We start from the raw sequence: 56,197 nt of genomic DNA, 5'->3' as shown, positions 1-56,197 counted from the left end.
CTTTCCTGCGATCCCAAACTGCTGATCGCCGACGAGCCCACAACCGCCCTCGACGTGACGGTCCAGGCGGAAATTCTGGACCTCATGCGCAACCTGCGCAACAAGCTGGACAGCGCCATCGTCCTGATCACCCATGACATGGGCGTCGTGGCCGACCTGGCAGACCGGATCGCCGTGATGCGCCGCGGCGTGATCGTGGAAACCGGCACGGCGGCGGAGATCTTCCACAACCCACAGCACGAGTACACCAAGGCCCTGCTCGCAGCCGTTCCGCACCTCGGCCAGGGCGGCACGGACACCGCCGCGGAAGTGGATGTCACCGCAGCCCTCGCCGCCGCCACCCACGTCGAACTCAGCACGATCCCGGAGTCGCAGCTGCTTCGGCGCGAGCGGGAAAACGCTGCGGCCCTGGCTGCCGCGGAGGCCGCCAGGCCGCAGGGTGAGCCGGTGCTGGAGCTAACGGACGTGGCCATCGAATACCCCAAACAGGGCCGTGTTCCGGCGTTCCGGGCCGTTGAAGGCGCCAACCTCGTGATCTATCCGGGCCAGGTTGTCGGGCTGGTGGGGGAGTCCGGTTCCGGCAAGACGACCATCGGCCGCGCCGCCGTCGGGCTGTTGCCGGTTGCGGCCGGCACCATGAAAGTCGTCGGCCAGGACATTTCCGCCGCCAAGCGGAACGGACGGCAGCTGCACGAGATGCGCCGCCACGTTGGCATGGTGTTCCAGGACCCGTCGTCGTCGCTGAACCCAAGGCTTCCGATCGGCGAGAGCATCGGCGAGCCGATGTACCTCTCCGGGGTGGCGAAAGGTGTCGAACTGCAGAAGCGGATCGAGGCGCTGCTGGACCAGGTGGAGCTCCCGCGGAACTACCGCAACCGTTACCCGCACGAGCTCTCCGGCGGCCAAAAGCAGCGGGTTGGCATCGCGCGGGCACTTTCGCTCAAGCCGAAGCTGATGGTCGCCGACGAACCCACCTCGGCCCTGGATGTCTCCGTGCAGGCCAAGGTGCTCGACCTGTTCCAGAACCTGCAGAAGGAGCTCGGGTTTGCCTGCCTCTTCGTCACCCATGACCTTGCCGTCGTGGACGTGCTGGCAGACCGGATCTGCGTGATGCAGCGCGGCCGGATCGTCGAGCAGGGCACCCGGGACCAGATTCTGCGCAATCCGCAGGAGCCCTACACCCAGCGGCTGCTGGCCGCGGTGCCGCTGCCGGATCCGGAGAAACAGCGGGAACGCCGTGAATTGCGCGCCCAGCTAATGCAGGCTGAAAAGAGTTAACCCTCCTTAACCCTGCTGGACCGGGGCACGAATATTACCAGCCGGTAAGGTGTGACCTAAAATACATTGCGCTTGACGAATCAGTCACGCTTTTGTCGGGTCACGGTTTGGCAACAGAGTTCCACCATCTGGACAGTGTGGGGCTAAGCTACTCGGGTATGTAGGCCACGTCACAGGGATATCTCTGTGCCTGCCTGCGGGGAAGCATAAGATTTTCCCTCACGAACTCCCACAACTCATAGGAGGCGGAATGCGTTTTTCGCGCACTTCCAAAGCACTGGGCATGGTGGCCATCGCCGCTCTCGCCCTGACCGGATGCGGCGCCGGAGGCGGCACCTCAAACGGAGCCAGCCAGGCTGCCGGCGACCCCAACAAGGTCATCACCGCTTACAGCAACGAACCCCAGAACCCCCTGATGCCCGCCAACACCGGCGAAGTCTACGGCGGCCGCGTTGTCGAACTCCTCTTCGAGGGACTGACCAGCTACGACCCCAGCGGCAAGTCGGTCAACGCCCTGGCCGAGTCCATTGAATCCGCGGACGGCCAGAACTACGTCATCAAGGTCAAGACGGGCACCAAGTTCACCAACGGCGAGGCAGTCACCGCCAAGAGCTTCGTTGACGCCTGGAACTTTGCCGCGCTTAGCACCAATGCGCAGGGCAACAGCAGCTTCTTCGAGTCCGTGGAAGGCTACGACGCAGTCAGCGCCACCACGAAGCAGGCGGGGGCCGACGGCAAGGAAACCGAAGTCCCCGCCCCCACCGCCGAAACCCTCTCCGGCCTCGTCCTGAAGGACGACACCACCATTGAGGTCAAGCTGACGCAGCCGGAAGCCGACTGGCCGCTGCGCCTCGGCTACTCGGCCTTCATGCCGCTGCCCGCCGACGCACTCAAGGACCCGAAGAAGTTCGGCGAGAACCCGATCGGCAACGGCCCGTACAAGATGGAAAAGGAAGGCGCCTGGCAGCACGACAGCCAGATCGCCCTCGTCAAGAACGCTGACTACAAAGGTCCCCGCGAAGCCAAGAACGGCGGCGTGACCTTCAAGTTCTACACCGACCCGGCCCCGGCCTACACGGACATCCAGGCCAACAACCTGGACGTCACGGACGTCCTGCCGACCAACGCGCTGAAGACCTACACCACGGACTTCCCGGAGAACAACCTGAACAAGCCGTACGCCGGCAACTCCACCCTGAACATCCCGGGCTACCTGCCCGAGTTCCAGGGCGAAGCAGGCCAGCTGCGCCGCCAGGCCCTCTCGATGGCGATCAACCGCGAGGAGATCACCAAGGTCATCTTCTCCGGCACCCGCATCCCGGCCAAGGACTTCACCTCCCCGGCTGTTGACGGCTACAACGAAAACGTTGCCGGCTCCGAGGTCCTGAAGTTTGACGCCGCCAAGGCGAAGGATCTCTGGACCAAGGCTGACGCAATCAGCCCGTGGCCCGCCGACAAGACCCTGCAGCTCGCGTACAACACCGACGGTGGCAACAAGGAATGGATCGACGCCGTCGCCAACAACTTCAAGAACAACCTGGGAATCAAGGCCGAAGGCCAGCCCTTCGCCAAGTTCGCAGAAATCCTGAAGCTGCGCGTCGCCAAGGAGCTGCCGGGCCTGACCCGCGCCGGCTGGCAGGCCGACTACCCGTCGCTGTTCAACTTCCTCGGCCCGCTGCTGAAGACCGACGCCAGCGCCAACTACGAGGGCTACACGAACCCCGAGTTCGACAAGCTCCTCACCGAAGGCCTGGGCGCCAAGTCCACGGACGACGCCAACAAGAAGTTCACCCAGGCACAGGAGATCCTGTTCAAGGACCTCCCCAACCTGCCGCTGTGGTACTCCGCACGCCAGGCTGTCTGGAGCCAGAATGTCAGCAACGTTGACTCCGGCTGGAACGGCGTTCTGCAGTACTGGGCCATCACGGCCAAGTAGTTCCTGAGTTCCTGGAACTCATTTCCACATCACTAAAGCTTGGGGGTCCGGCCTTGCCGGGCCCCCATACGCTTGAAACCGGCAGGAAGCTGTCCCATGATTTCCCTTCGTACGACCATCTCACCGGAGGTGCGGCTGTGATCCAGTTCATCCTTCGGCGCCTGTTGCAGGTTATTCCGGTCTTTCTCGGAACCACTCTGCTCGTCTACTTCATGGTCTTTGCCCTTCCGGGCGACCCCATCCGCGCGCTCTTCGGCGACCGCCCGCCGAGCGAGGCGGTCATCGCGCAGCTGCGCCAGCAGTACAACCTGGACCAGCCGTTCTGGGTCCAGTACGGCCTGTTCCTGAAGAACCTGTTCACCTTCAACCTCGGCGTCGACTTCACCGGCCAGCCGATCGCCGCCACCCTCGCCCGCGTCTTCCCCGTCACGGCCATGCTCGCCATTGAGGCGCTCATCATCCAGGGCGTCTTCGGCATCGCCTTTGGCCTTGTCGCCGGTCTGCGCAAGGGCGGCATCTTCGACAGCACAGTCCTCATCCTGTCGCTGGTCGTGATCGCCATTCCGACCTTCGTGCTCGGTTTCGCGCTGCAGCTGCTGATTGGCGTCCAACTGGGGTGGGCCAAACCCACAGTCGGTTCGGATGTCACCTGGGGAAGCCTGATCCTTCCCGCAGTGGTCCTCGGCATGGTGTCCTTCGCCTACGTGCTGCGCCTGACGCGTGCGTCCGTCATCGAAAACATGAACGCCGACTATGTCCGCACCGCCACCGCCAAGGGCCTGGCCCGGCGCCAGGTCGTGGTGACCCACGTCCTGCGCAACTCGCTGATCCCTGTGATCACCTACCTCGGCGCGAGCCTGGGCGGCCTGATGGGCGGCGCGATCGTGACCGAAGCCATCTTCAATGTCCCCGGCGTTGGCCAGAAGCTGTACCAGGCCATTCTCCGAAGTGAAGGCCCCACCGTGGTCGCCATTGTGAGCGTCCTGGTGCTGGTTTTCGTTCTCGCCAACCTGTTGGTCGATCTGCTGTACGCCTGGCTTGACCCGAGGATCCGCTATGAAAACTAATCGAACATCCGAGCACTTTGTTGCCCCGGTCGAGGAAACCCCTCTGCTGGCAACGGATGCCGTCAAGGTCGAAGACGCCCCGCTGAGCCTGTGGGCAGACGCCTGGCGCAAGCTCCGGCGTCGTCCGCTCTTCATCATTTCCGCGGTGATGATCGCGCTGATTATCGTGGTGGCGGTCTTCCCCGGGCTCTTCACCCAGGTTGCCCCGGACAACGGCTGCGAGCTGGCCAACTCCAACGGTGCCCCCACCGATGGTCACCCGCTGGGCTTCACCTTCCAGGGCTGCGACATCTACTCGCGCATCATCCACGGCACCCAGGCTTCGCTGATGGTCGGGGTGTTCTCGGTGATCTGCGTGCTGATCATCGGCGTCACCCTCGGCGCGCTGGCCGGCTTCTTCGGCGGCTGGGTGGATACCGTGATCGCCCGACTCGGCGACATCTTCTTCGCCCTTCCGATCGTCCTGGGAGCCCTGGTCCTGACACAGCTTCCGCTGATGCGGGAAAACCGCGGGGTGTGGACAGTGGTCCTGGTCCTGGTGGTGCTCGGCTGGCCGCAGATGGCCCGCATTACCCGCGGCGCCGTCATCGAGGTGCGCAACGCCGACTTCGTGACGGCCGCCCGGTCGCTCGGCGTCTCCCGGCTGGGATCCCTGGTCAGCCACGTGCTCCCGAACGCGTTGGCACCGATCATCGTGCTGGCGACCATGGAACTCGGCGTCTTCATCGTCGCCGAAGCCACGCTCTCGTTCCTCGGCATCGGCATGCCCGGCTCCGTGATGTCGTGGGGCAACGACATCTCCGCCGCGCAGTCCTCCATCCGCACCAACCCGGCTGTGCTGCTCTACCCGGCAACAGCCCTGTCCATCACCGTCTTGAGCTTCATCATGCTGGGCGACGCCCTCCGTGATGCCCTCGATCCGAAGAGCCGTCAGCGATGAAGGAGGCAAACATGACAACTTCCGACGTCACGATTCACGAGGCCGGAACCCCGGTAGACCGGCCATTGCTGGAAATCCGCGATCTCGCGATCTCGTTCAAAACCGGCAGCGGCGAGGTCCAGGCCGTGCGCAACGCACACCTGACCATCATGCCCGGCGAGACGGTAGCCATTGTGGGCGAGTCTGGCTCCGGCAAGTCCACGACGGCGCTGGCAGCGATCGGGCTGCTGCCCGGCAACGGCCGCGTCGCCGGCGGGCAGATCCTGCTCGACGGCGAGGACATCGCGCATGCCTCCGAAAAGCGGATGATCGAACTGCGCGGCAACATCATCGGCATGGTCCCGCAGGACCCGATGTCCAACCTGAACCCGGTCTGGAAGATCGGTGCCCAGGTCAAGGAGACGCTGAAGGCCAACGGCCGTCCCAGCGGCCCGGACGACGTCGCAAAGGTCCTGGCCCAGGCCGGGCTGCCGGACGCCGCCCGGCGGGCCAAGCAGTACCCGCACGAGTTCTCCGGCGGCATGCGCCAGCGCGCCCTGATCGCGATCGGGCTATCCTGCCAGCCGCGCCTGCTCATCGCCGATGAGCCGACGTCGGCCCTGGACGTCACGGTGCAGCGCCAAATCCTGGACCACCTGGAGGCGATGACCGCGGAACTGGGCACCTCCGTGCTGCTCATCACCCACGACCTCGGCCTGGCCGCAGAGCGTGCGGACAAGGTCGTGGTGATGTACCGCGGCAACGTCGTCGAGGCCGGTCCGTCCCTGGAGCTGCTGCAGAACCCGCAGCACCCGTACACGCAGCGGCTGGTCGCCTCGGCGCCGTCGCTGGCGTCACGGCGGATCCAGGCGGCCAAGGAGCTGGGCTTCTCGACGAACGAGCTGCTGGCCCCCGCCGAGGCTGCCGTGGTTGCCCCGACGCTGACGGAAGACGTGCTGCAGATCCAGAACCTGAGCAAAGTCTTCAAGCTACGTTCCGGGCTCGGCAAGTCAACCGACTTCACCGCCGTCGACGACGTCTCCTTCAGCGTCAAGCGGGGAACGACGACGGCGATCGTGGGCGAGTCGGGTTCCGGCAAGTCCACCGTGGCGCAGATGGTGCTGAACCTGCTGGAGCCGACGTCGGGCAAGATCATTTTCGACGGCGTCGACACGTCTGCGCTGAAAAGCAAGGAACTGTTCGCCTTCCGCCGCCGGGTGCAGCCGATCTTCCAGGATCCGTACGGTTCGCTGGACCCGATGTACAACATCTACCGGACCGTCGAGGAGCCGTTGCGGGTCCACAAGATCGGTGACAAGGCCAGCCGGGAGAAGAAGGTCCGCGAGCTGCTGGACCAGGTGTCACTGCCGCAGTCGACCATGCAGCGGTACCCGAACGAACTCTCGGGCGGGCAGCGCCAGCGTGTCGCGATCGCGCGGGCCCTGGCGCTGGATCCCGAAGTGATCATCTGCGACGAGGCCGTGTCCGCGCTGGACGTCTTGGTGCAGGCGCAGGTGCTGAACCTGCTGGCGGAACTGCAGTCCCGGCTCGGCCTGACCTACCTGTTCATCACCCACGACCTCGCAGTGGTCCGGCAGATCGCCGACCACGTGTGCGTCATGGAGAAGGGCAAGCTGGTGGAAACAGGCTCGACCGACGACGTCTTCGACGCGCCTCAACAGGACTACACCAAGGCGCTGCTCAACGCCATCCCGGGTGCGCGCCTGATGCTGCCCCCGGAAGTTGCCTGACAGATTGACGTGAGCCGGTCAGCAGCTCGCTGATCGGCCTCAGCTGCAGTGCACCGGAGCCGGTGTCCGCCCCAGTGGGGTGGGCGCCGGCTCCGGCCGTTTAAACGAGTGTGGGCGGCGCCTGGTGTCCGGAAAATCAGTGATCTTGCTCACCTCCGTGGGTCGATTTCCCGTCCTGACTACCCCGGCCGCGCTGCGGGATTTAGCGAATTTAGGCCAATAAAACCCCTAGCGTTTAGAATGGATGAAGGTGCCCTGTGCCAAAGGGGCGTAACCGTCGTGCGTTCCGGTTGGAAATGTCGCGATACAACAGCTGACTTCACCACTGAATCGAGCAATAACGCATGTCTGAAACCACCACCAACACCGCGGTAGCCACTGCATCGCGCAGTGACCTGCGCAACGTCGCGATCGTGGCCCACGTTGACCACGGCAAGACCACCCTGGTCGACGCCATGCTCAAGCAGACCAACTCCTTTGCCGCACACAACCACCTCGAAGACCGGGTCATGGACTCCGGCGACCTCGAGCGCGAAAAAGGCATCACCATCCTGGCCAAGAACACCACCGTGGCCTACAACGGACCGTCCTCCAAGGGCGAGACCATCACCATCAACGTCATTGACACCCCCGGCCACGCCGACTTCGGTGGCGAGGTCGAGCGCGGCCTGTCGATGGTCGACGGCGTCGTCCTCCTCGTTGACGCCTCTGAGGGCCCGCTGCCCCAGACCCGCTTCGTCCTGCGTAAGGCCCTCGCCGCGCACCTGCCGGTGATCCTCCTGGTCAACAAGACCGACCGTCCCGACGCGCGGATCGAAGAAGTTGTGCACGAGTCCATGGACCTGCTCCTGGGCCTGGCCTCCGACCTCGCCGACGAAGTTCCGGACCTGGACCTGGACAAGATCCTCAACGTTCCGGTCGTCTACGCCGCAGCAAAGGTCGGCCGCGCGTCCCTCGAGCAGCCCGCCAACGGTTCCGCTCCCGAGAACGAGGACCTCGAGCCGCTCTTCCAGGCCATCATGGAGCACATCCCGGCCCCGACCTACAACCCGAACGGTGTCCTCCAGGCGCACGTCACCAACCTGGACGCCTCCCCGTTCCTCGGCCGCCTGGCACTGTTGCGTATCTACAACGGAACCCTGCGCAAGGGCCAGACCGTTGCCTGGGCCCGCGCGAACGGTGAAATGAAGAACGTCAAGATCACCGAACTGCTGGCCACCAAGGCGCTGGACCGCGTTCCGACCGAGTCCGCCGGACCGGGCGAGATCGTCGCCGTCGCCGGTATCGAGGAAATCACCATCGGTGAGACCCTGACCGACGTCGACAACCCGCAGCCGCTGCCGCTGATCACCGTTGACGACCCGGCCATCTCGATGACCATCGGTATCAACACCTCGCCGCTGGCCGGCCGGGTCAAGGGCGCCAAGGTCACGGCCCGCCAGGTCAAGGACCGCCTTGACAAGGAACTGATCGGTAACGTCTCCCTCAAGGTGCTCCCGACCGAGCGCCCGGATGCCTGGGAAGTCCAGGGACGTGGCGAGCTCGCGCTGGCCATCCTGGTCGAGCAGATGCGCCGTGAAGGCTTCGAGCTGACCGTCGGCAAGCCGCAGGTTGTCACCAAGATCGTCGACGGCAAGGTCCACGAGCCGATGGAGCACATGACCATCGACGTGCCGGAAGAGTACCTGGGCGCCGTTACGCAGCTCATGGCTGCCCGCAAGGGCCGCATGACCAACATGGCGAACCACGGCACCGGCTGGTGCCGGATGGAGTTCATCGTTCCGGCGCGTGGCCTGATCGGTTTCCGCACCAAGTTCCTCACGGACACCCGCGGCGCCGGCATCGCAGCCTCCATCTCCGAGGGCTACGAGCCCTGGGCCGGCCCGATCGAATACCGCACCAACGGTTCGATGATCGCCGACCGCGCCGGTGTTGTGACGCCGTTCGCGATGATCAACCTGCAGGAGCGCGGCTCCTTCTTCGTGCGCCCCACCTCCGAGGTCTACGAAGGCCAGATCGTCGGCGAGAACTCCCGCGCCGATGACATGGACGTCAACATCACCAAGGAAAAGAAGCTCACCAACATGCGTGCCGCTTCCTCCGACACCTTCGAGAACCTGACGCCCCCGCGCGACCTGACCCTCGAAGAGTCACTCGAATTCGCCCGCGAAGACGAGTGCGTCGAGGTCACCCCGGATTCCATCCGCATCCGGAAGCTCATCCTGGACGTCAACCAGCGCGCCAAGTCCAACCGGGCCCGCGCGAAGGTCTAGTCTCCGCGTCCTGCGCTGAAACGGACTATTTGTGAATAGAAGAGCTGCCGGTACGGCAGGCGGTCTTGCCGCCGCCGTGCCGGCAGCTCTTTTTGCTGCCCTCGCGGGCACCGCGCTGCATGGCCAGGACATCCTGCTCGCCGGGGTCGAGTTGCCGTGGGGTGCCGCCGCCGCGCTGCTGCTGCTGGGCGCCGTCCAGCTCTGGCTCGGCGCCGCCTTCCGTTCCGTGCTGCCGACCGCGGTCTGCGGTGCGCTCTGCTACGCGCTGGCAGGCTGGTGGTCGACCCTGGAGAACGGCAAGCGTCTGATCATCGGTGACCTGGCCGGGAATCTCTGGATCTACGGCATCGCGGTGGTCACAGTCGGCATGCTGGCCTGGTGCCGGCGCTACCGGCCCACCCGGACGTAGCCGCGCCCGCCCGCGGGACATGCCCATTCCTCAGGGCTGCCAGCGGGCATATTGCCACTATGTCCACCGACCGCTCCTGCCACCGGACCTGCCCCTCCTTCGCGCGCCGCCCGCCCGCGGGACATGCCCATTCCTCAGGGCTGCGAGTGGACATAACGCCACTATGTCCACCGCCCGCTCCTGCCACCGGACCTGTCCCTCCCTCACTCCCCGCCCCACCCGGGGGATATGCCCAGTGCTGACGGTGGGAAGTTCCTCACAGGCCGAGCGCGGGGGACATGCCCTTTTGCACATAGCGGCGCTCGGCCCTGTCCGGGGCGCTGGCGCCGGCGCCACGATGTCCGCATGGTCAATATCACCGAAGTGCTTGCAAACTACGATGGCGTCGCCCGCGCCAAACATCTCGCTGCCGCGGGAGTCTCGGACTGCCAGCTGAAGTCAGCCCTAGCCCGGGGCGCGGTGTCCCGGGTGGCCCGCGGCGTTTATGCAGTCCCGGGTGCCGACGCCGGACTCGTCTCCATCCGGTCGCTGCCGGCGGAGCCCGCGTGTGTCACGGCAGCGCAGTTCCAGGGCCTTTGGGTTCTTGAACCGCCGTCGCACCCGCATATCTCGGTCCCGCACAGCCGCAGCTATCACGGATTTGTCTGCCACCGGTCCGCCGCACCGCCCACTCTGCTCGACACAGTGGTGCAAAGTCTGCGTTGCCTTCCCGACCTCGACGGCCTCGTCATTGCGGAGTCCGCCGTCGTCGTCAAAGGCTTGCCGCTCTCCGGGCTCCGGCAACGCTTGGCAGGCCGCAACGATCTGAGGCAGCGTCGGACGGTGGCCAGGATCGTCCCGCAATCACAGTCGATCATCGAGTGCATGGCCCGCTACTGGCTGCGGAGGGCAGGCTTTCATGTGGAGTCCCAGGTCAACATCCCCGGCATGGGCCACATTGATCTCATGGTCGATGGCAGGCTCGGCATCGAGGCCGATGGGGCGGAATTCCACATGGACCGCGCGAGCTTTGAGGAGGACCGGCGCCGGTGGAACGTCACGACCCGGCGCGGCATCCCCACCCTTGTTGTCAGCTATCCAATGCTCCGGTACCGGCCCGAAGAGTTCATTGCCATGGTCCGCGACACGCTGAACCAGCTCACCGCCGCCGCCTAACACCCGTCTCATCCGCCGAGGCAAGGTCGAGCCCCGCTGGTGATGTCCTGCTTTCACAGCGCTCGCTGGACATGTCCAACGTTGCGTGCCGGATCGCCGGGACATGTCCATCGTTTGCTGGCCGGACGACTGGGCATGTCCACCGGTCGCGGGCAGGGATGGACAAAGTGGCAACATGTCCGTCGGCTGCGGTCGGGGGAGTGCATGTCCGGTGGGCGGGGAGGTCAGGGGAGGGCATGTCCCTGGGCCGGGGTGCCGCGGCGGGGCGGGGCGGGCGGGACCTGCTTGGCGGCCACCACCAGGGCGAGCGGGACCACAACATCGGAGCGGCGGGTGCGGATCGTGCAGGCGCTGTCGGTGCGTGCCACGAGGTCACCGAGGGCATCCGTCAGGCCACCCTCAATCCGGTACCGGACAACGACCCGGGTTCCCAGCTCAGCAGCGGCAAGGAACGCCTGGGGCAACGGCATCGGGGAATCCATCCCTTCATCCTAGGGCCGCGAGATCGGACAGTTCCGCCCCGTGTGACGTCCGGCTAGGTTCGCGGGAATAGGCTGGGAGATAATAGGCTCAGTAGTCAGCAGCCCGGCGCTCAGGCCGGGAGCAGTGATCCGGCAGCCGCCGGAACCAACGTGGAGAGGCCAGGGACGTGACGTACGTAATCGCGCAGCCGTGTGTAGATGTCAAGGACAAGGCATGTATTGAAGAGTGCCCCGTCGATTGCATCTACGAGGGTGAGCGCTCCCTGTACATCCACCCCGACGAGTGCGTTGACTGCGGTGCCTGCGAGCCGGTCTGCCCCGTCGAGGCCATCTACTACGAGGATGACACCCCCGAGGAATGGGCCGACTACTACAAGGCCAACGTGGAGTTCTTCGATGTTCTGGGGTCACCGGGCGGGGCAGCCAAGGTCGGCAATACGCACACGGACCACCCGATGATCGCCGCCCTGCCGCCGCAGAACCAAGAGAGCTAAGGCGGGGCGTCGGTGACATCTGCGCTGCGCAGCTTCGGCCTCAGCCTGCCCGACTACCCGTGGGAAGCCATGGCGCCGTACATCGCCAGGGCAGCCGGCCACCCCGGGGGAGTCGCTAACCTGTCCATCGGGACCCCGGTGGACGACACCCCCGAAGTGGTCCAGGAGGCGCTGCGCGCGGCGGCCAACGCCCCCGGCTACCCCACGGTCCACGGCACGGCCGGGCTCCGCGACGCGATTGCGGCCTGGTTTGAACGCCGCCGCGGCGTGCCCGGGCTGGATCCGCGGGACGTCATGCCCACGGTGGGCTCCAAGGAACTGGTGGCCTGGCTCCCGTTCCTGCTTGGTCTCAAGCCCGGCGACGTCGTCGTCCGCCCCACCGTCGCCTACCCCACCTACGACATTGGCGCCACGTTCGCCGGGGCGGAGCACATCGCCGCGGACGATCTGGATGAGCTCGACGCCGCCACCCGGGCACGGGTGCGCCTCATCTGGGTTAACTCCCCGGCGAACCCCACCGGCAGTGTCCGGGACGCCGCGTCGCTCCGCCGGATCGTGCGGCAGGCCCGTGAGCTCGGCGCCGTCGTGGCCTCGGACGAGTGCTACGCCGAACTCGGTTGGGGCGAATGGGACGTCCAGCGCGGCGGTGCCCCGGTGCCCAGCATCCTGGATCCCCAAGTCGCGGAGGGCTCGCACGAGGGCCTCCTGGCCGTGTACTCGCTGAGCAAGCAATCAAACCTTGCCGGCTACCGTGCCGCCTTTGTCGCCGGAGACCCAGCCATCATGGCGAACCTGGTCAACAGCCGCAAGCACGCCGGCATGATCGTCCCGTACCCGGTCCAGGAAGCCATGCGGGTGACCCTCGGCGACGATTCCCACGTCCAGGCCCAGAAGGACCGCTACCGCGGGCGCCGGGAACGGATCGTGCCGGCACTGGAGCGCTTCGGACTGACCATCCACGAATCCCGGGCGGGACTGTATCTCTGGGCCACCGCGGGCGAACCCACTTGGGACACTGTCGGCCGGCTCGCGGACCGCGGGATCGTCGTCGGCCCCGGGGTGTTCTACGGCGAGGCGGGCAACGGATTCATCCGCGTCGCGCTGACCGCCAACGACGAGCGGATCGACGCCGCGGCATCACGTCTGGCCATCGGCCCGTAACAATGCTGTGACACGCGCCACAACTGGCGCGTTTTGGGTCGTACCGGACCGCCTTGGATTAGTTCCACCCGGAATCTGGCGGTAGTTTTTAACTGACTATCAATGGTGGCTTTCCACAAGAAGGCAGCGCAGCCGTTGGAATCCGTGTCTAAACAGGTTCCGTGGGCGGCTTCACCAGAAGTAGGACCAGCTTTCTACAGAGGCCCCGAGGCCTCAGAGGAGACTCCATGACTGAGACCACCAGCGCAACCCTGCGCCATGCCGGCGGCGAGCTCGTACTCCCGCGCATCCAGGTTGTAGAAGGAAACGAAGGCTACGACGTTTCCAAGCTGCTGAAGCAGACCGGGGCCGTTGCTTTTGACCCCGGTTTCATGAACACCGCGGCGACCACCTCCGCGATCACCTACATCGACGGCGACGCCGGTATCCTTCGGTACCGCGGCTACCCGATCGAGCAGCTCGCCAAGCACTCAAGCTTCCTGGAAGTTTCCTACCTGCTGATCTACGGCAACCTGCCGAGCGCCACCGAACTGGAAGCGTTCGACCAGCGGATCCGCCACCACACCCTGCTGCACGAAGAGCTGAAGGGCTTCTTCAGCGGCTTCCCGCGCGACGCCCACCCGATGCCGGTGCTGTCCTCGGCCGTGTCAGCGCTGTCCACGTTCTACCAGGACTCGCTGGATCCCTTCAACGCCGAGCAGGTGGAGGTCTCCACCTACCGGCTGCTGGCCAAGATGCCGGTCATCGCCGCCTACGCCCTGAAGAAGAGCATCGGCCAGCCCATGCTCTACCCGGACAATTCCCACAACCTCGTGGAGAACTTCCTGCGGCTGAGCTTCGGCCTGCCCGCCGAGCAGTATGAGGTGGACCCGGTCGTCGCCAAGGCGCTGGACCTGCTCCTCATCCTGCACGCCGACCACGAGCAGAACTGCTCGACCTCCACGGTCCGGCTGGTCGGCTCGTCCAACGCCAACCTCTTCGCGTCCGTGTCCGCCGGGATCAACGCGCTGTTCGGGCCCGCCCACGGCGGGGCCAACGAGGCCGTGCTGAAGATGCTGCGCCAGATCCAGGCCGACGGCACCAAGCCCGAGGACTACATGGAGAAGGTCAAGAACAAGGAAGACGGCGTCCGCCTCATGGGCTTCGGACACCGTGTCTACAAGAACTACGACCCGCGCGCCAAGATCGTCAAGGCCACGGCCCACGAGATCCTCTCCAAGCTCGGCGGCAACGACGAACTCCTGGAGATCGCCTTGCGCCTCGAAGAGAAGGCCCTGAATGATGACTACTTCATCCAGCGCAAGCTCTACCCGAACGTTGACTTCTACACCGGCCTGATTTACAAGGCCATGGGCTTCCCGGAGAAAATGTTCACCGTGCTCTTCGCGATCGGCCGGCTGCCCGGCTGGATCGCCCAGTGGCGCGAAATGATCAGCGACCCGAACACCAAGATCGGCCGCCCGCGGCAGCTCTACATCGGTGAGCCGGAGCGCAACTACCCCTCGGTTTAATGCTTTAGAAGCATCAGGAGTACGACGCCGGCCGCGCACCTCACGAGGTGCGTTGCCGGCGTCGTTTGCGTCCGGGGACAGGCCCCGGGGACGGTGCCCATGGGGGCGGAGATGACCATCGGCCGAGGTGGGAGGCCGATTGCCGGTGTGGCCCGCCTTCGTGCAGGCACAACCGTGCTAAAAAGGACGAATGCCCAAATTTGTCGACGCCGCACTGCGGCGCCAGGAAGTCGTCGAAGCAGTCTTCCGGATCGTCGGAGCGGACGGACTGGAACGGGCATCACTCCGCGAAGTTGCAGACGAGGCCGGACTGGCGGTCGGGTCGGTCCGGCACTACTTCGCCAGCAGCGACGAACTCCTGCTGCATTCCTTCGGAGTCGTTGTGGACCGGATCCTGACCCGGCTGGCGGCAGCCGATGACCGGCTCGCGGAGGCACGGCCCGGCACCCCGGAACACCATCAGGGCGTATTAACCCTGCTGGGCGAGTTTCTTCCGCTGGATGACGAACGAGCCATAGACGCCTGTGTTTGGATGGCGTTCAAGAACGCCGCCCGGACCAAGCCTTTCCTGGTTCCGGCAGCGGACCGGAGCCACCGCGCCGTGGCAGCAATCGTCGGACGGGTCGTACTGGACCTGGCGGGTTCGGCCGGTCCCGACGACGCAGACGCCGGCAACGACCAGCAGCGTCTGGTCACCGAGGCGGAACGGCTGCTGGCCACCTTGGACGGGCTCACCATGCACGCCCTGCTGCAGCCCGAATGGATGACCGCGCAGATGTGCAGCGACGTGCTGGAGTCCCACCTCGCCGGACTGGGCGCTGCGCCCGCGGCCATTAACCTGCGTTAACTTGAGGAATACACTGGAGACGTACGTCTTGCCAAGGAGGCAATCGGATGCACCACACAGGCGGGCCGGGCTGGCGGATCACCATGGACACTTCGGGTCAGATGCTTATTGCACTTTACGTTCGCGACGCAGCCGGCCTGGACAGTGCGGGGCACCCGGCGCTGTCCCATGCGGCACCCAAGATCCGGCCGGTCGACCACACCCATCTCATCGCGGAGGTGGGCGGGCTCAGCGCCCTCAAGACTGAATGGGAAGCGTGGTGGGAGCAAATCCTGAAATCGCACCCCGAGATGTCGCCGGAACTGGGACCGCCCGGGTTCCGCGCCTTCAGTAATTCCCCCGCGCTCCGGCGGGTGCTGCAGGCGCACTTCGGAGCGGCGCTGTCGTGGGCCCGGGAGCGCCGCTCCGAGTACCTTGCCGTGGAGGCTGAACGCGAAGCCGTCGGCGGGGTGCAACTGCTGCAGGACATGGTCGACGACCGGCTGCTCGAGGTGGGCCGCGCCGCCAATGACTTCGCCCTGACCATCATCGAACTGCCCCTTGCCGAGCCGCGGGCCTGGTACCTGGAGCCCGACAAGATCATCATGAGCGCCGACCTGCTGTCCCAGCCGGAATTGTTCCGCAGCTACGTGCAGCCCGTCGTGGACCTGTTGGTCTGAGAGCCTACGTTGGTCTGAGACGCTACGGCGCCTCGGCGACCGTGATCCTGATCTGTCCGGCAGGTGTCTCGGCGGACTGCCAGCCGTTGCGGGCCTCCCGTGTCCAGCTCCGCCCCTCCGCCTGCACTTCCGTGACGGAGAGCGCCTTGGCGTTGGCCACCGCCCAGTGCGCGACAGCCCAGGCCGGGGTTCCCGCTGCTTCCAGCACGAGGGTGCTGCCCTCCGTGGAGGCCGGAAGGCCGCCAAAATCAGCGGCCAGCCGCTCCTGCACGGCAGCCGGATCGCCGGCCGCCTCCGGGTCCCGCAATGTGCAGTCGAGGCCCGCTGCGGTCTGCCCGGTCAGCGATGAGGCGAAAGCGCGGCCCATCACCTCGTGCTGGGCGTAGGCGTCAGGATACGCGGAGCGCTGGACGCGCTGCGCTGCGACGGTAATGTCCAGCGTCTCGTAGCCGGGTACCTTCACGAGCGCATTGTAGAACGCGTTGCTGGCGTGGTACGGGTCCATCACCTGCTCCGTGGTGCCCCAGCCCTGTGAGGGGCGCTGCTGGAAGAGCCCGCGGGAATCCGGGCCCGCCTGGTCGCCGTGGCCGATATTCCGGATCTTGGACTCCTGCATGGCCGTGGCCAGCGCAATGCTCGCCGCCCTGGCCGGTAATCCCCGGCGGACGGCCACCGCGCTGATCAGGGCGGCATTGGCGGCCTGGTCCGTGGCCAGCTCGAAGCTGCCCGCGCCTACCGCCGTGCAGCGCTCCGTGATGAGGACCTCCGACCGCTGCACGAACGCCACCGCGGTGTAGATCCCGCCCACGACCAGGGCCAGGGTTAGCAGCAGCACGACCCGACGCCGCCACTTGCCTCTGCGTGCCACGTAACTACTCCCTCGGGCCCATTGAGGGCCGGTATCTTCCGCCAAAGCCTGGCTTTGCGAAGCCAAGCTTAGTTGGCGTGCAGGGCCTCGTTGAGTTCGACGGTCTGGCCCTTGCGGGGGAGGACCTCAACTTCACCGGTGGAGGAGTTGCGGCGGAAGAGCAGGTTGGGGACACCGGAAAGCTCCACGGCCTTGACGATCTGGCTGGTGTCCTCGCCGTCGGCGTCCTTGGCGCCGACCACCCGGATGCGGGTACCCGCCGTGACGTAGAGGCCGGCCTCGACGACGCTGTCGTCGCCGATGCTGATACCCACGCCCGAGTTGGCGCCCAGCAGCACCCGCTTGCCCAGGGAGATCTTTTCCTTGCCGCCCCCTGACAGCGTCCCCATGATCGAGGCGCCACCGCCGACGTCGGACCCGTCGCCGGTGACGACACCGGCCGAAATCCGGCCTTCCACCATCGACGTTCCCAGGGTGCCGGCGTTGAAATTGACGAAGCCCTCGTGCATGACCGTGGTGCCTTCGGCCAGGTGCGCGCCGAGGCGGACCCGGTCGGCGTCGGCAATGCGCACGCCGGAGGGGATGACGTAGTCGACCATCCGGGGGAACTTGTCCACGCCGTAGACGGTGACGGCGCCGCGCTTGCGCAGCCGTGCCCGGGTCAGCTCGAAGCCCTCGACGGCGGCGGGGCCGAAGTTGGTCCACACCACGTTGGGGAGGTTGCCGAAGATGCCGTCCAGGTTGATGCTGTTCGGCTGCACCAGGCGGTGTGAGAGCAGGTGCAGGCGCAGGTACGCGTCGGCGGTGTCGGCCGGCGCCTCGTCGAGGTGGATCTGGACGAACACGACCTTCTGTTCGGTGCCGCGGTCGGCGTCGGCTCCGGTTTCGGCGATGTCGATCAGGGTCTGGTCCGCGTTGGCCACATCGCGGAGGACTTCCGTCGCGGTGCCGAGGGCAGGGGCCGGGAACCAGACGTCCAGGACGGTGGCTTCACCGTTGCCGGTGGCGATCGTGGCGACGCCGTAACCATAGGCGGAGCGGGCGTCTGCGGGCACAGCGGAAGAAGCGGTTTCAGTCATGCCCCAAGTCTATAGACGGCGCCCGCGCTCCCCGAAACCCGTGACAGCGCAACGGGGGAGCGCAGCGGATAAAGTGGGACGGTGACTGCCTCGGACCTGAACGCCCAAACAAACCCCCGCCCGCACGCGGCCCCCCGCCTGGATCTGCACCAGGACGTGGCGCTGCTGACCGCCGGGCTCATCGACATCTACAGCGTCTCCGGCGCGGAGGGGGAACTGGCCGACGCCGTGGAGCATGCCCTCCGGTCCGTCCCGCAGCTGGAGCTGGTCCGAGACGGCGACTCGATCATCGCCCGCACCAATCTGGGCCGCGCCGAACGGGTCATCCTCGCCGGTCACCTGGACACCGTCCCACTGCCCGCCACCGACGGCTCGCTCGGGACCGTCCCGTCCTACTGGCCCTCGGGGGCGCCCGGCGAGGGGATCCTCTACGGCCGCGGTGCCACCGACATGAAGGGCGGCGTCGCGGTGCAGCTGGCGCTGGCCGCAGGGCTGTTCGACGGCGGCGCGGAACCGGACAAAGACGTCACCTTCGTGTTCTACGACCACGAGGAAGTCGAGGCCGTCAAGAGCGGGCTGGGCCGGCTCGTCCGGAACCATGGCAGCCTGCTGGGCGGGGACTTCGCGATCCTGCTGGAACCCACGGACGGGACGGTGGAGGGCGGGTGCAACGGCACGATCCGCTTCGAAGCCACCACAGTCGGTGAAGCCGCGCATTCCGCCCGGGCCTGGATGGGCAGCAATGCGATCCACGCGGCGGCCCCGATCCTCGCCCGGCTCGCCGCGTACGAGCCCCGGACCATCACCGTGGACGGCCTGGACTACCGGGAGAGCCTCAACGCCGTGAAGGTCAACGGGGGGACCGCCGGCAACGTCATCCCGGACCGGTGCGTGGTGGAAATCAATTACCGTTTCGCCCCGGACAAGACCCCGGACCAGGCGGAGCAGCACGTGCGGGAGCTGCTGTACGGTTACGACGTCGTCCGCACCGACGCCGCCGCCGGAGCGCGGCCGGGACTCAACCACCCGGCGGCGGCGTCCTTCATCGCCGCGGTCGGTGCCGCGCCCAAGCCGAAATACGGCTGGACCGACGTCGCCCGCTTCAGCGAGCTGGGCATCCCGGCGGTCAACTTCGGGCCTGGCGACGCCCTGCTGGCGCATAAGGACAACGAACACGTCGAGGCCGACGCGATCCGCGAATGCCTGCGGGTGCTGCGGAGCTGGCTCACAGCGTAAGGCCGGAGGCTACCCAAGAGGCAACGCAAAAGGTCCGGAACCCACTCGGGGTTCCGGACCTTTTGGCGTTCCGGGCGGCCCCGCCGGGCGGCCGGCTCAGGAGCAGGCCGTGCGGCGGGGACCGCTCAAGGAGGGGACCCTGCGCGGCGCCTACTTGACCGGGATCCCGGCGACCGGCACGTTCGCCACGCCGCCGGCGGCCTTCTTGGTACCGCGCTTCTCAATCCAGATCGCGAGGCGGGAGACGGAGAAGTTGATGGCGATGTAGATCGCCGCGGCCACGAAGAACACCGGAAACAGGTAGTCCGGGCCGAGGAAGTCGGCCATGATCTGCACTTTGCGCAGCAGTTCCTCGTAGGACACGATGTAGCCCAGCGAGGTGTCCTTCAGCAGCACCACCAGCTGTGCCACGAGGGACGGCAGCATGCGCCGGATGGCCTGCGGCAGTTCGATGCTGCGCCGGGAGGCGAAGCTGGTGAGGCCGATCGCGAGGCCCGCCTCACGCTGGCCTTTCGGCAGGGACTGGATGCCGGCGCGGATGATCTCCGCGAAGATCGCGGAGTTGTAGAGCACCAGGCCGGCCACGACAGCGACGAACGATCCGGTCGCGAACACCAACAGCACGAAGAACATCATCAGGACGACGGGCATGCCGCGCAGGAATTCCAGCACGATCCGGGTGGGGACCCGGATCCAGGCGACATCGGAGATGCGCATAAGGCACAGCAGCAGACCCAGCGGGAAGGCGATGACCGCGGCAAGGGCCGCCGCCGAGAGTGTGGCTACGATACCGTTGCCGATCAGCGCCCACACATCGGGAATCTGGAAGACAGCCCAGCGGTCGGCCTCGAAAATGCCCTGCCGGGCGAGGATGGTGATCGCCCACCAGAGCAGCCCGGCAATCACAACGGCACCGACGATCGAGCCGATCAGTGACACACGGCGGGCCTTGGGGCCGGGGACGTCGTAAAGGACTGAACTCATCGGGCGATCGCCACCTTTCGTTCAACCAGGTTGGCCACATAGCCAAGCGGGACGGTTATCAGCAGGTAGAAGAAGGCGACACCGACGAGGACCCACAGCACGGCGTCGCCGTTGGCGTTCGCGAGCTGGCGGCCGTAGCCGAAGAGTTCCAGCACGTAGAAGGCGCCGGCCACCGAGGAGTTCTTGACGAGGGCGATAAGGATATTGATCATCGGCGGGATCACCGTGCGCAGGGCCTGCGGGAGGATGATCAGGTTCAGGACCTGGCTGAACTTCATGCCGATGCTGCGCGCAGCCTCGGCCTGGCCGACCGGGACGCTGTTGACGCCGGAGCGCACCGCCTCGGCGATGAAGGCCGAGGTGTAGGCGCTCAGGGCGATGATCGCGGCGACTTCGAACTGCTGGAACGTCACCCCCAGGCGGGGCAGGACCACGGCCGCGAAGAAGAAGGCGATGGTCAGCGGGGTGTTCCGGACGATCTCCACGTACGTCATGCTGAAGCCGCGCAGCGCGGCGATGGGCGAGACGCGGGCGGCTGCCAGCAGGGTGCCGAAGATCAGTGCGAAGATCCCCGAAACCACGGACAGGAAAAGGGTTCTGAGAAAGCCGTCCCAATACTGGGGGAGGCTTTCAATGATGACGTCCATAGGTTCCTTCGGCTGCCTTGAGAGGGGTGGGACGGGAGACAGGATTGGCGGCTGCCGGGGCCGCGTCGGGCGCGTGCCCCGGCAACCGCCAGACCTGGCTAGTAGCGGTTGATCGCGGGAAGCGCGGGAGCGGTCTTGATGACCGTACCGGCAGTGGCCTCCCAGGCCTTCTTGTAGGCACCGTCCTTGTCGAAGGCTTCCAGCTGGTCGTTGATCCAGGTGCGGAAGGCGGTGTCGTCCTTCTTCAGGCCGATGCCGTACGGCTCCTTGGTGAAGGTCTCGTCCGAGGCCAGCTTGAAGGCGTCCGGCTCCTTGGCCACGAAACCGGCCAGGATGACGTTGTCGGTGGTGATCGCTTCAACCTGCTTGTTGCGCAGCGGCTCAAGGCAGGCGGAGTAGGTCGCGGCCGGAACCAGCACTGCTCCGTACTTCTCGACGATCGTGCCGGCGGGGGTGGAACCGGTCACGGAGCAGACGTTCTTGCCCTTGACGTCTTCGGGCTTGGTGATGGTCGTGTTGTCCTTGTTCACCATCAGCGCCTGGCCGGCCTCGTAGTACGGTCCGGCGAAGTCGACTTCAGTCTTGCGCTTGTCGTTGATCGTGTAGGTGGCGACAATGATGTCGACCTTGCCCTGCTTGATGAACTGTTCGCGGTTGGCGGAGACCGTCTCGACCCATTCAATCTTGTCGGCGGGGATGCCCAGCTTGCCGGCGATCAGTTTGCCGATTTCGACGTCGAACCCGACGGGCTTGCCGTCGAGGCCCTTCTGGCCGAACAGCGGCTGGTCGAACTTGGTGCCGATGACGATCTTGCCGGCGGATGAAAGCTTGGCCATGGTGGTGTCGGCAGCGAAGCTGGGCTTCTCGGCGACGGGCGGGTTCGAAGTGGTGGTGCCGCCGCCACAGGCGCTCAGGCTGAGGGCCAGAGCCGCTGATGCGGCTACCAGAAGGGATTTCCTTCGGGTCAAAAATGCCTTCATGACATTCCTTTCATTGGACGGCCGCCATACGGCGGCCAGGGTGCGGAAACGGGGGATCACTCTTGGAGGAAAATTGCGGGAAATCAGCGCGAACCAAGTGCTAAATCAGTGCGTCAGCAGCTTGGAGAGGAAGTCTTTGGCGCGGCTGCTCTTGGGGTTGGTGAAGAACTCTTCAGGGGTGGCGTCCTCGACGATCTGGCCGCCGTCCATAAAGACCACGCGGTCCGCGGCCTTGCGGGCGAAGCCCATCTCGTGCGTGACCACGATCATGGTCATGCCTTCCTTGGCCAGCTGGATCATCACGTCGAGGACTTCGTTGATCATTTCCGGGTCCAGCGCGGAGGTGGGCTCATCGAAGAGCATGACCTTCGGCTTCATGGCCAGGGCGCGGGCGATCGCCACGCGCTGCTGCTGTCCGCCGGACAGCTGGGCGGGCAGTTTGGGCGCCTGGTGTCCGACGCCGACGCGCTCCAGGAGCGTCATGGCGTCCTTGTCCGCCTCGGTCTTCGAGATGCCCTTGACCTTGATCGGGCCCAGCGTGACGTTCTCGAGGATCGTCTTGTGGGCGAAGAGGTTGAAGGACTGGAAGACCATGCCGACGTCGGCGCGGAGTTTTGCGAGTTCCTTGCCCTCTTCGGGCAGGACCTTGCCGTCGATCTTGATCACACCGTCGTCGATGGTCTCAAGACGGTTGATGGCCCGGCAAAGAGTCGACTTGCCGGAACCCGACGGTCCGATGACGACAACAACCTCGCCCTTGCGGACATTCAGGTTGATGTCCTTCAGGACGTGCAACTGGCCGTAATGCTTATTGACGGCATTCAGGGAGACGAGCGCGTCGCCGGGCACTTGAGTAGTCATAAGAAGAATCTAGCGAACATTGCCGCAATATGACTGCAATCACTCCCACTTCGTGGAGATCGTGATTCAAGAGATACCTGCAGGTCAGGATGCCTCGGGGGGCTTCAGGTATCCTGACCGGCAGGCCGGGGGAGTCATTGCCGCCGGGAAATTGCCCGGGACTGCCGGCGCGGCGCGGACCAACATCCGCGCTACCCTGTGGGCATGAGTACCGATTCGCAGCAACAGGGAGACCCGGCGCCAGCCGTAAAGTCAGCTGGCACGTCAGGCGGAAAGACAGCCGGAAAGCCCGCCGGAAAGCCCGCCGGAACGACAGCTGGCACGCCTGCCGGAAAGCCCGCCGGAAAGACCGCCGCGGCGGCAGGGGAACCCCGCGACCCGGCGCCCGCGCCCGGGATCCGGCACAAGGGCCCCCTGGAGCTGCGGCGCAAGGCCGCCAAGGTCACGATGTCGGACCGGACCCTGCTGGACACGAAGGGCCCGGGCCAGTTTGTCCATACCGACCCGTGGCGCGTCCTGAGGATCCAGAGCGAGTTTGTGGAAGGTTTTGGCGCGCTGGCAGACCTGGGCCCGGCAGTCAGCGTCTTCGGCTCGGCGCGGACCATCCCCGGCAGCCTGAACTACGAACTCGCCGTCGAGGTGGGGCGCCAGCTGGCCGAAGCCGGACTGGCGGTAATCACCGGCGGTGGCCCCGGCTCGATGGAGGCAGCCAACAAGGGTGCTGTGCAGGGCAACGGCGTATCGGTGGGACTCGGGATCGAACTGCCCTTCGAGCAGGGGATGAACCAGTGGGTTGACCTGGGGATCAACTTCCGTTATTTCTTCGCCCGCAAGACCATGTTCGTGAAGTACGCCCAGGGGTTCATCGTGCTCCCGGGCGGCCTCGGGACCCTGGACGAACTCTTCGAAGCAATGGTCCTGGTCCAGACCCGGAAGGTCACCTCGTTCCCGATTGTCCTGATCGGAACGGCGTTCTGGAGCCCGATGGTGGAATGGATCCAGTCCACCCTGGTGTCCGAGGGCATGATGTCCGAGGAGGACCTGGACCTGATCCAGGTTGTCGATGATCCGGCGCTCGCCGTGGAACTGGTGGTGGAAGGTGCCGCCCGGCACCGGAACCCCAACGGCAGCGGAGGTCCTGGCGGCTCGCGGGGCTGACGGGCCACCAGCCGGGCACGCCGTCGTCTGGCACGATGGGGGTGTGAGTTTCTTCCTGGTTTTCCTTGCGATTGCGCTGGCCGGCGCCGCTTTCCTCCTCGGCACCGGCAGGGCGTCGAGAGTCTTCCGCAGCCGGCGGGGAGCGGACGACGGCGGGCCGCGGGCCCTCGATGACGGCTTCGACGCACCGGTGGCGAACCTCCCGCCGGTGCTGCTGCCGGCCGAGGCGGAACCGTCCGACGTCGACCGTCTCCGCTTCGCTGTGGGGCTGCGGGGATACCGGATGGACCAGGTCGACCAGGTGCTGGACGACTTGCGGGACCAGCTGGCAGCCAGGGACCGGAAGATCGCGGATCTCGGCGCCGAACTGGGACGCCGGCGCGTTGACACAGAGCACGCTCCGTGAGCAGTGAGCACCCCCCTGCCGGGGCGCCGGACACGGTGCAGCGGGACCGCCGCGACGGCGGGGCCGGGAACGCCGGACACCCCGGGCAACCGGGGCTCACCGGCTCCGCCTGGAACGTTGTCGCGGCAGCTGCCACCAGGGCGACGCGCTGGCCCTGGTGGGTGCAGGTGGGCGGGCTCTATCTTGGCGCACGGCTGATAAGTGCCTGCATCTTCATGGCCGCGGCCCTGCACCAGGGCGTTAACCCCTGGTTTCCGGCCAAACCGGACTACTGGTCGTTCGTCAATATCTGGGATGCCCGCTGGTACGGCGAGGTCCTTAAGAACGGCTACCCGGAAGTCCTGCCGACCGACGGGACTGGCGCCGTGCAGGAAAATGCCTGGGCCTTTTATGCGCTTTTTCCGCTGCTGGGCCGCGTCCTCTCGGTCCTGACCGGAATGCATCCGGCGTTTGCCCTGACGCTCATCGCCATGGTCTGCGGCCTGGGGGCGGCACTGGTCATCTACCGCCTGTTCCGGTGCCGGGCATCGCACGCCACGGCTTTGTGGGGAACGGTGTTCGTCTCCACCTTTCCGGTGTCGCCGGTGCTCCAGGTGCCGTACGCCGAGTCGCTGAACCTGCTCCTGCTGGCCTCCGCCCTGCTGCTGGTGCTGGAACGCCGGTACCTGTGGGCCATGCCCGTCGTTGTGCTGATGTGCCTGTCCCGGCCGACCGGTGTGCCGTTCGCGGCGATGATCGGGCTGCTGTTCCTCTACCGGCTCTGGCAGTACTTCCTGGCAACCCGCCGCACCCCACCAGAGGCAGAGACGGCTCCCGGGGCAGAGACGGCCGGCGCAGTGCGGTCCAGGTCAATACCGGACGGCCGCAGCCAGCTCTGGTCGCTCGCGGGGCTGACAGTGGTCAGCGGAGCCGGGGCCCTGCTGTGGCCGGCCATCGCCTGGGCCGTCACGGGGGACATCCAGGCCTATACCAAGACCGAAACCGTCTGGCGCGGCCACGACCTGGTGCCGTTCAAGCCCTGGTTCGACACCGGAGTCCTGCTGTTCGGGCCGGTCCTGGGGCTGCTGGCACCCTTCGTTTTCGTTGCGCTCTTCGCCCTGCTGATGATGTGCCGCCCGGTGCGGGCCCTGGGCACCGAACTGCGGCTGTGGTGTGCCTGCTACCTGGGCTACCTGCTGCTGTTCCTGCATCCCCAGACGAGCACTTTCCGGATGCTGCTGCCACTCTTTCCGCTGGCCCTGGGCGCGGCCCTGCTCTCCCGTTCCCGTGCGTACCGGGGCGCGGTGGTGGTGATGTTCCTGCTGCTGCAGATCGTCTGGATTGTCTGGCTGTGGGCCTGGGCGCCGCTGCCAGGCGGCGGGGACTATCCGCCGTGACGGGTGGCACGTTTCGCGGCTCCCGGCCCGGCGTGACACGGCGCGGCGGAAAGTCCAACGATTAGCTACCGCCGCGTTGTTACGCGATAATAGATGGTAAGCAAGGACAAGAAGCAAACTGACTTTATGGCCCCGATGGCTACCATCAGGGCCGCCGGGCAGCTTGATTGACTAAGCGGACGCAGCCCGGCCGGGCTGGTATGTCATTGGACTAATGAAGGGGATATTCCTTATGGCGGCTATGAAACCACGAACCGGCGACGGCCCGATGGAAGTAACCAAAGAAGGACGAAGCTTGATCATGCGCGTCCCGCTCGAAGGCGGCGGACGGCTCGTGGTCGAACTCAATTCTGCCGAAGCTACCAACCTGAAGGAATGCCTCGTCGGCGTCACCGAATAGCTTCACCCAACTCTTTGACAGAGGGCGGGGTCCGCAGCCGGATGGCTGCGGACCCCGCCCCCTTTTCTCTCCGGCAGCGTTGGGAAACCTACTTCTTGACGGCGACCAGCAGGCCGTTGCCCGTGGGCAGCATGGCGGACGCGAGGCGGTCGTCGTCGCGGATGGCCTTGCCCACCTGGCGCAGGACCACGGTGGTGGCCTCCCGGGCGGCCGGGTTGGCGACGCGGTCCTGGTCCAGCGCGTCGTTGACGATCAGCAGCCCCCCGGCCTTGAGCAGGCGGACAGCCTGTTCCACATAGCCGGGGTAGTTCGGCTTGTCGGCGTCAATGAAGACCAGGTCGTAGGCGCCGTCCGTCAGGCGGGGGAGGACGTCGCGGGCCCGGCCGGAAATGGTGCGGGTGCGGTTGGCCGGGCTGCCGGCTTCCTGGAACGCCTCCCGGGCGGCTTTCAGGTGTTCAACGTCGACGTCGATTGTGGTCAGCACGGCCTGCGGACCCAGACCCCGGAGAAGGCAGACGCCGGAGACACCCGCGCCGGTGCCGATTTCGACGGCCGTCTGGGCCTTGGACGCGGCGGCCAGGACGGTCAGGACGGCTCCGATGCCGGGGCCGACCGGGGTGACACCCAGTTCGAAGGACCGTTCGCGCGCGTGCAGCATGACCTCGTCCTCGGCAGGCAGATCTTCTGCGTAGGACCAGCTCGTGGACTTATCGGCGCTCATGGAATTCGCTTTCTGGGCGGCAGGGGGATTGTTCCCCCCAGCCTACTGTGTCCGGTGGTACCGGGCCGGGAGGCGCCCCCGCGACAGGGCCGCCGGCTGCCGGTTCCGCCGTGGGCTGAAGGGCCGCCGGCGTCAGGAAATTCACAGCTTGTTTTGAAATGATGGGAATCCGCTCATCCGTGTGGTGATCGGCGCCGAATCAACGATGCAGGAGCTTGCGCCCGCAAGCACCGTCCACGGCGAAAGCACCATCCACGAGGGGAGCGGACAATGTCGGTTTTGGCAGCTGTCCCTGCAACTGAAGAGACCCAGCCCGCGGCGGAGGCCGAATGGGTCCGGCCCACCTGGGAGGAAGTGGTCACCAACCACTCCGCGAAGGTGTACCGCCTCGCGTACCGGCTGACCGGCAACAAGTACGACGCCGAGGACCTCACCCAGGAGGTGTTCGTCCGCGTGTTCCGTTCGCTGGAGAACTTCAAGCCGGGCACCCTGGACGGGTGGCTGCATCGGATCACCACCAACCTCTTCCTGGACCAGGCCCGGCGCAAGAGCCGGATCCGCTTCGACGCCCTGGCCGACGATGCCGAATCCCGGCTGCCCGGGCGCGAGCCGGGACCGGAGCAGAGCTTCGAGTTCAACAATCTTGACATCGACGTGCAGGCAGCCCTTGAGGAACTTCCCCCGGATTTCCGCGCCGCCGTCGTCCTCTGCGACCTCGAGGGACTGTCCTACGACGAGGTGGCCGTCGCCCTGGGCATCAAACTTGGGACGGTCCGCTCCCGTATCCACCGCGGCCGGACCATGCTCCGGGAGAAGCTGGCGCACCGCGACCCGCGGCCGCAGCAGTCTGCCAAGACCACGCTGAAGCCGCGGCTGAAGCTGCCCCGCATCGCCGGCCTGCTCTGAACCAAGCGATGCGTCTGCTGCAACGCCTGCTGCGCGGCCCCCACGACCGGCGTCGCCAGCACCTGGACTCGTGCCCGGAATGCCGGCTGCAGCAGCGCCGCGAACGCCAGTATCTGGAGCGGCTGCGTGGAGCCGACGTGCCGACGGCCAGCGACGACCTGACCGCGCGCCTGCTGGCCCGCACCGAGGAACTGGCCCGCCGGGAGCCCTCCGCATTGCACCGGCCGGTGCCGGGCCGCGGCTTCCGTCCGGCACTCCGGGCGGCAGCGCTCGTTGCAGGCGGGGCAGCCGCGGCGACCGTCCTGCTCGGCGGATCGGCCTACCTGGTGGGCGGGGATCCCGGCCTGACGGCCGGCGGGGCACCTGCCTCCGTTTTGCTGCAGCGGGACCTAACAGTTTCCGGGGCTGCTGCCTTGGGGACAGAGCCTGGGGCCGGGGCAGGGGCGCCGACCAGCTGGGGCCTCACGGGGGAACCCGATTTCACTCCGGCGGGCGCCCTCACCGGCGCCCAGCTCTCCACCCTGCGCTCCGCCGGCTGGACCTGCCCCGAGCTCCGTGATCTCGGTTACCGCCTGGTCTGGGCGCAGGCCGGGGAGCTCGCCGGCGGGGAACTGCTTGAGTTGCGTCTGACCAACGGCCGGAATTTTGTCACCGTGCTGGAACAACACGGTGACTTGCCGGGGCAGGCCGGCAGCCCGGGCGCCGGGGGACAAACTGGCGTGCCGGTCCCGGTCAACGTGCTCACGGGCCGCCTTGCGACGTCAGACGGTTTCACCGCCGCGACAGTGCCGGAAGGCGACCCGGTGGCCGGTGCCGCAGCCGGGACCGGCAACGGGACCCTGTGGATCAACCACACGTCACCCTTTGCCGCCATCTACCAGGCCGGCGATACCACCTTCACGTTCGTGACCGACCAGCCGGCGGAACAGGCCGCCGACGGCGTGGCAGCGCTGGTGCGGTCCCGCAGCTCGGCAGCGCGGACAGCCAGTGAAGGGACAGCCGGGGAGCCTGGCACCCCCGGCGCAGGGTCTGCCAAAAGCAGCGCCGCAGCGGCCGACGCCGGCCCCGACATCGCCGGGAGGCTGGAGCGCGGGCTGGCCAGGATCGTGGAGCTGCTGGCGCCGTGACCGCGCCAACCGTCGCGCACCGGCAGCGCAACCGCCCGGGCCGGGCGCCGTGTGTCGGGGCCGAATCGTTCCGGCCCCGATGGAAAGGGTAATCTTCCTACAGTGCTTGGAATCAATGGACCGGAGTTCTTACTTCTGCTGATCATCGGACTGATGGTGATTGGTCCCAGTAGGCTGCCCGAATACACCCAGAAACTTGCCAATATAGTCAAGGAAGTCCGCCGGATGGCATCGGGGGCCCGGGAGCAGATCAAGGAAGAAGTCGGCATCGACATCGATGACGTCGACTGGAAAAAGTACGATCCCCGGCAATACGATCCGCGCCGGATCATCAAAGAAGCGCTGCTGGACGATGACACCAAACCGGTGAGCGCCGGCGCCCCGGCCGCCGTCGCCACCGTGGCAGCCGCCTCCGCGGCGGCTGCGGAACGCCGGCCCGAGCGGGCGGTTGAGCGGCTCCCGGACGGCGAGCCGGCGCCCTTCGACTCAGAAGCCACCTAGCCTCAGAAGCCACCTGGCTCAGAAGCCACCTGGCCGCAAAAGCCACCTAGCGGGGCTGCAGGCCGAGCGGCTTTCCGCTCAGCCCGCGCGGGACCGAGGCGAGCGCCCCGGCGATGTCCAGCAGTGCCATGGCTGCCGGCGTTTCGGGCCGGCCGAGCACCAGCGGAACGCCGGCGTCGCCGCCTTCCCGCAGCAGGATGTCCAGCGGAATCTGTCCCAGCAGCGGAACATCGGTCCCGACCGTGGCGGACAGCCGTTCGGCGAGCACCGCGCCGCCGCCACTTCCGAACAGCTCCATCCGGCCGCCGTCGGGCATTTCCAGGTACGACATGTTTTCCACGACGCCGGCGACGCTCTGGCCGGTCTGGGTCGCGATGGCGCCGGCCCGTTCAGCCACGTCCGCGGCCGCGGCCTGGGGGGTGGTCACCACCAGGATCTGGGCCTGCGGCAGCAGCTGGGCCACGGAGATGGCGATGTCGCCGGTGCCGGGCGGAAGGTCCAGGAAGAGGACGTCGAGATCGCCGAAGTAGACGTCGGTGAGGAACTGCTCCAGGGCCCGGTGCAACATCGGCCCGCGCCAGGCAACCGGCTGGTTGCCGGCGACGAACATGCCAATCGAGATGACTTTGACCCCGTAGGCCACCGGCGGCAGGATCATGTCATCGACCCGGGTGGGGGCCTGGGTGATGCCCATCAGCGCGGGCACGGAGAAACCGTGGACGTCCGCGTCCACGATCCCCACCCGCAGCCCCTGGGCGGCCAGGGCGCAGGCGAGGTTCACCGTGACGGAGGACTTGCCCACGCCGCCCTTGCCGCTTGCGACGGCGTACACCCGGGTCAGCGAGCCGGGTTCGTTGAACGGGATCCCGCGCTGGCCGCCGGCGCCCCGGAGCTGCTCCTTGAGGGTGTCGCGCTGCTCCTGCGTCATGACCTGCAGTTCGACGTCGACGCCGGTGACCCCGGGCACGGCAGTCAGGGCCGCCACGCAGTCGGCGGTGATGGTGCCGCGCAAGGGGCAGCCGGCGATGGTCAGGAGCACCACGATCCGCACCAGGCCGTCGTCGGAGATCTTTACCGAGTCGAGCATGCCCAGTTCGGTGATGGGACGGCGCAGCTCGGGATCGATCACGGTGGCGAGTGCGGCGCGCACCGCCCTTTCCCTGGCCGAAGCCGGGGAAATGCCCTGGGTGGTGCTGTCCTGGCTGGGGTTCATGCGGTGGCTGCTCAGTTCTCGGGGAAAGCGGGGGGTAACGGTGCGCCGGCGCTGTCCGGTCCGGCAGCCGGCAGCCTGTCCGGCACCGTGTCCGGCGCTGTGGTGGCGGTGGTGTCCGGCGCGGCGACGGCGGTCTTGCCCGGCCGGGGGTCGTTCTTGCCGCCGGACTTGACCCGGGCGACCTGTTGGGTCCGGGGGTTGCGCTGCTTGTCGCGGCGTTCCTTCAGTTTGTCCTTGACCTTGTCCCGCGGCGTCTCGTGGACACCGGCGGAGGGATCGTGGGTGCGCAGTTCCTCCTGCGCCTCCAGCATGTCCTCGAGCAGGCTGCGCAGTTCGGCCCGGACGTAGTCGCGGGTGGCGACTTCGCGCAGGGCGATCCGCAGCGAGGCGAGTTCCCGGGTCAGGTATTCGGTGTCGGAGAGGTTGCGCTCCGCGCGCTGGCGGTCCTGCTGGAGGGAGACGCGGTCACGGTCGTCCTGCCGGTTCTGGGCCAGGAGCAGGAGCGGCGCGGCGTAGGAGGCCTGCAGCGAGAGCATCAGGGTCAGCAGGGTATAGCCGAGGGCACGGGAGTCGAACTGCCACTCCAGCGGGGCAAAGGTGTTCCAGACCAGCCAGACGACGACGAACACCGTCATGTAGACCAGGAACTGCGGTGTGCCCATGAAGCGGGCGAAGCCTTCCGTGGTCTGGCCGAAGGCGTCCGGGTTCGGGGAAAACTTCGGCAGAATCCGTTGCCGGCCGCTCAGGGGTGTATCCAGGCCGCCTTTATCCGATTTGCTGCCCGGCCGGACTTGGGGGTTCCGTGGTGCGCTGTTATCAGCCAATGCGGCCTCCAAGCTTCCTTATCGGGACATCGTCCTCGTGGGCGCGCCAGTCATCGGGCAGCAGATGATCCAGCACATCGTCAACAGTCACCGCCCCCACAAGCCGACCGTCGCTGTTGACGACGGGGAGCGAGTTGAGGTTGTAGGTGGCCAGCGTGCGGGCCACCTCGCTGATGTGGGCCTGGTCCGACACCGGCTCCAGCGTCTTGTCCACCAGGTTGCCCAACGGTTCGGGCGGCGGGTAGCGCAGCAGCTGCTGGATGTGCACGACGCCGAGGAAACGGCCGGTGGGCGTCTCCAACGGGGGCCGGGCGATGAAGATCGACGATGCGAGGGCGGGGGAGAGCTCTTCGCGGCGGACGTGGGCGAGGGCCTCGGCCACGGTGGCTTCCGGGGGCAAGATGACCGGGACCGGGGTCATCAGGCCGCCGGCGGTGTCCTCGTCGTACTCAAGCAGCCGGCGGACGTCTTCGGCGCCTTCGGGTTCCATCAGCTGCAGCAATTGTTCGGCCTGCGCGCTGGGCAGCTCTGCGAGGAGGTCGGCGGCGTCGTCCGGATCCATTTCCTCCAGCACGTCCGCGGCCCGGTTCACGTCGAGCGCGGAGAGGATCTCCACCTGGTCGCCCTCCGGCATCTCCTGCAGGACGTCGGCGAGGCGTTCGTCCTGCAGCTCGCTGGCGACCTCGAAACGGCGCTTGTCGCTCATCTCCTGCAGCGCTTCGGCGAAGTCGGCGGGCTTGAGGTCCTCGTGGGTCGCGACGAACTGGGTGGCGGCCTGGGGCTCGGTACGGGCTCCCTGCTGCGCGTCGGCCCAGTCGATGATCATGGTTTCGTTGCGGCGCAGCCTGCTCAACGGGGAGAGGGAATGGCCGCGGCGGACAAAGAGCTTGCTGACGAACCAGTCGCCGGAGCGGTGCCGGTCCATCGCGATGTCCTCGATGGTGGCGTCCCCGCTGCCGTCGGCCAGCGTGACCCGGCGGTCAAACATCTCGGCCACGACCAGGGTTTCGGCGCCGCGCTGCTCGAAGCGCCGCAGGTTCACCAGCCCGGTGCAGATGATCTGGGTCTGGTCGATCGAGGTGATCCGGGTCATCGGCACGAAGACCCGCTTTTTCCCGGGAACCTCGACGACGATGCCCACCACGTGCGGGGCGCCGCGGGTCCCGCGGGAGAGCACCACAACGTCGCGCAGCCGTCCCAGCCGGTCGCCCAGAGGATCGAAGACGTCGAGGCCGAGGAGGCGCGCAACAAACACCCGCGATATATTTGTGCTCACCTGTACAGGCTACCGAGTCCGCTCTCTTTTAGCTGAATTTACAGCCGGTGCCCAGCCGGATAGGTAAGAATGGTCGTATGTCAAACATTTTTGGTGCTCCCAGGGCTGGCGCCCCCAACGGCCCGGACGAGGCCCGCAGTGTCCCCAAGGGTGACACCGTCGGTTCCTACCACTCCTACCTGGATGCCCAGAAGGCGGTGGACTACCTCGCGGACCAGCAATTTCCGGTGCAGATGGTCTCGATCGTCGGCAACGACCTGAAGATGGTGGAGCGGGTGACGGGCAGGCTGACGTACCCACGAGTGGCGCTTTCGGGTGCGCTGAGCGGCATGTGGTTCGGCCTGTTCGTCGGCATCATGCTCTCCTTCTTCTCCACGACCGACGGGGCTTTCTCGATCATTACGTCGGTGCTCATGGGTGCAGCGTTCTTTATGCTGTTCGGCATCGTGACCTACGCCATGCAGCGGGGGAAGCGCGACTTCACCTCCACGAGCCAGGTGGTGGCCACCAACTACGACGTCGTCGTCTCCTTCGAAGCGGCCAACGAGGCGCGGCGCTTGCTGCACCAGCTGCCGATGACCCAGCAGGACGCCTCTTCGTCGGCCGGATATTCCCAGCGCGACTACCAGCACCAGCCATACCAGCCGGGTCCGCAGCAGGGTTCCCAGCAGCCGGGCCAGGAGCCGCAGCGTCCGGCCGGCTGGAACGACCCCTACGGGCAGCGGGCCCCCGACGCCGGCGGGCAACAGCCCGGTGCACAGCAGCCTGGAGGACCGCAGACCGGCAACCAGCCGGCCGGAGGCCAGCAGGCGGAGCCCCACCTTCGGCCGGCAGGATCTGCCGATACCGCGGCGGAGACCGAAGAGGTCGCCAAGTCGGCCGGGTTCGCCTACCCGGACCTGCCGGACGGCCGCCCGCAGTACGGGGTCCGCGTCACCGATGCGCCCAAGCAGGGACCCGACGAGGGCGATTCGCAGCACTAACCGGCAATGCAGGAGGCCTCCGCCCCGGAATGATCCGGGCGGAGGCCTTCTGCATGTCAGCGGCGGCAACTGTAGGCCGGCGGAATTACGCCGTCTGGCCGTCAGCTTCCTGGTAGATGCCGGCCATCCAGGACTCGACGTCGTCAGCCTTGCGTGGCAGGGCAGCGCTGAGGTTGACCGGACCGTCGGCGGTCATCAGGATGTCGTCCTCGATGCGGACCCCGATCCCGCGGTACTCCTCGGGGATCGCGAGGTCCTCGGCCTTGAAGTAGAGCCCGGGTTCGATCGTGAAGACCATGCCAGCGGTCAGCACGCCGTCGAGGTACAGGTCGCGCTTGGCCTGGGCGCAGTCGTGCACGTCGAGGCCCAGGTGGTGGCTGGTGCCGTGCGGCATCCAGCGGCGGTGCTGCTGGCCCTCCGCGCTGATGGCTTCCTCGACGGAGACCGGCAGCAGGCCCCATTCGGCCAGCCGTTCCGCCAGCACGGTCGTCGCTGCCGTGTGGATCTCGCGGAACCTGGTGCCGGGCCGCGCGGCGGCAAAGCCGGCGTCGGCGGCGTCCAGTACGGCCTCGTAGACTTTGCGCTGGATCTCGGAGAACGTGCCGTTGGCCGGCAGGGTGCGGGTGATATCGGCGGTGTAGAGCGAATCCGCCTCGACTCCGGCGTCGAGCAGCAACAGCTCGCCGGCGGTGATTTTCCCGGTGTTCCGGGTCCAGTGCAGCACGGTGGCGTTGTTGCCGCTGGCGGCGATGGTGTCGTAGCCGAGCTCGTTGCCTTCCTCCCGGGCCCGGGCGAAGAACGCGCCCTCGACGACCCGCTCGCCGCGCTGGTGGGTGAGCGCCCGCGGCAGGGCCTTGACCACCTCGGTGAAGCCCTGGACGGTGGCGGCGACGGCGGTTTTCATCTGTTCGATTTCCCACTCGTCCTTAAGCAGGCGCAGCTCGGAGAGGGCTTCGGTGAGCTTTTCGTCGAGGGCGTCGAGAATGCCCATGTCCAGGTTCTCAGGGTCCTTGGCCGTGTTGTACCGGGCGGTGTCCACGAGGGCGTCGATGTTCTCGTCCGTCTTCCGGACCAGCCGGATGGAGATCCCGCCGATTTCGGGGGCACCAACGTTCTTGGTGATCGCCAGTTCGAGTCCGCTGATGTCCGCCGTGTCCAAGCCGAGACGGGCCTCGAACTCGGCCAGGGTGGGGCGCGCTCCGACCCAGAATTCACCGGCGCGGGAGTCGGCGTAGAACTGCTCGGTGTCGCGGCCGGCCAGCGGCCGGAAGTACAGCGTCGCGTGGTGGTGGCCACCGTCGTCGCCCTTGCCTTCCCCCGCGGGTTCCAGGATCAGCACGGCGTCGGGCTCATGGTCCAGGCCGAGGCCGGTGAGGTGCGCGAAGCCGGAGTGCGGGCGGAAGCGGTAGTCGCAGTCGTTTGAGCGGACCTTCAGCGGTCCGGCGGGGATGACCAGGCGTTCGCCTTTGAACTGCTCTGAGATGGCGCGCCGCCGGGTGGCTGCATGGCCGGCGACGGTGTCGCGCTCCGGGAGCTGCACGCGGGACGGGGCCCAGTTGCTCGCCATAAACGCCTTGAAGGCGTCGGAGCTGGGCCGCTGTGAGCGGTTGTTGACGCGCTCGTCGAGGGGCTGGGAAGCGGAGACTTGGGTGTTATCTGCATCGTTCACCGTCCCATCGTCTCACCAGCGGAGCGGCTGGGGCGAACAGGCCGGCGGTGCGTCCCGGCGGCGCCGGCGCGTCGATCTACTAGGCTGGAGAGGTGAGGATTGACCTGCATGCCCACTCGAATGTTTCCGACGGCACCGAAGCCCCCGGCGCCGTGATGGCCGCCGCGGCGGCGGCGGGCCTCGACGTCGTCGCCCTCACCGACCATGACTCCACCGACGGCTGGGCGGGTGCCGCGGCCGGTGCCCGCGAGCGCGGCGTAGCGCTGGTGCCGGGGATGGAGATTTCCTGCCGGACGCCGGAGGGCATCAGCGTCCACCTGCTCTGCTACCTGCATGACCCGGCGCACCCCGGGCTGCTGGAGGAAATCACCAAGGCCAAGGACGCCCGTTTCACCCGGGCCGAGCGGATGGTCAGCCTGCTCGCGGAGGACTACCCGCTGAGCTGGGACGATGTCATCCACCACGTCGCGCCGGGCGCCACCCTGGGCCGGCCGCACATCGCCGATGCCCTCGTCGCCGCGGGCGTGGTGGCGGACCGCACCGAGGCCTTCGAATCGATTCTGACCTCGAGATCACGTTATTTCGTGCAGCACTACGCCCCGGACCCGGCGTTCGCCGTCGGACTCGTCCGGGAGGCCGGCGGCGTGCCGGTGTTCGCCCATCCGGTGGCGTCCGCCCGCGGCCGGGTCGTGGGGGAACGCATCTATCAGGAAATGATCGACGCCGGGCTGGCCGGGCTGGAGGTCAACCACCGGGACAATCCCGAGGAGGGCAGGGTGTTCCTGCGCAAACTCGCGGCCCGGCACGGGCTGCTGGTCACGGGGTCCTCCGACTACCACGGGGCCGGGAAGCCGAACCGGCTGGGCGAGAACCTGACCTCGCCGGAGGTTTTTGCCCGGATCGAGGAACTCGGAACCGGGACCGCAGTGGTCCGCTGATCAGGTGCGCGGGAACTCGGTGAAGCTGGCGTGCGGGTACAGCCGCTTGGCCATCACGTCGATGGCGGGCTGGTTCTGGTCCACACAGACGAACTTCCGGCCGAGCTTCGCGGCGACGGCGCCGAGGGTTCCGGACCCGGCGAAAAAGTCCAGGCACCAGTCGCCGGGGCGGCTGGAGGCCGCCACCACGCGGCGGATCAGCCCTTCGGGCTTCTGGGTGGGATAGCCGGTCTTTTCCTTGCCGGTGGGGGACACAATCGTGTGCCACCAGACGTCGGTGGGCAGCTTGCCGAGTTCGCGTTTGGCCGGAGTCACGAGCCCGGGGGCCATGTAGGGTTCCCGGTCCACTTCGGCGCTGTCGAAGTGGTATTTCGTGGGGTTCTTGACGTACACGAGGATGTTGTCGTGCTTGGTGGGCCAGCGGTACTTGGCGCGGGCGCCATAGTCGTAGGCCCAGATGATCTCGTTCAGGAAACACTCGCGGCCGAAAATGGCATCGAGCATAACCTTGGCGTAGTGCACCTCGCGGTAGTCCAGGTGCAGGTACAGGGTGCCGTCGTCGGCGAGCAGCCGCCAGGCCTCGACGAGCCGCGGCTCGAGGAAGGACCAGTAGTCGCTGAACGCGTCGTCGTACTTGTGCAGCGCGCCCTTGATCGTGTCGTAGGAGCGTCCCTTGAACCCGACCCGGTCGCCATCGCCGCCGGCGTTGAGCACCATTCTGGTTTCCTGGCGCTTCTGGACCCGGCCCGTGTTGAAGGGCGGATCCACGTAAATCAGTGTAAAAGCGCCGTCCGGCAGCGTCGGGAGGTACTCCGCGTTGTCCGCGTGTACCACCAGATTGCTGCCGTCCGGCGCCCAGACGGTGTCAGTCATAGAGGGGTTTAGGCCTCGGCGCTGCGTGCCGGTGCCCCGGCCTCGCCTACGACAACTTCGCCGTTGTGGCGGCGTGTGCGGGTGCGGCGGCGCGCGCGGGTGGCGCGGTCGACCTCGGTCGGTGCGCTGGCGGTAGCCTTGGCCGGAGCCTCGGCCGCGGGGCCGGTGCTGGCGTCCGCCTCGGCCGGACGACGACGGCGCTCTCCCGAGCGGACGCTGTCCTTGCTGCCGGTGGCGCCGCCGCTGCGGCGGCTGTCGCGTCCGCCGCCGGTGCTGTCGCGTCCGCCGCCGGTGCGGGCGCTGTCGCGTCCGCCGCCGGTGCTGCCGCTGTCCCGGCCGCCGGTGCGGGCGCTGTCGCGGCTACTGTCACGGCCGCCCGCCTGGCCGGTGCGGGGGGCATTCCTTTTGCCGGTCTCGCCCAGGTCCTCGAGGACCTCGGCATCAACACCGGCCAGCACACGCTTGTCCCGGGGCAGACGCCCCTTGGTGCCCGCGGGGATGTCGAGTTCCTCGAAGAGGTGCGGGGAGGAGGAGTAGGTTTCCACCGGCTCAGGGACGCTCAGGCCCAGGGCCTTGTTGATCAGGCCCCAGCGGGGCATGTCGTCCCAGTCAACGAAGGTCACGGCCGTGCCCTTGTTGCCGGCGCGGCCGGTGCGTCCCACGCGGTGCAGGTAGATCTTTTCATCTTCGACGCACTGGTAGTTGATCACGTGGGTGACGTCGTCGACGTCGATGCCGCGGGCGGCGACGTCGGTGGCGACGAGGACGTCCACCTTGTTGTTGCGGAAGGCGCGGAGCGCCTGCTCGCGGGCGCCCTGGCCGAGGTCGCCGTGGATGGCGGCGGCGGCAAAGCCGCGGTCCACGAGTTCCTCGGCCACCTTGGCGGCGGTGCGCTTGGTCTTGGTGAAGATGATGGTCCGGCCGCGGCCGCGGGCCTGCAGGATGCGGGCCACCACCTCGATCTTGTCCATGCTGTGCGCACGGTAGATCAGCTGGCGGATGTCGCGCTTGGTCAGGCCTTCGTCGTCCGGGTCGGCGGCGCGGATGTGCGTCGGCTTGGTCATGTAGCGGCGCGCCATCGCGACGACCGGACCGGGCATGGTGGCCGAGAACAGCAGGGTCTGGCGGACCGCGGGGGTGCCGGCGATCAGGGTTTCGACGTCCGGGAGGAAGCCGAGGTCCAGCATTTCGTCCGCCTCGTCGAGGATGACCATCTTGACGTTCTTCAGGACGAGGTGCTTCTGCTTGTACAGGTCGATGAGGCGGCCGGGGGTGCCAACGACGACTTCGACGCCGTTCTGCAGCGCTTCGACCTGCGGCTCGTAGGCGCGGCCGCCGTAGATCGTGGTGATGCGGGCGTTGCGCTTGCGGGCGGCGTTCTGCAGGTCGTTGGCAACCTGGACGGCCAGCTCGCGGGTCGGCACGATCACGAGGGCCTGCGGGGCGCCCGGGGCGGGAAGCTTGTCATAGCCGGCGTCGTCCGGTCCGACGACGCGCTGCAGCGCCGGGATGCCGAAGCCGAGGGTCTTGCCGGTGCCGGTCTTGGCCTGGCCGATGATGTCGTGGCCGCTGAGGGCGACGGGCAGGGTCATGGCCTGGATCGGGAAGGGATGCGTGATGCCGGCGTCGGCCAGCGATTCGACGATGTCTGCGCGGACGTTGAAGTCGGCGAAGGTCTTCTCGGCGATCTCATGCGGCTTCTCATCCGAGATGATGGTCTCTTCAGGCTCGAGCGTTTCCGTTCCGGATTCGTCGGTCAGAAGCTGGTGTGTGTGCAATTCACTCACTAGGGGAGTTTCCTTATTCATTTGGGCTGCGCTGCTTGCTCAACGGGGCCGGCCGGGTGGCCGTTCCGGAGCACGCTCAGGCGCGCAAGCAAATCCAGTGGAAGCCGATCGCGGGCTGCTAAATGCTGGCACTGGGGACCAGCGGGTCTGACTCAAGATCGCGTAGGGGCGGGCTTGTTGAATTCGAAAATCGAGGAAATCAACGACCGGGCATCCATATCTACCTTCCCAGTCTAGCTGTACCCGGCCCGGAACCTGGACGGTCACCGCCGGCGGCGCGCGGGAGGCTGCCGGATGCTCAGCCCACGAGCTCCAGTTTGACCTCGCGGGTGGCGATGTCGGAGGAGACGATGCGGACCCGGACCTGGGTGCCGGGTTCCAGTTCGCCGGGGCAGCGGGCGGTCACCGCGGGCTCGGCGATCTGCACGATCCCGGAGGGTCCGTTTCCGTTGCCAGGCTTGGTGCCCCCGTTACCGTTCTTCCCGTTAGCGCTTTTCCCGTTCCGGGCTATCCTGCTGCCGGAGATCACCACGGCGTCGAACTCCTGGCCGACGTGGTTGACCAGCAGCGCAGCCTCGACGGTGTCGAGCGCGAGGCGCTCCAGCTTGGCGGCCAGCTGGTCCGAGGTCGCCATGATCGCGGGAAGGGACGGCAGGGCGGCGCGGGCCCAGCCGGGGACGGCCGTGCCGTTGCTGAGCGCCTCGCAGATCACCAGGACGAACCGGTCGATCAGCCGGCGCAGCGGGGCCGTGGAGTGGGCGTAGGCGGCGCCGATGGCGGCCTGGGTGGCTGCCTCGGGGACCGTCCCGTCGAAGGGTGTGTAGCCGGCGCCGCGGAACAGCATGCCGGCCGAGTGCACGATCGCCAGCTGCCGGGCGTCCGTGGGGTCAAGGGTGCGCAGGTATTCGCCGTAACTCATCTCGCCGTCCCAGGGCTTGCCCAGGGCGCGGGTCTGGCGGTGGAAGTGCGCCAGTGAGGCTTCATCCGGCGGCGGCATGGTGCGCAGGATGCCGACTTTGCCGGCCAGCATGATTTCCGCGGCGGCCATCCCCGTCATCAAGGAAATCTGGGCGTTCCAGTCCTCCACGGGCAGCGGCGGCGCCGCGACAATCCGGTAGCCGCCGTCGGGCAGCTGTTCGATTTCCTGCTCCGGCATGTTCAGGCTGGCGCCGCCGCGGAGCCGTTCCAGCTCCACCCGCTTCATCCCGACCTCCCTGAGCAGCTGCAGGACGGGGGCGGCGGTTCCGGCGTCAAGCTCGGCCTGCACCCCGCGGTAACTGAGCTTGGCCCGGCTGCGGACCGCCGCGCGGCGAACCAGCACCGCGGACACCTCGGCGGCGGCGTCCAGCTCGAATTCCCAGACGAAGGCGGCGCACAGCTGGCCGGCCAGCAGGCTTCCGGCCTCCTCGCTGATGACTTCAGGGTGCAGCGGAATCCGGCCGTTCGGGGTGTAGAAGGTCTGGCCGCGGCGCCGCGTCTCGGCGTCGAGCGCACCGCCGGGGGAGACAAAGGAGGGGACATCGGCGATCGCGTAGTAGACCTTGTAGCCCTCACCGGCACGGTCGATGAACAGGGCCTGGTCCAGGTCGGTGGAAGACGCCGGATCGATGGTGACAAAATCGATATGGGTGAAATCCAGCTCCGGCAGCTCGTGCCCGGCGACGGCCTCCTTGGCCTCCCGGAGCGCGTCCTCGGGGAAGGGCCCCGGCAGCTCCAGCGTCGTGCGCAGCGCATTGAGCGCCTCGGCAAGTTGGTTCTTCTGCTGGTGGACGCTTGGGGTCAGGCGATGATGGGACACGAAAATCAGATTAGCTTCATTTGCGCCATTAGTCTTGGATCATGAGCACATCCCCGGTCGATCCTGCCCGTTACAACAGCTTCCTGAGGGACCTGCTGGGAGTGATGGCCTACGGCGAGCTGTCCGCCTTCGAACGGCTCTCCTCCGATGCGCGGTATTCACCCACGCTGCACGACCGGGCGGTGCTGGGCCGGATCGCGGTGATCGAGTTCCAGCACTACGAACTCGTGAGCGCCAGACTCGACGCCATGGGGCTGGACGTTGAGGCCGCCATGCTGCCGTTCCAGCCGTCTGTGGACCACTTCCACGAACGCACCCGCCCCGCGGACTGGTACGAATCCCTGATGAAGGCGTATGTGATCGACACGGTCTCCGCCGATTTCTACCGCGCCGTTTCCCGCGAGGTTGACGCCGGCACGAGGGCCCTGGTGGAGCAGATCCAGGCCGATGCGGAGGCCACGGCGGTGCTGCGGGAGCTGCTCAAGACCGCCCTTGCCGACGACCCGCGGTTGGCCTCGCGGCTGGCGCTGTGGGCCAGGCGCCTGCTCGGGGAGGCCCTGACCCAGGCGCAGCGGGTGGGTTTGGAGAATGCGTTCGTCGGCGGCCTGGCCGGCGCGGACCGGGACCTGTCCGGGGACCGGTCCCGGGAACTCGCCCGCGGGCTGATGGCGGAACTGGCGGCGAACCATTCGCGCCGGATGAGGGAGCTCGGCCTGGCCGGCTGAGCGGACGGACCGCGCTCAGTTTCCCGCGGCATCGAGTGCGGCCAGCAGTGCCCGGGCGGCGTCGGCCGGATCATCGGCCTCCGTGATCGCGCGCACCACCACGATCCGGCGGGCCCCGGCGTCCACCACCTGCTCCACATTTCCGAGGTCAATGCCCCCGATCGCGAACCACGGCACAACTCCTGCGGCGGCGCCGGTGTTGGTGCCTTCGGACTCGTCCCCGTCCCTCTCCGCGGCCCGGCGGACCGCGTCCGCCGCGTGGCGCACCAGTCCGAGCCCGACGGCGGCGCGGCCGGGCTTGGTCGGGGTGGCCCAGACCGGCCCGACGCAGAAGTAATCCAGGCCGAGGCGGCCGGGGGTCGCGGCGATGGCTGCTTCCACCTGCTCCGGGCTGTGGGTGGACAGTCCGATCACGGCGTCCTGGCCCAGGAAGTCCCGGGCTGCCGCGAGCGGGAGGTCCTTTTGCCCGATGTGGAACACCGGAGCGCCCGAGAAGGCGGCGAGGTCCGCCCGGTCGTTGACTGCCCAGAGCTTGCCGTGACGCTCGGCGGCCTGATGCAGGACGTCCAGGAACTCCAGTTCCTCGGCCGCTTCCAGCGACTTGTCGCGCAGTTGGATGATGTCGACCCCACCGGCATACGCTGCGTCCACGAAGTCCGCGAAGTCCCCCTGTTCCTGGCGGGCATCGGTGCAAAGGTAAAGGCGGGCGGTGGTGTGCAGGGCATCCGGACTCATGGTTCCAGCGTAGTTCCCCTAAACTGGGCCAGTACCGCGGGAGCCCGCCGCAACCGTGCACGCCCTTGGCGTCCGGGACCGGCAGGCTGAGAGGGCGTCCCAGCCGACCGCTTGACCTGATCCGGTTAGTACCGGCGTAGGGAAGGAATCCTTTATGGGCGAAACATCGGCCCGCAGCCCGGCCGCCGGCAGCCGGAGCGCACGAGCGGCAGCCGGACATGACGCCGCAGCCGGCCCATATTACGACGTGGCCGTGATCGGCGGCGGCGTGGTCGGCCACGGGATCGCCTGGGCCGCGAGACGCTCAGGCCGTTCAGTAGCCCTGATCGACGACGCCCCCGGCAGCGGCGCCAGCTGGGCTGCGGCAGGGATGCTCGCCCCGGTGAGCGAACTTCACTACCAGGAGGATGCCCTCCTGGAGCTCATGCTGGAATCCTCCCGGCTCTGGCCGGGATTCGCTGCCGGACTGGAGCTCGGCGGGGGGCCGGGAACGGATCTCAGCGCCTCCGAAAGCACCAACACCGGGTACCTCACGACGCCGACCCTCGCCGTGGGCGCCGATGCCGCGGACCGCCGGGCGCTCGCGGACCTGCGCACCGTCCAGCAGTCGTATGGACTCGCCGTGGAGCCGATGACCGTCCGTGCGGCGCGCGGCCGGGAGCCGCTGCTGAGCCCGGGGATCTCCTGCGCCTTCGACATCCCCGCCGACCACCAGGTGGACCCCCGCCGGCTGCTCGCCCGGATCGGCGAACTCCTGGCCGCGGACAGCCAGTGCCACACCATCAGGGCGCGCGCCGCGGGGCTGCGCCGCGAGGACGGACGCGTGGCCGGCGCCCTTCTCGCCGGCGGCGGCTCCGTCCGGGCCCGCGAGACGATTGTGGCCAACGGCCTGGGCGCCGCCGGGCTCACGGGCCTGCCTGCCGGGCTCCGGTTGCCGCTGCGGCCGGTCCACGGCGACATTCTCCGGCTCCGGGTGCCCGAAAAACTCCGGCCGCTGCTGACCTCAACGGTGCGGGGACTCGTCCGCGGCGTGCCGGTCTACATCGTGCCCCGGCAGGACGGCACGGTCGTGATCGGAGCCACCCAGCGCGAGGACGCTCCCGGCGGCGACAACCACCCGGCAGTCCTGGCCGGCGGCGAACTGGCCGGCAGCGAACTGCCCGGCGCCCTGGCCGGCACTGCGGTGTCCGCCGGCGGCGTTTACCAGCTGCTCCGCGACGCCCAGCAGCTGCTGCCCGCGGTCGCGGAACTGGAACTGCTGGAAGCAACCGCCAGGGCCCGGCCCGGCACACCGGACAACGCGCCGCTGCTGGGCCGGGTGGCGGACCAGGGAAATCCTGGGGACGTTGCGGGACTGATCATCGCCACGGGGTTCTTCCGGCACGGAATCCTGCTCACGCCCGCCGCCGCGGAGATCTGTTGCCAGCTGATGGACGGCGTCGCCGACCCCCGCTGGGCCCGCTTCCGGCCGGACAGGTTCGCCGCGGACCGCCACCACCCATCCACCCCCGAGCACAGCAAGGAAACGCTATGAACATCACCCTGAACGGAACCGGGCGCACGCTCGCCGAGGGCGCCTCGGTTGGCACGCTGGTCAGCCAGGTCACCGGCCGGCCGCTGGCCCCGAACGGCCAGTCTGCGGACGGCACCAAACTCGGCGTCGCCGTGGCCCGCAACGCCGAGGTGGTTCCCCGCAGCCAGTGGCACGGCACCGTGCTCGCCGACGGCGACAACATCGAACTGGTCACGGCGGTCCAGGGAGGATGAGCGGCATCGCGAACACCACGGCGGCCGTCGCGCCGGGAGCATCCCCGGCGACAGCGGATCTGTTCACTCTCGACGGCGTGCAGCTCGGGTCGCGGCTGATCATGGGCACCGGCGGCGCGCCGAGCCTGCACGGTCTGGGGGCGGCACTGCTGGCGTCCGGCACGGAACTGACCACCGTGGCGATGCGGCGCTACTCGCCAGCGGAGGCCGGGTCGTTGTTCCAGCTGCTGCTGGAGCACAACATCCGGGTGCTGCCCAATACCGCGGGCTGCTTCACCGCCCGGGACGCCGTACTGACGGCCGAGCTGGCCCGCGAAGCCCTCGAAACGGACTGGGTGAAGCTGGAAGTGATCGCGGACGAGCACACCCTGCTGCCGGACGCGGTGGAACTTGTCGAGGCCACGGAGCAGCTCGTGGGCCGCGGCTTCAAGGTCTTCGCCTACACCAACGACGACCCGGTACTGGCGCTGCGGCTCGAGAACCTGGGCGCCACCGCGGTGATGCCGCTGGGCGCGCCAATCGGCACGGGTCTGGGCATCCTGAATCCGCACAACATCGAACTGATCGTTTCGCGGGCCTCGGTGCCCGTGGTCCTGGACGCCGGGATCGGCACCGCCTCCGACGCGGCCCTGGCCATGGAGCTGGGTTGCGACGCAGTGCTGCTGGCCACGGCGGTGACCCGGGCGCAGAATCCGGTGCTCATGGGGGAGGCCTTCAAGCACGCGGTGATCGCCGGTAGGCTGGCAAAAAGGGCCGGCAGGATTCCGCGCCGGGAGCATGCGCTGGCGTCCTCGGCGATGGAAGGCCGGGCCGAATTCCTTTAGGCAAAGGAGCCTGCCATGGCAGCCACCGGGGACGTCCTCACCGAGGAGCAGGTTGACGCGGCCCTGACGGCGCTGCCGGACTGGCGGTACCGGCTCGGCGGCCTCGTTACGGTCTACAGGGCGCCGACAGCGGCCGCGGCGCTGGAGCTGATCGCCGCTGTCGGACGCCTGGCCGAGGGGCAAAACCACCACCCGGATCTGGACTGGCGCTACAACCGGGTCTTCCTCCGCTACAGCTCGCACGACGCCGGGGACGAAGTCACGCGGCGGGACATCGCGGCCGCCACGGCCGCCGGTGCAGCGGCCGCCGGGATCGGGGCCACCGCGGAGCCTGGCCTGTACCGGACCGTCGAGGTGGCGATCGACTCAGAGGACCCGGGCGCCATTTCGGAGGTCTGGCGGGTTGCCCTCGGCTACCGCCGGGGCAGCTCCGATGACCTGGTGGACCCGTATGGACGAGGACCGACGGTCTGGTTCCAATCCACGTCCACCCCGACCCCGAACCGGCTTCACCTCGACATCCACCGCAGCAATGCCGAGTCCGGCACCGTGCTGGAGAAAACGGCAGCCACCGGGGCGTTAATGAACCGTGACCACGCACCCAACTGGGTGGTGGTCACGGATGCGCAGGGAAATCAGCTGTGCCTCTGCACTGAAGCCGGGCCCGTGCCCGATGTGCCGGCGACCTGAGCCCCGGCCAATCGGCCGCAGCCTGGCAACCAGCTGCCGCTAGCAGCGACCGCTAATAGCGCAGGATGGCAGTGAGCCGGGCAGTATCCCGGCGGGTGCGGGACTTGCCGAGGTACAGCACGGCCGCCACAGCGGCGGCTGACCCGAGGACCATGGGCAGCACCCACGGAATCCAGGTCAGCCCGGGCTGGTACCCCAGCCCGGCGGCGATGAAGCTGATCCAGCTCAGCATCCCGACGGCGAGTGCTACTCCCGCCGGCACGGCGATGCCGTATTTGGCATGCCGCTTGTCATTGGCCCAGACCACAAAGCCCGCGGCCACGGTCACCAGGGCAACCACAATCAGGGAAAGCATGTTCGGACTCCTCGCGGGTCGGGATGGAGCGGCGGCGGCGCGGCAGCCGCACCGGGTAAAGGCTAGAGGACGCCGAAACCGACCCGGCGCGATTCCTGGGCGCCGATTTCAACATAGCCCAGGGCATTGGCGGGAACGATGATCAGGCGGCCTTTTTCGTCGGTGAGGCGCAGCTCGCTGCCCTTCGCTAGGGCATCGCCGACCACCTTGGCCACGGCGTCGGCGTCCTGGGCCGATTCCAGGACAATTTCGCGGCCGATGTTCTGAATGCCGATCTTTACTTCCACTGCAAGGCCTCCCAGCCAATCAAAGTTCTCTTGGGTGTTATGTCTATTTGTAGTCTAGGTTTCCTTGGGGAAGCGGGAGATTCCGCGCCAAGCTAAACGGTAGATCAGATCGCTGGCCACATCGAGGTCAAGATTGCCGTCGGTTTCCAGCCAGTAGCGGGCGCTGATCTGTGCCATTCCCGCGAGTCCGCGGCCCAGCAGCTGGGCCTCCAGCTCCGGCAGCTTGGTGTCCTCCGCGATGACCCGGGCGACGGCGTCGGCGAAGGTCTTGTTGAAGGCTTCCAGCCGGGCACTGACGTCCACGTCATTGACCAGGTCGGACTCGAAGACCAGGCGGTGGGCCTGGTCGTCGCTGGCGATGAAGCGGAAGTAGGCGCGCATCACGGCTTTGACGCGCTCGTCGTTGTCCGTGGTGGAGTTGAGGGCACCGAGCAGCAGGGCGATCAGTTTGCTGAGCTCGCTGTCCAGCAGGGCCAGGTACAGCTCGCGTTTGGACGGGAAGTGCTGGTACAGCACGGGCTTGCTGACGTGGGCGGTCTCGGCTATTTCGTCCATGGCGGCTCCGTGATAGCCGTTGGCGACGAAAACTTCCTGGGCGGCCGCGAGCAGCTGAGTCCGGCGTTCATCGCGCGGCAACCGCGCGGAGCGCTGCCCGCTTCGTGCCGGCTCCGTCGACTTTCCGGCGTTACCGCGCTCAACCGGTGCCTGATGAACCACTGTCGGCCTTCTTTCGCTTGCTGTTACCTTCACTTTACGTGCCAGTAATATGACCTGGCGCATCTTCGGGCATAGATTGAAGTATGGCTTCCAAGTTGACTCCAAACGCAGCCCCCGCTAGCCCGGAAAAAACGCCCGCAACGCCCGGGCCGCTGGTGGAACCGGCGGACGGCCTGAGCCCGGCGGAAGTTGAACGTTACTCCCGGCACCTGGTCATTCCGGAAATCGGGGCGATCGGGCAGCGCCGTCTGAAAAACGCCAGGGTCCTGGTGATCGGCGCCGGCGGCCTCGGCTCTCCCGCGCTGCTCTACCTGGCCGCCGCCGGCGTGGGCACCCTGGGAATCATCGACGACGACACCGTGGACCTGAGCAACCTCCAGCGGCAGGTCATCCACGGCGTCGCGGATGTGGGCCGGCTCAAAATCGAATCCGCCCGCGACGCCATTGCCGCGCTGAACCCGCTCGTGGACGTCCGGCTGCACGATGTCCGGCTTGACGCCTCAAACGCGCTGGAACTGTTCGCCGGCTACGACCTTATCCTCGACGGCGCCGACAACTTCGCCACCCGGTACCTTGTAAACGACGCCGCGGCGATCCTGGGCAAGCCCTACGTCTGGGGTTCGATCTTCCGTTTTGACGGGCAGGTCAGCGTTTTCTGGGAAGAGTACGGACCCACCTACCGGGACCTGTACCCGGAGGCCCCGCCCGCAGGCTCCGTGCCGTCCTGCGGGGAAGGCGGAGTCTTCGGGATGCTCTGCGCCGCGGTTGGCGCGCTGATGGTGACCGAGGCCGTCAAACTGATCACCGGCGTCGGGCGCTCCCTGCTGGGCCGCGTGGCGCTCTTCGACGCGCTCGGCGGGACCTGGCGGGAAATCCGTGTCTCCCGCGATCCCGAGGCGGAGCGGATCACGGAACTGACCGACTACGAGGCTTTTTGCGGCATCACCCCCGCCGCGGAGGTTGGCACCGAGCGCACCGTGACGGCGACCCAACTGGCCACGATGCTGGCCTCCCGGAAGGCCGGGCTCAAAGACTTCCGCCTCATCGACGTGCGGGAGGCCGGGGAGCACGAGATCGTCCGGATCGACGGGGCGGTGCTCATCCCGCAGGGCCGGATCCTGGCCGGCGAGGCCTGGCACGAGCTGCCCCAGGACACAGACATCGTCTTCCACTGCAAGGCAGGGACACGTTCCGCTGCCGTCCTCGCCGCCGCCCGGGCGGCCGGGTATGAACGGGTCAGCCACCTCGACGGCGGAATCCTGGCCTGGGTGCGCGACGTCGAGCCCGGCAAACCGGTGTACTGAGGCTGAGCCTGAAACCGGTCTCCCAACGTCACGGCTGAAGCGGATTCATAGGGAAGCCAGAGACGGCTGAAACCCGGCTACGCATGGGAAGCCTGAGGGGGAGTGGCTGTCGGTTTAAGCTGTGTGCCGGCGGGGTTGATCCACGGCAGCGGTCACAACGACGGTGTCCGCAGCCGGATCGTGCACAACCGGGCAGGCAGCGTCCGGCGCTTTCGCTGCGGGAGGTTCAACCGTAATGCCGTACAGCGCTTCCAGGGCGGCCACATAGTCTTCCTGCTGCCCGTTGGCGGCCAGCTCGCGGGCGCGGACCGTGGGGACGTGCAACAGCTGCTTGACCATCCGGCGGAGCGCGAATTCGACCTCCTCGGCCGCGGCGGTGCAGCCGTGCCGGGCCCGGACCTTTTCCATTTCCGCGTCCAGGACATTCATGGTGTGCCGGCGGAGGGCGACGATTGCCGAGTCCACCGAGCGGGACTCGCGTTCCTGCTCGAAGGCGCTGGCCGCGCCGGACACGATGCTGCTGGCCTGGGCCAGCGATTCGGCCTGTTCCTGTGGGGCGGCCAGCCGGACCGACTCCAGCGTAAGCAGTTCGACGCCGTCGAGTCCGCCAACCGCGGGATCGAAGTCGTGCGTGAGGGCCAGATCGATGGCGATCAGGGGCTGGGGTGAGTCCGCCCGGACCTTGGCCAGTTCTGCGGCTTCGACACGGGTATCCGCGCCGCTGCAGCCGATCATAACGTCGGCGGCGGCAACGGCCGCCGGAAGGCTTTCACCGTCCAGCGCGGTCCCGCCGCGGGTGGCGACGAAACCGGCGGCGCGGCCGGAGGAGGAATAGACGGAGACGTCCGTGCAGCCGCGTTCGCGCAGCAGGGACATGGTGGCGCCGGCGTAGGCGCCGGTGCCGAACACCACGATCTTCTTGGTGGACCAGTCGGGGTCCTCGGAGAGATCGGTGGCTAGGTCCAGGGCAACGGAGACGACGGAGAGGCCGCGGGCGCCGAGGGCGGTCTGGGCGCCGACGTCCTTGGCGGTCTTGGACGCCGCCTGGAACAGCCGGACGAGGCCGGAGCTGGCCGTGCCTTCGTGCTGGGCGGTAATCAGGGCCCGGCGCACCTGGCCGGCGATTTCGCGTTCACCGACCACGGCGGAGTCCAGCCCGGAGCTGACCGAGAACAGGTGTTGGGTGACGTCCGGGCCGGTGCGGGTGCTGAAAGACTGCGCTACGAGCTGTTCGTTGAGCCCGGTGGATCCGCTGAGCTGGGCGATGAGGGCAGCGCGGGCGTTGTCGACGTCGTCCGGGCGGGGCGCTTCACCATAGATTTCGAAGCGGTTGCAGGTGGCAAGCACAATGGCACCCGCCACGGCCGGCGATCCGGCGAGGGCGGATGTGGCGAGCTCCGAAGCGCCGGTGCTCAGTTGAGCAACGGTCTCGAGATCGATGTCGGCGTGTGTCGCCACCAGAGAAAAAAGAACCACAGCAGGACAATCATAGCTTTTTCGTTCATGCGTAGAACAACTAACCGACATGTAACCGCACACACCGGGCTGTGACTCCCGCCACCGCGGGTCGCAGCCCGGGTCGCTGTGCGCGTCGCTGCCCGTGCCGGTGACAACCTGTCGTTATCTTTTGGGGCCGATTTTGGGCACAATCGAAGGCATGACTCCTAGCGCTGCGGCAACACCTGAAATTTCCGGCCTGGACGCCGGGCACCCGCTGATGGACGGCCGCACCGCGGATTCCCCGCTGATCACCGCCTACCGCGGCGGCAAGCCGTCCCGCCGTCCGGTCTGGTTCATGCGCCAGGCAGGCCGCTCGCTGCCCGAATACCTGAAGCTGCGCGAGGGGGTCGCGATGCTGGATTCCTGCCTGCGCCCCGAGCTGGCGTCCGAGATCACCCTGCAGCCCGTCCGCCGGCACGGCGTCGACGCGGCCATCTTCTTTTCGGACATCGTTATTCCACTCAAGCTGGCCGGAGTAGGGGTGGACATTGTTCCAGGTGTTGGTCCCGTGCTGGACAAGCCGGTCCGCACCGCGGCCGACGTCGCCGCCCTGCCCCAGCTGACCTGGGAAGCCCTGGAGCCGATCCGCGAAGCAGTCCGGCAGACCGTGGCCCAGCTCGGGAACACCCCGCTGATCGGCTTCGCCGGCGCGCCGTTCACGCTTGCCGCCTACATGGTGGAAGGCAAGCCGTCCCGCGACCACCTCGGCCCGCGCACCATGATGCACGCCGATCCCGAGACCTGGACAGCGCTGGCGAACTGGGCCGCTGACGCCTCGGGCATGTTCCTGCGCGCCCAGCTGGAAGCCGGCGCCTCGGCCGGCCAGCTCTTCGACTCCTGGGCGGGATCCCTCGGCCTGGCCGACTACCAGCGCTTCGTCGCCCCGGCCTCCGCCCGGGCCCTGGACCATGTGCGGCACCTCGGCGCCCCGCTGATCCACTTCGGCACCGGCACCTCCGAGCTGCTCGTTGCCATGCGCGACGTCGGCGTCGACGTCGTCGGTGTGGACTACCGGCTGCCGCTGGACGAAGCCAACCGCCGACTGGGCGGCACGGTGCCGCTGCAGGGCAACATCGACCCGGCCCTGCTGTCCGCCCCGTGGGAGGTGCTGGAGGCCCACGTCCGCGCCGTCATTGCCGCCGGCGCCTCGGCCCCGGGCCACGTCCTGAACCTCGGCCATGGCGTCCCGCCGGACACCGATCCCGGCGTGCTGACGCGCGTCGTCGAACTTATCCACTCGATCTCTCCGGAGTAAGACCGGTGGAGGCACCCGGCAGCACCGCAGCCCCGACCCCAGCACCTGCCGCAGCGCAAACCGCCGTGGTGGTCGGCGGCGGGGTCTCCGGCCTGCTCGCGGCCCGCGAGCTCACCCGGGCCGGGGTCCGGACCACAGTCCTGGAAGCCTCCGGCGCGTGGGGCGGCTGCGTCGGCAGCCACGTGGTGGCCGGCCTGACCCTGGACAGCGGCGCCGAGTCCTTCGCCACCCGGTCTTCCGCCGTGGCGGACCTGGCCAGGGAGCTCGGCCTGGCCGACGCGATCGTTGCACCAAATCCCGGCGGTGCCTGGGTCCAGCTGCCCGATGGCCCGCGCGAACTTCCGCGCACCGGGGTTCTCGGCATCCCGGCGAACCCGTGGGACCCGGAGGTCCGCCGTTCCCTCGGCCTCGCCGGTTCGCTCCGGGCCTCGCTGGACAAACTGCTGCCCGCAGCGCTTGGCACCAAGGCCGAGGCCACGAGCGTCTCGGCACTCGTCCGGGCGCGGATGGGGCGGCGCGTGCTCGAACGGCTCGTAGCCCCCGTCGTCGGCGGCGTCCACTCCGCGGACCCGGACGTCCTGGACATCGACATGGTGGCACCGGGCCTGCGCGCCGGGATCCGGGAACACGGGTCCCTGGCCGCCGCCGTCGCGGCCCAACGCGGCGGCGCCCAGCGCCGGAGGGCCCAACGTCCGGGGGCCCTGCGCAGGGATCAGCCCGCCGGGGCGCCGACAGAGGGGGCGCCGCCGGCCGGACTGCAGAAGGCGGGATCGGCCGTCGCCGGGTTGCGTGGCGGAATGCACACCCTCATCTCCGCACTTCTGGCCGAACTGCGCGGCCAGGGCGTGACGCTGCTGGCCGGCACCCGGGCCGACTCCGTGGAACGCACCGCCGACGGCTGGCGGGTTTCCGCAGCCGGCGCCGCGCACGACGCCGGGCTCCTGGTCGTCGCCGTGGAAGGCCCGGCCGCCGTCGATCTGCTCGCCGGTGCCCTGCCGGACCTTGCGGGCCGCCGACCGGAGGCCGGTCCCGACGTCAGCCTGGTCACCCTCGCGGTCGACCTGCCCGGGCTCGACGCCCGGCCGCGCGGCACCGGGGTCCTGGTCGCGCCGCAGAGCCTGGGCATCCAGGCCAAGGCACTCACCCACGCCACCGCTAAATGGCGGTGGCTGGCAGACCAGGCCGGCCCAGGAACCCACGTTCTCCGGCTCTCCTACGGCCGCGGCGAGGCCCGGCACGGGGCCCGGGGCCTGCCGGAGCCGCGCACCGACGCCGAACTGTACGCGGCTGCCCTGAAGGACGCCTCCGCCCTGCTGTCCGTTCCGGTCACGGCCGGGGACGTGGTGGACTGGGACGTCGTGCGCTGGGGCGGCGCTCTGCCCTTCGCCTCACTCGGGCACAAGCGCCGCGTCGCCGAGGTGCGGAGCATCTGCGCGTCGGACGGCACGCTGGCGGTGGTGGGCGGCTGGCTGTCCGGCAACGGCCTTGCGGCGATCGTTGCCGACACCCCGAAACAGGTCCGTCAGCTCCTGTCCTGAGTTGCGCCGGGGGCCGCACGCCGGGCAGATTTCCGGCACCGGTCGCGGGCCCGCACGCGCCGCGGGATAACCGGTGCCAAGGGGAATCCGCAAATTTTCCCCCGACTCTCCTGGCGGCTAGGGTCGATGACCATGGTTACGCACAGGTCCAACGTCGACAACACGCAGGCCGGCCGCCGGAGGGGACGCCGGCGCGGCACGGCCGCAGCGGCGCTCGGAGTGGTGCTGGCTCTCTCCGCGGGCGCTCCGGCCTCACAGGCAACCACGGCAGTTTCCACGCCGGCCCAGGGTCCTGGCGCGGTGGATGTATTCGCCCTTGACCTCGATGGCCTGGCCGGCGGCCTGCTCGCACCGTTGAGGCGGCCCACGCCGAGTCCCTCGCCCTCGAGCTCCTCGCCGCAGCCGACACCCTCCGAAGAGCCCGACGAGCCGGAGCCGAGCCGCAGCCCGAAGCCGTCGCCCACAAGGCCCGCCAGCCCGCAGCCGGTCGCCCCGCCGGTACCCGTGGCCCCCCGGGTGCCCTGGGCTCCGCAGCCCATCTCGCCCGTGGCACCCCAGCCGGCCCCGCCGGCACGGCCCCTCCCGGGTCCGTCCGCCGCGGAGTCGGCGCCCGCCGCTGCAGCTCCGGACACAGGCGCCCCGGCCGCCGAAGCGCCGCACGGGACCCCGGCCGCTACGGAAGCCCCGACCGCTACGGAAGCCCCGACGGCGCCGTCGAACACGGCCACGGCCTCCCCGACAGCCTCGGGCGTCGCGGCAATCGCGTCGGCCATACCCCGTTCCGGGAGCACCTCGATGGAGGCCACGTCAGCGCGCCAGCCCATAGAGGAGGCACCGTTGCTCGGCCTGGGCATCGGCCTGGTCGTCCTGTCCCTGGTCGCCGGCGTTGTGGTGCTGCGGATCCGCCGGGTCTGACGGCCCGGCCAGACCCGGCAGTGCGCCCCAGGTGCGGCCGGGTGCGGCGCCGGCACCCCCGGCGGTGTGAAATGAAGCACTTCTACACGCTGTAGAAGTGCTTTATTTCGACATAGCTGAGGGGAACAGGCAAACTGGTATCCATGAGCCACACTTCTGCCGAAACTGTCACTAAAACCGAATCAGCAAGCGACGAATCAGCCGAGCAGTTCTTCACGCTCTGGACGGTTTTCAAGCGCTCCGGCGACGTGGTCCGCAGCGGGGACGCCGCCGCCGAGTTCGACGCGCTCACCGCGCGGCTGGCCGAGGCGGGCGTGGTCCACCGCGGCAGCTACGACGTTTCGGCGATGCGCGCGGATGCGGACATCATGGTCTGGCTGCACGGCCCCCAGCCGGAGGCACTGCAGCGTGCGGTCCGGGACATCCGCCGCAGCAAGCTTTTCACCGGCACCGAGATCGCCTGGTCCGCCATGGGCGTGCACCGGGAGGCCGAGTTCGCCAAGAACCACACCCCCGCCTTCTCCCGCGGTGTCGAACCGGCGGAATGGCTCTGTGTCTACCCGTTCGTCCGCTCGTACGAGTGGTACCTGCTGCCGGACGCCGAGCGCGGCACGATGCTGCGCGACCACGGCATGCTGGGCCGCGACTTCCCCCAGGTCATCTCCAACACCGTGTCCTCGTTCGCCCTTGGCGACTGGGAATGGATCCTCGGCCTGGAAGCGCCGGAACTCGTGGACCTGGTGGATTTGATGCGGCACCTGCGCGCCACCGAAGCGCGCCACCACGTCCGCGAAGAAATCCCGTTCTACACCGGCCGCCGGGTGAGCGCCGCCGGGATCGCCGAGGTTCTTTCATGAGCCCGCTGGACCCCCAGTCAGCTGCCTTGGCCGCCACCTCCGTCAACGAGGTGACCGAAGCCGGCCGGTTGGCACCCAAGGACTACGACGCCGTGCTCCTCGCCTCCTTCGGCGGGCCCGAGGGCCAGGAAGACGTGCTTCCGTTCCTGCGCAACGTCACCCGCGGCCGCGGGATCCCGGACGAGCGGCTCGAAGCGGTCTCGCACCACTACCGCGCCAACGGCGGTATTAGCCCGATCAACCAGCAGAACCGGGAGCTCAAAGCGGGCATCCAGGCCGAGCTCGCCGCCCGCGGGATCGAACTGCCGGTCTTCTGGGGCAACCGAAACTGGGCCCCGTACATCCCGCAAACCCTCCAGGACATCTACGACGCCGGGCACCGCAAGGTGCTGATGGTCACCACGAGCGCCTACTCCTGCTACTCCAGCTGCCGCCAGTACCGCGAGGACATCGGCGTTGCGCTGACCGAAACCGGACTCGACGGCAAGCTCGAGGTCGACAAGGTCCGCCAGTACTTCGACCACCCCGGCTTCGTGGAGCCGTTCATCGAAGGGACCGCCGCCGGCCTTGCCGACGTCCGCGCCCGGCTGGCCGCGTCCGGAACCCCGGACGCGCCGGTGCAGATCCTGTTCGCCACGCACTCCATCCCCACCCGCGACGCGGAGGCCGCTGGCCGCTCCGACGCCGAGCCCCGCCAGTTTGAGGAAGACTCCGCCTACGTTGCACAGCACCTCGCCACCGGCACCGAAGTCATCCGCCGGGTGGAGTCCGAGACCGGTGACACCGCCCCCTGGTCCCTCGTCTACCAGTCCCGCTCCGGAGCCCCGCACGTGCCGTGGCTGGAACCCGACATCAACGACGCCATCGAAGAACTCGCCGGCCAGGGCATCAAGGGCATCGTGATCGTGCCGCTGGGCTTCGTCAGCGACCACATGGAAGTCGTCTGGGACCTCGACACCGAGGCCCTGGACACCTGCGCGAAACTGGGCCTCACCGCGAGCCGCGTTCCCACACCCGGGACGCACCGCAAGTTCGTCGCCGGAATCGTGGACCTGATCTGCGAGCGGACCGCCGCGAACCACATCGCGGACCGGCCGCACCTGACCGCACTCGGCCCCTGGTACGACGTCTGCCGCCCGGGCTGCTGCGCCAACTTCCGCGGCGAAAAGCCCACCATCGCGGGCGCCGACACCACCATCGGCACCGGCCACGCCCCCTACCCGGACGCCGCCGGCACAGCCGCCCCGGCGGCGGGTCAGGACACACTGTGACCGTCCGGATCGGGACCCGCGCCAGCAAACTGGCCCTGACCCAGACCCAGCAGACCGCTGACCAGCTGGCCGCGGTCGGCGGCTTCCCGGTGGAACTGGTCCACATTCGGACCGAGGGCGACGTCCTCAAAGGATCGTTGTCCCAGATGGGCGGCACCGGTGTCTTCGTCGCGGCCCTGCGCGATGCCCTGCTGCAGGACGCGTGCGACGTGGCCGTCCACTCGCTCAAGGACCTGCCCACCGGGGCGGCGCCCGGACTGACGCTCGCGGCGACGCCGAAACGCGTCGACGTCCGGGACGTGCTGTGTGCCCGCGACGGGCTCAAGCTCGCCGACCTGCCCCTCGGCGCCACCGTGGGCACCGGTTCCCCGCGGCGCGCCGCCCAGTTGCGGGCTGCCCGCCCGGATCTTGACATCCGCGACATCCGCGGCAACGTGGACACGCGGCTCGGCCGGGTCCCCGGCCTGCCGGGCAACAGCACCAATGCCGTGGTCGAAGGCAAGAGCTGCGACCTCGACGCCGTTGTGCTCGCCGCCGCCGGGCTGCACCGGATCGGCCGACTCGATGCGGTCAGCGAGTTCCTCGAGCCCGAGGTCATGCTGCCTGCCGCCGGGCAGGGTTCCCTCGCGATCGAATGCCGCTCCGCCGATGCGCCGCGCAAGGCCGGATCCACCGAAGGCTCGCAGGGCGTGCTGGCGCAGGCCCTCGCTGCCCTCGACGACCCGGACACCCGGCTGGCCGTCACCGCGGAACGGGCGCTGCTGGCCCGGCTGGAGGCCGGCTGCGCGGCCCCGGTCGGTGCCTACGCCTACCGAAAGGGCAGCCTGCTGCACCTCGAAGCTGTGGTCTGCGCCGTCGACGGGACAGCCACGATCCGCGATAAGAAAGCCACCGACGGACTGAA

At 67.9% G+C, this 56,197-nt stretch carries 55 protein-coding genes (2 of these 55 cut by a window edge); 35 read left to right on the top strand and 20 right to left on the bottom strand.

What is annotated here, in order from left to right; all coding sequences use genetic code 11:
* The 8 genes from AC50X9_RS08610 to AC50X9_RS08575 all read left to right on the top strand — a co-directional run.
* Nucleotides 1–1,278 carry the 3' portion of an ABC transporter ATP-binding protein gene (locus AC50X9_RS08610; protein ID WP_494892433.1) on the top strand. Its footprint begins 552 nt before the window's first position, so only the last 1,278 of its 1,830 coding nucleotides appear in the window; its start codon lies beyond the left edge, outside the window; the stop codon is at nt 1,276–1,278.
* A 250-nt stretch (nt 1,279–1,528) separates the two neighbouring features.
* On the top strand, nt 1,529–3,214 hold the full coding sequence (locus AC50X9_RS08605; protein ID WP_494892431.1) for a peptide ABC transporter substrate-binding protein: 1,686 nt from the start codon (nt 1,529–1,531) through the stop codon (nt 3,212–3,214).
* A 137-nt stretch (nt 3,215–3,351) separates the two neighbouring features.
* Complete coding sequence (locus tag AC50X9_RS08600; protein ID WP_494892429.1) at nt 3,352–4,281, top strand: ABC transporter permease; 930 nt, start codon at nt 3,352–3,354, stop codon at nt 4,279–4,281.
* Nucleotides 4,271–5,221 (top strand): ABC transporter permease, encoded by a 951-nt coding sequence (locus tag AC50X9_RS08595; RefSeq protein WP_494892427.1) that lies wholly within the window; start codon nt 4,271–4,273, stop codon nt 5,219–5,221. The genes AC50X9_RS08600 and AC50X9_RS08595 overlap by 11 nt, the downstream gene beginning before the upstream one ends.
* Nucleotides 5,222–5,232: 11 nt before the next feature.
* Nucleotides 5,233–6,951, top strand: a complete 1,719-nt coding sequence (locus tag AC50X9_RS08590; RefSeq protein WP_494892425.1) for an ABC transporter ATP-binding protein — start codon at nt 5,233–5,235, stop codon at nt 6,949–6,951.
* A gap of 344 nt (nt 6,952–7,295) precedes the next feature.
* A complete protein-coding gene (gene typA, locus AC50X9_RS08585) occupies nt 7,296–9,224 on the top strand; it encodes a translational GTPase TypA (RefSeq protein ID WP_494892423.1) in 1,929 nt (642 codons plus the stop codon).
* Between the two features lie 31 nt (nt 9,225–9,255).
* Nucleotides 9,256–9,633, top strand: a complete 378-nt coding sequence (locus tag AC50X9_RS08580; RefSeq protein ID WP_494892421.1) for a hypothetical protein — start codon at nt 9,256–9,258, stop codon at nt 9,631–9,633.
* Nucleotides 9,634–9,978: 345 nt separating this feature from the next.
* Nucleotides 9,979–10,788, top strand: a complete 810-nt coding sequence (locus AC50X9_RS08575; RefSeq protein ID WP_494892419.1) for a type IV toxin-antitoxin system AbiEi family antitoxin domain-containing protein — start codon at nt 9,979–9,981, stop codon at nt 10,786–10,788.
* A gap of 224 nt (nt 10,789–11,012) precedes the next feature.
* On the opposite strand, the gene AC50X9_RS08570 is transcribed toward AC50X9_RS08575, so the two are convergent.
* Nucleotides 11,013–11,270 (bottom strand): putative acetyltransferase, encoded by a 258-nt coding sequence (locus tag AC50X9_RS08570; RefSeq protein WP_494892417.1) that lies wholly within the window; start codon nt 11,268–11,270, stop codon nt 11,013–11,015.
* Between the two features lie 167 nt (nt 11,271–11,437).
* On the opposite strand from AC50X9_RS08570, the gene fdxA reads away from it, so the two are divergent.
* The 5 genes from fdxA to AC50X9_RS08545 all read left to right on the top strand — a co-directional run bounded on the left by fdxA (nt 11,438) and on the right by AC50X9_RS08545 (nt 15,942).
* On the top strand, nt 11,438–11,764 hold the full coding sequence (gene fdxA / locus AC50X9_RS08565; RefSeq protein WP_056425597.1) for a ferredoxin: 327 nt from the start codon (nt 11,438–11,440) through the stop codon (nt 11,762–11,764).
* Nucleotides 11,765–11,776: 12 nt separating this feature from the next.
* Nucleotides 11,777–12,925, top strand: coding sequence for a succinyldiaminopimelate transaminase (dapC, locus tag AC50X9_RS08560; protein WP_494892414.1), 1,149 nt, complete (start codon nt 11,777–11,779; stop codon nt 12,923–12,925).
* Nucleotides 12,926–13,152: 227 nt separating this feature from the next.
* On the top strand, nt 13,153–14,436 hold the full coding sequence (locus AC50X9_RS08555; RefSeq protein ID WP_494892412.1) for a citrate synthase: 1,284 nt from the start codon (nt 13,153–13,155) through the stop codon (nt 14,434–14,436).
* A gap of 190 nt (nt 14,437–14,626) precedes the next feature.
* A complete protein-coding gene (locus AC50X9_RS08550) occupies nt 14,627–15,283 on the top strand; it encodes a TetR/AcrR family transcriptional regulator (protein WP_494892410.1) in 657 nt (218 codons plus the stop codon).
* A 47-nt stretch (nt 15,284–15,330) separates the two neighbouring features.
* A complete protein-coding gene (locus AC50X9_RS08545; RefSeq protein ID WP_494892408.1) occupies nt 15,331–15,942 on the top strand; it encodes a hypothetical protein in 612 nt (203 codons plus the stop codon).
* Nucleotides 15,943–15,964: 22 nt separating this feature from the next.
* On the opposite strand, the gene AC50X9_RS08540 is transcribed toward AC50X9_RS08545, so the two are convergent.
* On the bottom strand, nt 15,965–16,810 hold the full coding sequence (locus tag AC50X9_RS08540) for a hypothetical protein (RefSeq protein ID WP_494892406.1): 846 nt from the start codon (nt 16,808–16,810) through the stop codon (nt 15,965–15,967).
* A 68-nt stretch (nt 16,811–16,878) separates the two neighbouring features.
* Nucleotides 16,879–17,889: a 2,3,4,5-tetrahydropyridine-2,6-dicarboxylate N-succinyltransferase gene (dapD, locus tag AC50X9_RS08535; RefSeq protein ID WP_494892404.1), complete on the bottom strand. Its 1,011-nt coding sequence runs from the start codon at nt 17,887–17,889 to the stop codon at nt 16,879–16,881.
* A 96-nt stretch (nt 17,890–17,985) separates the two neighbouring features.
* Here dapD and dapE point away from each other — a divergent pair, with 96 nt between their 5' ends.
* Nucleotides 17,986–19,125 (top strand): succinyl-diaminopimelate desuccinylase, encoded by a 1,140-nt coding sequence (dapE, locus tag AC50X9_RS08530; RefSeq protein WP_494892494.1) that lies wholly within the window; start codon nt 17,986–17,988, stop codon nt 19,123–19,125.
* Between the two features lie 150 nt (nt 19,126–19,275).
* Here the strand turns inward: dapE and AC50X9_RS08525 are convergent, their stop codons facing one another.
* From AC50X9_RS08525 to AC50X9_RS08510, 4 genes are all read right to left on the bottom strand, one after another.
* The gene (locus AC50X9_RS08525) at nt 19,276–20,109 is read right to left on the bottom strand and encodes an amino acid ABC transporter permease (protein WP_494892400.1); all 834 of its coding nucleotides are present in this window, start codon (nt 20,107–20,109) and stop codon (nt 19,276–19,278) included.
* Entirely contained in the window at nt 20,106–20,756 is a 651-nt protein-coding gene (locus tag AC50X9_RS08520; RefSeq protein ID WP_494892392.1) for an amino acid ABC transporter permease, read from the bottom strand. The genes AC50X9_RS08525 and AC50X9_RS08520 overlap by 4 nt, the downstream gene beginning before the upstream one ends.
* Before the next feature lie 98 nt (nt 20,757–20,854).
* Nucleotides 20,855–21,736 carry a glutamate ABC transporter substrate-binding protein gene (locus tag AC50X9_RS08515; protein WP_494892390.1) on the bottom strand — a complete coding sequence of 294 codons (882 nt, stop codon included), beginning with the start codon at nt 21,734–21,736 and terminating at the stop codon, nt 20,855–20,857.
* A gap of 105 nt (nt 21,737–21,841) precedes the next feature.
* Nucleotides 21,842–22,597, bottom strand: coding sequence for an amino acid ABC transporter ATP-binding protein (locus AC50X9_RS08510; protein WP_494892388.1), 756 nt, complete (start codon nt 22,595–22,597; stop codon nt 21,842–21,844).
* A gap of 447 nt (nt 22,598–23,044) precedes the next feature.
* Between AC50X9_RS08510 and AC50X9_RS08505 the strand changes: the two genes are divergently transcribed.
* From AC50X9_RS08505 to AC50X9_RS08490, 4 genes are all read left to right on the top strand, one after another.
* The gene (locus AC50X9_RS08505) at nt 23,045–23,755 is read left to right on the top strand and encodes an LOG family protein (RefSeq protein WP_494892492.1); all 711 of its coding nucleotides are present in this window, start codon (nt 23,045–23,047) and stop codon (nt 23,753–23,755) included.
* A 43-nt stretch (nt 23,756–23,798) separates the two neighbouring features.
* The gene (locus tag AC50X9_RS08500; protein ID WP_494892386.1) at nt 23,799–24,161 is read left to right on the top strand and encodes a DivIVA domain-containing protein; all 363 of its coding nucleotides are present in this window, start codon (nt 23,799–23,801) and stop codon (nt 24,159–24,161) included.
* 161 nt (nt 24,162–24,322) lie between these two features.
* Nucleotides 24,323–25,537: a putative hexosyltransferase gene (locus AC50X9_RS08495; RefSeq protein ID WP_494892490.1), complete on the top strand. Its 1,215-nt coding sequence runs from the start codon at nt 24,323–24,325 to the stop codon at nt 25,535–25,537.
* Between the two features lie 232 nt (nt 25,538–25,769).
* Complete coding sequence (locus tag AC50X9_RS08490; RefSeq protein ID WP_069949162.1) at nt 25,770–25,937, top strand: DUF3117 domain-containing protein; 168 nt, start codon at nt 25,770–25,772, stop codon at nt 25,935–25,937.
* Between the two features lie 88 nt (nt 25,938–26,025).
* Here the strand turns inward: AC50X9_RS08490 and AC50X9_RS08485 are convergent, their stop codons facing one another.
* Nucleotides 26,026–26,658 carry an O-methyltransferase gene (locus AC50X9_RS08485; RefSeq protein ID WP_494892384.1) on the bottom strand — a complete coding sequence of 211 codons (633 nt, stop codon included), beginning with the start codon at nt 26,656–26,658 and terminating at the stop codon, nt 26,026–26,028.
* Nucleotides 26,659–26,928: 270 nt separating this feature from the next.
* On the opposite strand from AC50X9_RS08485, the gene sigE reads away from it, so the two are divergent.
* The 3 genes from sigE to AC50X9_RS08470 all read left to right on the top strand — a co-directional run bounded on the left by sigE (nt 26,929) and on the right by AC50X9_RS08470 (nt 29,192).
* Entirely contained in the window at nt 26,929–27,564 is a 636-nt protein-coding gene (gene sigE, locus AC50X9_RS08480; protein WP_494892382.1) for an RNA polymerase sigma factor SigE, read from the top strand.
* A gap of 8 nt (nt 27,565–27,572) precedes the next feature.
* Nucleotides 27,573–28,691: an anti-sigma factor gene (locus AC50X9_RS08475; RefSeq protein ID WP_494892380.1), complete on the top strand. Its 1,119-nt coding sequence runs from the start codon at nt 27,573–27,575 to the stop codon at nt 28,689–28,691.
* Nucleotides 28,692–28,793: 102 nt separating this feature from the next.
* A complete protein-coding gene (locus AC50X9_RS08470; protein ID WP_494892378.1) occupies nt 28,794–29,192 on the top strand; it encodes a twin-arginine translocase TatA/TatE family subunit in 399 nt (132 codons plus the stop codon).
* Nucleotides 29,193–29,238: 46 nt separating this feature from the next.
* On the opposite strand, the gene AC50X9_RS08465 is transcribed toward AC50X9_RS08470, so the two are convergent.
* The 3 genes from AC50X9_RS08465 to AC50X9_RS08455 are packed head-to-tail and all read right to left on the bottom strand — an operon-like array spanning nt 29,239 to nt 32,505.
* On the bottom strand, nt 29,239–30,405 hold the full coding sequence (locus AC50X9_RS08465) for an Mrp/NBP35 family ATP-binding protein (protein WP_494892376.1): 1,167 nt from the start codon (nt 30,403–30,405) through the stop codon (nt 29,239–29,241).
* 11 nt (nt 30,406–30,416) lie between these two features.
* Nucleotides 30,417–31,241, bottom strand: a complete 825-nt coding sequence (locus AC50X9_RS08460) for a DUF1003 domain-containing protein (RefSeq protein ID WP_494892374.1) — start codon at nt 31,239–31,241, stop codon at nt 30,417–30,419.
* Nucleotides 31,222–32,505, bottom strand: coding sequence for a magnesium transporter MgtE N-terminal domain-containing protein (locus tag AC50X9_RS08455; RefSeq protein ID WP_494892372.1), 1,284 nt, complete (start codon nt 32,503–32,505; stop codon nt 31,222–31,224). The genes AC50X9_RS08460 and AC50X9_RS08455 overlap by 20 nt, the downstream gene beginning before the upstream one ends.
* Before the next feature lie 77 nt (nt 32,506–32,582).
* Here AC50X9_RS08455 and AC50X9_RS08450 point away from each other — a divergent pair, with 77 nt between their 5' ends.
* Complete coding sequence (locus AC50X9_RS08450; protein WP_494892370.1) at nt 32,583–33,488, top strand: YflT domain-containing protein; 906 nt, start codon at nt 32,583–32,585, stop codon at nt 33,486–33,488.
* A gap of 85 nt (nt 33,489–33,573) precedes the next feature.
* On the opposite strand, the gene AC50X9_RS08445 is transcribed toward AC50X9_RS08450, so the two are convergent.
* Entirely contained in the window at nt 33,574–35,157 is a 1,584-nt protein-coding gene (locus AC50X9_RS08445) for an aminopeptidase P family protein (RefSeq protein ID WP_494892368.1), read from the bottom strand.
* A 92-nt stretch (nt 35,158–35,249) separates the two neighbouring features.
* On the opposite strand from AC50X9_RS08445, the gene AC50X9_RS08440 reads away from it, so the two are divergent.
* A complete protein-coding gene (locus AC50X9_RS08440) occupies nt 35,250–36,095 on the top strand; it encodes a PHP domain-containing protein (protein WP_494892366.1) in 846 nt (281 codons plus the stop codon).
* Here AC50X9_RS08440 and AC50X9_RS08435 read toward each other — a convergent pair whose 3' ends face one another.
* The 3 genes from AC50X9_RS08435 to AC50X9_RS08425 form a co-directional block, all read right to left on the bottom strand.
* Nucleotides 36,096–36,968, bottom strand: coding sequence for a DNA-methyltransferase (locus AC50X9_RS08435; protein WP_494892364.1), 873 nt, complete (start codon nt 36,966–36,968; stop codon nt 36,096–36,098).
* 8 nt (nt 36,969–36,976) lie between these two features.
* On the bottom strand, nt 36,977–38,755 hold the full coding sequence (locus AC50X9_RS08430; protein ID WP_494892362.1) for a DEAD/DEAH box helicase: 1,779 nt from the start codon (nt 38,753–38,755) through the stop codon (nt 36,977–36,979).
* A gap of 298 nt (nt 38,756–39,053) precedes the next feature.
* Entirely contained in the window at nt 39,054–40,553 is a 1,500-nt protein-coding gene (locus tag AC50X9_RS08425) for an RNB domain-containing ribonuclease (protein ID WP_494892360.1), read from the bottom strand.
* Nucleotides 40,554–40,594: 41 nt separating this feature from the next.
* Here AC50X9_RS08425 and AC50X9_RS08420 point away from each other — a divergent pair, with 41 nt between their 5' ends.
* Nucleotides 40,595–41,278, top strand: coding sequence for a ferritin-like fold-containing protein (locus tag AC50X9_RS08420; RefSeq protein ID WP_494892358.1), 684 nt, complete (start codon nt 40,595–40,597; stop codon nt 41,276–41,278).
* Between the two features lie 15 nt (nt 41,279–41,293).
* On the opposite strand, the gene AC50X9_RS08415 is transcribed toward AC50X9_RS08420, so the two are convergent.
* The gene (locus AC50X9_RS08415) at nt 41,294–42,013 is read right to left on the bottom strand and encodes a thiamine phosphate synthase (protein ID WP_494892356.1); all 720 of its coding nucleotides are present in this window, start codon (nt 42,011–42,013) and stop codon (nt 41,294–41,296) included.
* 154 nt (nt 42,014–42,167) lie between these two features.
* Between AC50X9_RS08415 and AC50X9_RS08410 the strand changes: the two genes are divergently transcribed.
* Genes AC50X9_RS08410 through AC50X9_RS08395 form a run of 4 tightly spaced genes read left to right on the top strand, consistent with a single transcriptional unit; the run spans nt 42,168 to nt 45,294 of the window.
* The gene (locus AC50X9_RS08410) at nt 42,168–43,547 is read left to right on the top strand and encodes an FAD-dependent oxidoreductase (RefSeq protein WP_494892354.1); all 1,380 of its coding nucleotides are present in this window, start codon (nt 42,168–42,170) and stop codon (nt 43,545–43,547) included.
* Nucleotides 43,544–43,780: a sulfur carrier protein ThiS gene (thiS, locus tag AC50X9_RS08405; RefSeq protein WP_494892352.1), complete on the top strand. Its 237-nt coding sequence runs from the start codon at nt 43,544–43,546 to the stop codon at nt 43,778–43,780. Before AC50X9_RS08410 ends, thiS begins: the two co-directional genes overlap by 4 nt.
* Complete coding sequence (locus AC50X9_RS08400; protein ID WP_494892350.1) at nt 43,777–44,604, top strand: thiazole synthase; 828 nt, start codon at nt 43,777–43,779, stop codon at nt 44,602–44,604. The genes thiS and AC50X9_RS08400 overlap by 4 nt, the downstream gene beginning before the upstream one ends.
* A 15-nt stretch (nt 44,605–44,619) precedes the next feature.
* A complete protein-coding gene (locus tag AC50X9_RS08395; protein WP_494892348.1) occupies nt 44,620–45,294 on the top strand; it encodes a 4a-hydroxytetrahydrobiopterin dehydratase in 675 nt (224 codons plus the stop codon).
* 52 nt (nt 45,295–45,346) lie between these two features.
* Here AC50X9_RS08395 and AC50X9_RS08390 read toward each other — a convergent pair whose 3' ends face one another.
* The 3 genes from AC50X9_RS08390 to AC50X9_RS08380 all read right to left on the bottom strand — a co-directional run bounded on the left by AC50X9_RS08390 (nt 45,347) and on the right by AC50X9_RS08380 (nt 46,545).
* Nucleotides 45,347–45,649 carry a hypothetical protein gene (locus AC50X9_RS08390; protein WP_494892346.1) on the bottom strand — a complete coding sequence of 101 codons (303 nt, stop codon included), beginning with the start codon at nt 45,647–45,649 and terminating at the stop codon, nt 45,347–45,349.
* 62 nt (nt 45,650–45,711) lie between these two features.
* Nucleotides 45,712–45,936 carry a DUF3107 domain-containing protein gene (locus AC50X9_RS08385; RefSeq protein WP_494892344.1) on the bottom strand — a complete coding sequence of 75 codons (225 nt, stop codon included), beginning with the start codon at nt 45,934–45,936 and terminating at the stop codon, nt 45,712–45,714.
* Between the two features lie 54 nt (nt 45,937–45,990).
* Nucleotides 45,991–46,545 (bottom strand): TetR/AcrR family transcriptional regulator, encoded by a 555-nt coding sequence (locus AC50X9_RS08380; RefSeq protein WP_494892488.1) that lies wholly within the window; start codon nt 46,543–46,545, stop codon nt 45,991–45,993.
* Between the two features lie 191 nt (nt 46,546–46,736).
* Here AC50X9_RS08380 and moeB point away from each other — a divergent pair, with 191 nt between their 5' ends.
* Nucleotides 46,737–47,957 (top strand): molybdopterin-synthase adenylyltransferase MoeB, encoded by a 1,221-nt coding sequence (gene moeB / locus AC50X9_RS08375; RefSeq protein ID WP_494892342.1) that lies wholly within the window; start codon nt 46,737–46,739, stop codon nt 47,955–47,957.
* Nucleotides 47,958–48,071: 114 nt separating this feature from the next.
* Here moeB and AC50X9_RS08370 read toward each other — a convergent pair whose 3' ends face one another.
* Nucleotides 48,072–49,433 carry a glutamyl-tRNA reductase gene (locus AC50X9_RS08370; protein WP_494892340.1) on the bottom strand — a complete coding sequence of 454 codons (1,362 nt, stop codon included), beginning with the start codon at nt 49,431–49,433 and terminating at the stop codon, nt 48,072–48,074.
* A gap of 181 nt (nt 49,434–49,614) precedes the next feature.
* Here AC50X9_RS08370 and hemE point away from each other — a divergent pair, with 181 nt between their 5' ends.
* From hemE to hemC, 6 genes are all read left to right on the top strand, one after another.
* Complete coding sequence (gene hemE / locus AC50X9_RS08365) at nt 49,615–50,712, top strand: uroporphyrinogen decarboxylase (protein WP_494892338.1); 1,098 nt, start codon at nt 49,615–49,617, stop codon at nt 50,710–50,712.
* A 5-nt stretch (nt 50,713–50,717) separates the two neighbouring features.
* Entirely contained in the window at nt 50,718–52,250 is a 1,533-nt protein-coding gene (gene hemG, locus AC50X9_RS08360) for a protoporphyrinogen oxidase (RefSeq protein WP_494892336.1), read from the top strand.
* 132 nt (nt 52,251–52,382) lie between these two features.
* Nucleotides 52,383–53,165, top strand: coding sequence for a hypothetical protein (locus AC50X9_RS08355; RefSeq protein WP_494892332.1), 783 nt, complete (start codon nt 52,383–52,385; stop codon nt 53,163–53,165).
* Nucleotides 53,166–53,308: 143 nt separating this feature from the next.
* Entirely contained in the window at nt 53,309–54,022 is a 714-nt protein-coding gene (gene hemQ / locus AC50X9_RS08350; protein WP_494892326.1) for a hydrogen peroxide-dependent heme synthase, read from the top strand.
* Entirely contained in the window at nt 54,019–55,293 is a 1,275-nt protein-coding gene (locus AC50X9_RS08345) for a ferrochelatase (RefSeq protein ID WP_494892324.1), read from the top strand. Before hemQ ends, AC50X9_RS08345 begins: the two co-directional genes overlap by 4 nt.
* Nucleotides 55,290–56,197, top strand: the 5' portion of a protein-coding gene (gene hemC / locus AC50X9_RS08340) for a hydroxymethylbilane synthase (protein ID WP_494892322.1). It continues 91 nt past the right edge of the window; the window shows 908 of its 999 coding nt (coding positions 1–908); it begins with the start codon at nt 55,290–55,292; its stop codon lies off the right edge, out of view. The genes AC50X9_RS08345 and hemC overlap by 4 nt, the downstream gene beginning before the upstream one ends.

Source organism: Pseudarthrobacter sp. HLT1-3 (assembly GCF_059383535.1).
The sequence above is the reverse complement of the archived record's forward strand: the minus strand, read 5'-3'. Positions and strand labels throughout refer to the sequence as shown.

Bases quoted from the DNA above. Each gene is read 5' to 3' on its own strand.
- AC50X9_RS08605 (WP_494892431.1), top strand. From the start codon at position 1,529: ATGCGTTTTTCGCGCACTTCCAAAGCACTGGGCATGGTGGCCATCGCC.
- AC50X9_RS08595 (WP_494892427.1), top strand. From the start codon at position 4,271: ATGAAAACTAATCGAACATCCGAGCACTTTGTTGCCCCGGTCGAGGAA.
- AC50X9_RS08590 (WP_494892425.1), top strand. From the start codon at position 5,233: ATGACAACTTCCGACGTCACGATTCACGAGGCCGGAACCCCGGTAGAC.
- typA (WP_494892423.1), top strand. From the start codon at position 7,296: ATGTCTGAAACCACCACCAACACCGCGGTAGCCACTGCATCGCGCAGT.
- AC50X9_RS08575 (WP_494892419.1), top strand. From the start codon at position 9,979: ATGGTCAATATCACCGAAGTGCTTGCAAACTACGATGGCGTCGCCCGC.
- AC50X9_RS08570 (WP_494892417.1), bottom strand. From the start codon at position 11,270: ATGGATTCCCCGATGCCGTTGCCCCAGGCGTTCCTTGCCGCTGCTGAG.
- AC50X9_RS08555 (WP_494892412.1), top strand. From the start codon at position 13,153: ATGACTGAGACCACCAGCGCAACCCTGCGCCATGCCGGCGGCGAGCTC.
- AC50X9_RS08550 (WP_494892410.1), top strand. From the start codon at position 14,627: ATGCCCAAATTTGTCGACGCCGCACTGCGGCGCCAGGAAGTCGTCGAA.
- AC50X9_RS08545 (WP_494892408.1), top strand. From the start codon at position 15,331: ATGCACCACACAGGCGGGCCGGGCTGGCGGATCACCATGGACACTTCG.
- dapD (WP_494892404.1), bottom strand. From the start codon at position 17,889: ATGACTGAAACCGCTTCTTCCGCTGTGCCCGCAGACGCCCGCTCCGCC.
- AC50X9_RS08525 (WP_494892400.1), bottom strand. From the start codon at position 20,109: ATGAGTTCAGTCCTTTACGACGTCCCCGGCCCCAAGGCCCGCCGTGTG.
- AC50X9_RS08520 (WP_494892392.1), bottom strand. From the start codon at position 20,756: ATGGACGTCATCATTGAAAGCCTCCCCCAGTATTGGGACGGCTTTCTC.
- AC50X9_RS08515 (WP_494892390.1), bottom strand. From the start codon at position 21,736: ATGAAGGCATTTTTGACCCGAAGGAAATCCCTTCTGGTAGCCGCATCA.
- AC50X9_RS08510 (WP_494892388.1), bottom strand. From the start codon at position 22,597: ATGACTACTCAAGTGCCCGGCGACGCGCTCGTCTCCCTGAATGCCGTC.
- AC50X9_RS08505 (WP_494892492.1), top strand. From the start codon at position 23,045: ATGTCGGACCGGACCCTGCTGGACACGAAGGGCCCGGGCCAGTTTGTC.
- AC50X9_RS08490 (WP_069949162.1), top strand. From the start codon at position 25,770: ATGGCGGCTATGAAACCACGAACCGGCGACGGCCCGATGGAAGTAACC.
- AC50X9_RS08485 (WP_494892384.1), bottom strand. From the start codon at position 26,658: ATGAGCGCCGATAAGTCCACGAGCTGGTCCTACGCAGAAGATCTGCCT.
- sigE (WP_494892382.1), top strand. From the start codon at position 26,929: ATGTCGGTTTTGGCAGCTGTCCCTGCAACTGAAGAGACCCAGCCCGCG.
- AC50X9_RS08475 (WP_494892380.1), top strand. From the start codon at position 27,573: ATGCGTCTGCTGCAACGCCTGCTGCGCGGCCCCCACGACCGGCGTCGC.
- AC50X9_RS08465 (WP_494892376.1), bottom strand. From the start codon at position 30,405: ATGAACCCCAGCCAGGACAGCACCACCCAGGGCATTTCCCCGGCTTCG.
- AC50X9_RS08450 (WP_494892370.1), top strand. From the start codon at position 32,583: ATGTCAAACATTTTTGGTGCTCCCAGGGCTGGCGCCCCCAACGGCCCG.
- AC50X9_RS08435 (WP_494892364.1), bottom strand. From the start codon at position 36,968: ATGACTGACACCGTCTGGGCGCCGGACGGCAGCAATCTGGTGGTACAC.
- AC50X9_RS08420 (WP_494892358.1), top strand. From the start codon at position 40,595: ATGAGCACATCCCCGGTCGATCCTGCCCGTTACAACAGCTTCCTGAGG.
- AC50X9_RS08415 (WP_494892356.1), bottom strand. From the start codon at position 42,013: ATGAGTCCGGATGCCCTGCACACCACCGCCCGCCTTTACCTTTGCACC.
- AC50X9_RS08410 (WP_494892354.1), top strand. From the start codon at position 42,168: ATGGGCGAAACATCGGCCCGCAGCCCGGCCGCCGGCAGCCGGAGCGCA.
- thiS (WP_494892352.1), top strand. From the start codon at position 43,544: ATGAACATCACCCTGAACGGAACCGGGCGCACGCTCGCCGAGGGCGCC.
- AC50X9_RS08400 (WP_494892350.1), top strand. From the start codon at position 43,777: ATGAGCGGCATCGCGAACACCACGGCGGCCGTCGCGCCGGGAGCATCC.
- AC50X9_RS08395 (WP_494892348.1), top strand. From the start codon at position 44,620: ATGGCAGCCACCGGGGACGTCCTCACCGAGGAGCAGGTTGACGCGGCC.
- AC50X9_RS08390 (WP_494892346.1), bottom strand. From the start codon at position 45,649: ATGCTTTCCCTGATTGTGGTTGCCCTGGTGACCGTGGCCGCGGGCTTT.
- moeB (WP_494892342.1), top strand. From the start codon at position 46,737: ATGGCTTCCAAGTTGACTCCAAACGCAGCCCCCGCTAGCCCGGAAAAA.
- hemE (WP_494892338.1), top strand. From the start codon at position 49,615: ATGACTCCTAGCGCTGCGGCAACACCTGAAATTTCCGGCCTGGACGCC.
- AC50X9_RS08355 (WP_494892332.1), top strand. From the start codon at position 52,383: ATGGTTACGCACAGGTCCAACGTCGACAACACGCAGGCCGGCCGCCGG.
- hemQ (WP_494892326.1), top strand. From the start codon at position 53,309: ATGAGCCACACTTCTGCCGAAACTGTCACTAAAACCGAATCAGCAAGC.
- AC50X9_RS08345 (WP_494892324.1), top strand. From the start codon at position 54,019: ATGAGCCCGCTGGACCCCCAGTCAGCTGCCTTGGCCGCCACCTCCGTC.